The 42,495-nt window shown below is 68.1% G+C and carries 37 protein-coding genes, 1 rRNA gene and 1 pseudogene; 17 read left to right on the top strand and 22 right to left on the bottom strand.

The window, feature by feature from the left end:
- Positions 1–103, bottom strand: a 16S ribosomal RNA gene (locus ACAM49_RS17165); the annotation flags it as partial.
- A gap of 590 nt (positions 104–693) precedes the next feature.
- Here ACAM49_RS17165 and ACAM49_RS17160 point away from each other — a divergent pair.
- From ACAM49_RS17160 to ACAM49_RS17150, 3 genes are all read left to right on the top strand, one after another.
- Positions 694–837: a hypothetical protein gene (locus tag ACAM49_RS17160; protein ID WP_369636511.1), complete on the top strand. Its 144-nt coding sequence runs from the start codon at positions 694–696 to the stop codon at positions 835–837.
- 122 nt (positions 838–959) lie between these two features.
- The gene (locus ACAM49_RS17155; RefSeq protein WP_369636510.1) at positions 960–2,795 is read left to right on the top strand and encodes an ArnT family glycosyltransferase; all 1,836 of its coding nucleotides are present in this window, start codon (positions 960–962) and stop codon (positions 2,793–2,795) included.
- Between the two features lie 57 nt (positions 2,796–2,852).
- The gene (locus ACAM49_RS17150) at positions 2,853–3,725 is read left to right on the top strand and encodes an SDR family NAD(P)-dependent oxidoreductase (protein WP_369636509.1); all 873 of its coding nucleotides are present in this window, start codon (positions 2,853–2,855) and stop codon (positions 3,723–3,725) included.
- A gap of 144 nt (positions 3,726–3,869) precedes the next feature.
- On the opposite strand, the gene groL is transcribed toward ACAM49_RS17150, so the two are convergent.
- The 10 genes from groL to ACAM49_RS17100 all read right to left on the bottom strand — a co-directional run bounded on the left by groL (position 3,870) and on the right by ACAM49_RS17100 (position 13,552).
- The gene (gene groL, locus ACAM49_RS17145) at positions 3,870–5,492 is read right to left on the bottom strand and encodes a chaperonin GroEL (protein ID WP_369636516.1); all 1,623 of its coding nucleotides are present in this window, start codon (positions 5,490–5,492) and stop codon (positions 3,870–3,872) included.
- A 216-nt stretch (positions 5,493–5,708) separates the two neighbouring features.
- Positions 5,709–6,011, bottom strand: coding sequence for a hypothetical protein (locus ACAM49_RS17140; protein ID WP_040813809.1), 303 nt, complete (start codon positions 6,009–6,011; stop codon positions 5,709–5,711).
- A 107-nt stretch (positions 6,012–6,118) separates the two neighbouring features.
- Positions 6,119–6,871 carry a Clp protease N-terminal domain-containing protein gene (locus tag ACAM49_RS17135; protein WP_369636508.1) on the bottom strand — a complete coding sequence of 251 codons (753 nt, stop codon included), beginning with the start codon at positions 6,869–6,871 and terminating at the stop codon, positions 6,119–6,121.
- A 65-nt stretch (positions 6,872–6,936) separates the two neighbouring features.
- On the bottom strand, positions 6,937–8,019 hold the full coding sequence (locus ACAM49_RS17130) for an NAD(P)/FAD-dependent oxidoreductase (RefSeq protein ID WP_369636507.1): 1,083 nt from the start codon (positions 8,017–8,019) through the stop codon (positions 6,937–6,939).
- Between the two features lie 138 nt (positions 8,020–8,157).
- Positions 8,158–9,069 (bottom strand): RNA polymerase sigma-70 factor, encoded by a 912-nt coding sequence (locus ACAM49_RS17125; protein WP_369636506.1) that lies wholly within the window; start codon positions 9,067–9,069, stop codon positions 8,158–8,160.
- Between the two features lie 168 nt (positions 9,070–9,237).
- On the bottom strand, positions 9,238–9,669 hold the full coding sequence (locus tag ACAM49_RS17120; protein WP_369636505.1) for a hypothetical protein: 432 nt from the start codon (positions 9,667–9,669) through the stop codon (positions 9,238–9,240).
- Positions 9,670–9,774: 105 nt separating this feature from the next.
- Positions 9,775–10,128, bottom strand: coding sequence for a UBP-type zinc finger domain-containing protein (locus ACAM49_RS17115; RefSeq protein ID WP_369636504.1), 354 nt, complete (start codon positions 10,126–10,128; stop codon positions 9,775–9,777).
- Entirely contained in the window at positions 10,128–11,603 is a 1,476-nt protein-coding gene (locus ACAM49_RS17110) for an ATP-binding protein (RefSeq protein ID WP_369636503.1), read from the bottom strand. Before ACAM49_RS17110 ends, ACAM49_RS17115 begins: the two co-directional genes overlap by 1 nt.
- 10 nt (positions 11,604–11,613) lie before the next feature.
- A complete protein-coding gene (locus ACAM49_RS17105) occupies positions 11,614–13,287 on the bottom strand; it encodes an FAD-dependent oxidoreductase (RefSeq protein ID WP_369636502.1) in 1,674 nt (557 codons plus the stop codon).
- A 49-nt stretch (positions 13,288–13,336) separates the two neighbouring features.
- Positions 13,337–13,552 carry a hypothetical protein gene (locus ACAM49_RS17100; protein WP_369636501.1) on the bottom strand — a complete coding sequence of 72 codons (216 nt, stop codon included), beginning with the start codon at positions 13,550–13,552 and terminating at the stop codon, positions 13,337–13,339.
- 261 nt (positions 13,553–13,813) lie between these two features.
- On the opposite strand from ACAM49_RS17100, the gene ACAM49_RS17095 reads away from it, so the two are divergent.
- Both ACAM49_RS17095 and ACAM49_RS17090 read left to right on the top strand, forming a co-directional pair.
- Entirely contained in the window at positions 13,814–14,269 is a 456-nt protein-coding gene (locus ACAM49_RS17095; protein WP_369636500.1) for an SRPBCC family protein, read from the top strand.
- Between the two features lie 15 nt (positions 14,270–14,284).
- Positions 14,285–14,986: an SIMPL domain-containing protein gene (locus tag ACAM49_RS17090; RefSeq protein ID WP_369636499.1), complete on the top strand. Its 702-nt coding sequence runs from the start codon at positions 14,285–14,287 to the stop codon at positions 14,984–14,986.
- Here ACAM49_RS17090 and ACAM49_RS17085 read toward each other — a convergent pair whose 3' ends face one another.
- Positions 14,987–16,015, bottom strand: coding sequence for a beta-ketoacyl-ACP synthase III (locus ACAM49_RS17085; RefSeq protein WP_369636498.1), 1,029 nt, complete (start codon positions 16,013–16,015; stop codon positions 14,987–14,989).
- Positions 16,016–16,311: 296 nt separating this feature from the next.
- Between ACAM49_RS17085 and ACAM49_RS17080 the strand changes: the two genes are divergently transcribed.
- The 4 genes from ACAM49_RS17080 (at position 16,312) to ACAM49_RS17065 (ending at position 21,695) form a co-directional block, all read left to right on the top strand.
- Positions 16,312–17,028, top strand: a complete 717-nt coding sequence (locus tag ACAM49_RS17080; protein ID WP_369636515.1) for a phosphatidylserine decarboxylase — start codon at positions 16,312–16,314, stop codon at positions 17,026–17,028.
- Positions 17,028–17,939, top strand: a complete 912-nt coding sequence (pssA, locus tag ACAM49_RS17075) for a CDP-diacylglycerol--serine O-phosphatidyltransferase (RefSeq protein WP_369636497.1) — start codon at positions 17,028–17,030, stop codon at positions 17,937–17,939. The genes ACAM49_RS17080 and pssA overlap by 1 nt, the downstream gene beginning before the upstream one ends.
- Positions 17,940–18,018: 79 nt before the next feature.
- The gene (locus tag ACAM49_RS17070; RefSeq protein WP_369636514.1) at positions 18,019–20,271 is read left to right on the top strand and encodes an AAA family ATPase; all 2,253 of its coding nucleotides are present in this window, start codon (positions 18,019–18,021) and stop codon (positions 20,269–20,271) included.
- Positions 20,272–20,375: 104 nt separating this feature from the next.
- Positions 20,376–21,695, top strand: coding sequence for a hypothetical protein (locus ACAM49_RS17065; RefSeq protein ID WP_369636496.1), 1,320 nt, complete (start codon positions 20,376–20,378; stop codon positions 21,693–21,695).
- A 4-nt stretch (positions 21,696–21,699) separates the two neighbouring features.
- Here ACAM49_RS17065 and ACAM49_RS17060 read toward each other — a convergent pair whose 3' ends face one another.
- The 5 genes from ACAM49_RS17060 to ACAM49_RS17040 all read right to left on the bottom strand — a co-directional run bounded on the left by ACAM49_RS17060 (position 21,700) and on the right by ACAM49_RS17040 (position 26,151).
- On the bottom strand, positions 21,700–23,001 hold the full coding sequence (locus ACAM49_RS17060; RefSeq protein WP_369636513.1) for a DUF5933 domain-containing protein: 1,302 nt from the start codon (positions 22,999–23,001) through the stop codon (positions 21,700–21,702).
- A gap of 222 nt (positions 23,002–23,223) precedes the next feature.
- Complete coding sequence (locus ACAM49_RS17055) at positions 23,224–24,372, bottom strand: glutamate--cysteine ligase (protein WP_369636495.1); 1,149 nt, start codon at positions 24,370–24,372, stop codon at positions 23,224–23,226.
- A gap of 18 nt (positions 24,373–24,390) precedes the next feature.
- A complete protein-coding gene (locus ACAM49_RS17050) occupies positions 24,391–25,059 on the bottom strand; it encodes a superoxide dismutase family protein (RefSeq protein WP_369636494.1) in 669 nt (222 codons plus the stop codon).
- A gap of 148 nt (positions 25,060–25,207) precedes the next feature.
- Complete coding sequence (locus ACAM49_RS17045; RefSeq protein ID WP_369636493.1) at positions 25,208–25,783, bottom strand: LytR C-terminal domain-containing protein; 576 nt, start codon at positions 25,781–25,783, stop codon at positions 25,208–25,210.
- Positions 25,784–25,800: 17 nt separating this feature from the next.
- A complete protein-coding gene (locus tag ACAM49_RS17040) occupies positions 25,801–26,151 on the bottom strand; it encodes a DUF3263 domain-containing protein (protein ID WP_369636492.1) in 351 nt (116 codons plus the stop codon).
- 221 nt (positions 26,152–26,372) lie between these two features.
- On the opposite strand from ACAM49_RS17040, the gene ACAM49_RS17035 reads away from it, so the two are divergent.
- The 3 genes from ACAM49_RS17035 (at position 26,373) to ACAM49_RS17025 (ending at position 28,869) form a co-directional block, all read left to right on the top strand.
- On the top strand, positions 26,373–26,999 hold the full coding sequence (locus ACAM49_RS17035) for a peptide deformylase (protein WP_369636491.1): 627 nt from the start codon (positions 26,373–26,375) through the stop codon (positions 26,997–26,999).
- A 6-nt stretch (positions 27,000–27,005) separates the two neighbouring features.
- Positions 27,006–27,980 carry an N-acetyltransferase family protein gene (locus ACAM49_RS17030; RefSeq protein WP_369636490.1) on the top strand — a complete coding sequence of 325 codons (975 nt, stop codon included), beginning with the start codon at positions 27,006–27,008 and terminating at the stop codon, positions 27,978–27,980.
- A gap of 73 nt (positions 27,981–28,053) precedes the next feature.
- Entirely contained in the window at positions 28,054–28,869 is an 816-nt protein-coding gene (locus tag ACAM49_RS17025; protein WP_369636489.1) for an exodeoxyribonuclease III, read from the top strand.
- Positions 28,870–28,884: 15 nt separating this feature from the next.
- On the opposite strand, the gene ACAM49_RS17020 is transcribed toward ACAM49_RS17025, so the two are convergent.
- From ACAM49_RS17020 to ACAM49_RS17005, 4 genes are all read right to left on the bottom strand, one after another.
- Positions 28,885–29,523, bottom strand: coding sequence for a hypothetical protein (locus tag ACAM49_RS17020; protein ID WP_369636512.1), 639 nt, complete (start codon positions 29,521–29,523; stop codon positions 28,885–28,887).
- Between the two features lie 108 nt (positions 29,524–29,631).
- Positions 29,632–31,458: an acyl-CoA dehydrogenase gene (locus ACAM49_RS17015; protein WP_369636488.1), complete on the bottom strand. Its 1,827-nt coding sequence runs from the start codon at positions 31,456–31,458 to the stop codon at positions 29,632–29,634.
- A 159-nt stretch (positions 31,459–31,617) separates the two neighbouring features.
- The gene (locus tag ACAM49_RS17010) at positions 31,618–32,571 is read right to left on the bottom strand and encodes an oxygenase MpaB family protein (protein WP_369636487.1); all 954 of its coding nucleotides are present in this window, start codon (positions 32,569–32,571) and stop codon (positions 31,618–31,620) included.
- A gap of 67 nt (positions 32,572–32,638) precedes the next feature.
- A complete protein-coding gene (locus ACAM49_RS17005; protein ID WP_369636486.1) occupies positions 32,639–34,558 on the bottom strand; it encodes an acyl-CoA dehydrogenase in 1,920 nt (639 codons plus the stop codon).
- 132 nt (positions 34,559–34,690) lie between these two features.
- Here ACAM49_RS17005 and ACAM49_RS17000 point away from each other — a divergent pair, with 132 nt between their 5' ends.
- The 4 genes from ACAM49_RS17000 (at position 34,691) to ACAM49_RS16985 (ending at position 40,298) form a co-directional block, all read left to right on the top strand.
- On the top strand, positions 34,691–35,317 hold the full coding sequence (locus ACAM49_RS17000; RefSeq protein ID WP_369636485.1) for a TetR/AcrR family transcriptional regulator: 627 nt from the start codon (positions 34,691–34,693) through the stop codon (positions 35,315–35,317).
- 115 nt (positions 35,318–35,432) lie between these two features.
- Positions 35,433–36,638 (top strand): homogentisate 1,2-dioxygenase, encoded by a 1,206-nt coding sequence (locus ACAM49_RS16995; protein ID WP_369636484.1) that lies wholly within the window; start codon positions 35,433–35,435, stop codon positions 36,636–36,638.
- Positions 36,639–36,684: 46 nt separating this feature from the next.
- Entirely contained in the window at positions 36,685–37,863 is a 1,179-nt protein-coding gene (gene fahA / locus ACAM49_RS16990; protein WP_369636483.1) for a fumarylacetoacetase, read from the top strand.
- Positions 37,864–37,964: 101 nt separating this feature from the next.
- Positions 37,965–40,298: an MMPL family transporter gene (locus ACAM49_RS16985; RefSeq protein ID WP_369636482.1), complete on the top strand. Its 2,334-nt coding sequence runs from the start codon at positions 37,965–37,967 to the stop codon at positions 40,296–40,298.
- Between the two features lie 39 nt (positions 40,299–40,337).
- On the opposite strand, the pseudogene ACAM49_RS16980 reads toward ACAM49_RS16985, so the two are convergent.
- Positions 40,338–41,489: pseudogene (locus ACAM49_RS16980) on the bottom strand (MFS transporter); the annotation flags it as partial.
- Between the two features lie 204 nt (positions 41,490–41,693).
- Here ACAM49_RS16980 and ACAM49_RS16975 point away from each other — a divergent pair.
- On the top strand, positions 41,694–42,495 hold an 802-nt coding region (locus tag ACAM49_RS16975), incomplete at its 3' end, for a LysR family transcriptional regulator (RefSeq protein WP_369636481.1).

The following is a 42,495-nucleotide window of genomic DNA, read 5'->3' as shown; positions in this document are numbered from 1 at the left end:
CCCGTTCGCCGCTCGTGTACCCCGAAGGGCCTTACCGCTCGACTTGCATGTGTTAAGCACGCCGCCAGCGTTCGTCCTGAGCCAGGATCAAACTCTCCGTTGAAGACTCTCGATCGGCCCCGAAGGGCTTATCGGAAGAATTAACCAGAGTCCGAAAACCTTGGCAGATTTTTAACGCCAGCTCGGAAATTAAGCTGACTAAATTGTCCAACCACCCTCACGGGGGTGAGAATGATTGGAACCAAATAAAATATTTGGCACTGACATTCATCGACACACTATTGAGTTCTCAAAGAACACACGCACAAACGATCTCCCGGGCTCTAAGTCCCGCTCGATCGTGAGGCAACTTTTACAGCTTAGCCCAGCCGTATCAGCGGAACCAAATCCGCTGGTCAGGTGAAGCCAGTGTGATCATCAGGCGCTCCTCGTCCAACCTCGTTTCCCAGGCCCTTGGGGCTCCGGGTCGGTGTCCGTGTCGCTCTGACCTGGAATAAGTTACGTGTTGCTACGAACAGAGTCAAATCGGCTGGTCAGAGGACTAAATTGGCTCACGTGTACGTCTGCGACTGGTCGATTACGAGCTCCGTCGTCGACGAGTTCGCGGAAAGACTGCCCGGCCATAAAGAAACCGACTGGCGTGTTAGTTGGTTGCCGGGCCGATTGGTCACGCGGGAGCAGGCAATCGCGGCCATGGAATTGGTCGAACTCCTCTACGACCCGACCTACCCCGACGACGCCGAGGTGCGCGCCGCCGTCGCGGCGGCCGCCGAGCAACTCGGCATCCGGCCCATCGATGTCGCGGTCACCCTCTCCGAGCGCCATCCGCATCGCTGACGACACTCCCCTCCACCCGACGATGGGCGTGCCTACGCCTGCGGACCGATTCCCGCCGAATGCCCTCCGCCCACGGGTTGATTTCCTTTGACACCCACCCGGTGGCGTCCGAGATTAGGTCTGTGACAGGCGTAATCGCAGCTCCCGCACGGTTCGGCACCGACTGGTCGCGATGGTTGCGAGGTCCGGAAGACCAGCCGCGCTGGGCCCGGCCCGCACTACTCGTTACCGCCGCGGTGGCGGGAGCGCTCTATGTCTGGGGCATCGGGGCGCGGACGCCGCATCTCTACTACTCGGCCGCCGCGCGGTCGATGAGCATGAGCTGGCACAACTTCTTCTTCGCCGCCTTCGATCCGGCGGGAACCATCAGCCTCGACAAGCTGCCCGGGGCGATCTGGATCCAGGCACTGTCCGTGCGGATCTTCGGGCCGCACCTCTGGGCGTATCAGCTGCCGCAGGTCATCGAGGGCGTGCTCACGGTTCTCGTGCTCTATCGAGCGGTACGGCGATTGTCCGGTCCGTACGCGGCCATCGTCGCGGCGGTGGTCGCGGCGCTCGCGCCGGCGACGGTCGCGCTGAACCGCGGCAATATCTCCGACACCCTGCTGGTGCTGTTCCTCGTCCTGGCGGCGGATCGCGCGGCGGCGGCGATCGTCTCGGGGCGGACGCGGGATCTGCTGTACTGCGGGCTGTTCATCGGCCTCGCCTTCCAGGCCAAGATGTTGCAGGCGTGGCTCGTGGTTCCGGCCTTGGCCGCCGCGGTCCTGATCGCCGCGTCGAGAAGCGAACTGCGGCAACGGATCACGGGCCTCGCCTGGTGCGGCACACTCGCGCCGGCGGTTTCGCTGAGCTGGATGGCATTGGTCAGCCTGCTGCCCGCGGCGCACCGGCCCTATGTCGACGGCAGTCACGACAACTCACTGTTCGAGCAGGTCTTCGTCTACAACGGAGCCAGCCGGACCAATGACGGATTCGGCGTCGGGGCCGCCAACTTCGCCGCCGGCGGGGGCCAGAGCGGCTATCGCGCGCAACTGGTGATCGGCCCGGACCACCGGTTCGATCACCTCTTCGGCGGGGGCGGCGGCCGCGAAACCGGATGGCTGATTCCGCTCGCGCTGGTCTGCCTGCTCGCACTGGCCTGGGCCGCGCGGCGGCGACCGCGCACCGATCGGGAGACCGCGGCACTGATGCTGTGGGGCGGCTGGCTGCTCATCCACCTGGCGGTCTTCCTGGTGATCGGCACCGTGAACCCTTACTACCTGGCGGTTCTCACACCCCCGATCGCGGCTCTGATCGGCATGGGGGCCAACGCTTTCCGGCAATCCACCGACCGGCGGGTACGCATGCTCGGCCTGCTCTCGATCGGCGCGACGGCCGCCTACGGCTGGTGGCTCTCGGCCGCCGCGCCAAGCTGGGTACGCGTCGGACTCGTGGTGGTCACCGTGGCGCTCGTCGTGGCCGCGCTCCGCGTTCGGGAAGCAGTGTCGGCCGCGCTACTTCTGGTCGCGGCGCTGGCCGCACCTTCCGCTGCCGCGCTGTCGGTGGTCGCCGACGGTTACGGCCCGCTCGACACCCCGTACGAGTCGGCGGCGGCCCGCCAAGTCACCCAGGGATTCATGGCCTCTTCGATCGGCAGCGCACAGCAGCTCGACGACGAGCTCGCGAAAATGCCGGGCCACCCGCGTTATCCGCTGCTCACCTACACCACTGCCCTCGCCGCCCCGTTCATCCTGGTCAGCGGCGAGCAAGTGCCGAGCATCGGCGGCTTCACCGGTGAGTCACCGGTCCCCACCGTCGATCAGGTGGCAGCAATAATCAACTCCGGTCAGGTCGGACTGGTCTTTGTCACCCCCGCGAAGGACGACCGTCTGGAATGGATTCGACAGCACTGCCGCGAGTTGCCGGGCCAGGGTGACGGCCCGTCGATCCAGGCCTACAGCTGCGCTCACCACCGGTAGGAATCGAATTCGCGACTCACCGACCGAATCGCGATGCGGCACTTAGCATCCCTAACTATGCAAGACATCAGCGGGTTGCTCCACAAGATCAGACACGGCCTCGACACCCAGGTGAGCCTCTCGCGGCTGCGCCGCAACCGCACCCTCGCCGACGCGGTCGCCGGCCGCACCGTTCTGATCACCGGAGCCTCCTCCGGCATCGGCCGCGCCGCCGCCCTCGAATTGGGCGCCGCCGGAGCCACCGTCCTGCTGGTCGCCCGCCGCGCCGACGAACTCGCCACCGCCGTAGCCGAAATCGAGGCCCGCGGGGGCCGCGCCGCCGCCTACCCCTGCGACCTCAACGACTTCGACGCCCTCGACGCCATGACCGCGAAGGTCCTCGCCGACCACGGCCGCGTCGACATCCTGGTCAACAATGCGGGCCGCTCCATCCGCCGCCGCCTGGACCAGTCCTACGACCGCTTCCACGACTACGAGCGCACCATGCGCCTCAACTACTTCGCCCCCGTCCGCCTCATCCTGGCCTTCGCCCCCGCCATGCGCGCCTCAGGCCAGGGCCAGATCATCAACATCCTCTCCCTGGCCAACCTCTACGGCGGCCCCGGCTACGCCGCCTACGTCGCCTCCAAGGCCGCCCTCGACTCACTGAGCACCAACCTCCAAGCCGAAACCCACACCGAGAACCTGAGATTCACCTCGATCTACCTCCCCCTCGTCCGCACCGACATGATCACGGCGAACCCCATCTACACCCAGGCCACCGCCAACGCCCTCACCCCCGAAGAAGGCGGTCAGATCATCTGCGACGCCATCACCGACCGCCCTCGCCGCCTGGCTCCAGTGATGGGCCGGATCGCGGCCTTCGTCGACTCCGCCCTCCCCGAACGCGCCGACGCCATCCGCAACGCCCGCTTCACCAGCGGAATGTGAACCGCCACAACGAAATGAACCCGGACGCGGACCCTGCCACCGATACGGGCCCGACAGACACCGGTCCCCACCCATAGCCGAGGGCCCGGCCACCGCAAGGTGGCCGGGCCCTCGTTTATTGCTTTGTGCTGCCGGAGGCAGGACTCAGAAGTCCATGCCGCCCATGCCGCCGGTCGGGTCGCCCGCGGGGGCGGCCTTCTCCGGCTTGTCGGCGACGACGGCCTCGGTGGTGAGGAAGAGCGCCGCGATGGAGGCGGCGTTCTGCAGCGCCGATCGGGTGACCTTGACCGGGTCGGCAACGCCGGCGGCCAGCAGGTCGACGTACTCGCCCGAGTCGGCGTTCAGGCCGTGGCCCGCCGGGAGGTTCGAGACCTTCTCGGCGACGACGCCGGGCTCCAGGCCCGCGTTGAAGGCGATCTGCTTCAGCGGCGCGGACAGCGCGACGCGAACGATGTTCGCGCCGGTGGCCTCGTCACCGGACAGGGACAGGGCGTCCAGCGCGGGGGCGGCCTGCAGCAGGGCCACGCCACCACCGGCGACGATGCCCTCCTCGACGGCGGCCTTCGCGTTGCGGACGGCGTCCTCGATGCGGTGCTTGCGCTCCTTGAGCTCGACCTCGGTCGCGGCGCCGGCCTTGATCACCGCGACACCGCCGGCCAGCTTGGCCAGGCGCTCCTGCAGCTTCTCGCGGTCGTAGTCCGAGTCCGAGTTCTCGATCTCGGTGCGGATCTGCGCGACACGGCCCTTGATGGCCTCCGGGTCGCCCGCGCCCTCGACGATGGTGGTCTCGTCCTTGGTGATGACGACCTTGCGGGCGGTGCCCAGCAGCTCCAGACCGGCGGTCTCGAGGGACAGGCCGACCTCTTCGCTGATGACCTCGCCACCGGTCAGGATGGCGATGTCGGCCAGCATGGCCTTGCGGCGGTCGCCGAAGCCCGGGGCCTTGACGGCGATGGACTTGAAGGTGCCGCGGATCTTGTTCACGACCAGGGTCGAAAGCGCTTCGCCCTCAACGTCTTCCGCGATGATCAGCAGCGGCTTGCCGGCCTGGATGACCTTCTCCAGCAGCGGCAGCAGGTCCTTGACGGTCGAGATCTTCGAGCCGACGAGCAGGATGTACGGATCCTCGAGGACCGCTTCCTGACGCTCCGGGTCGGTCACGAAGTAACCGGAGATGTAGCCCTTGTCGAAGCGCATGCCCTCGGTCAGCTCCAGCTGGAGGCCGAAGGTGTTGCTCTCCTCGACGGTGATGACGCCTTCCTTGCCGACCTTGTCCATGGCCTCGGCGATCAGCTCACCGATGGACGAGTCGCCGGCCGAGATACCGGCGGTGGCGGCGATCTGCTCCTTGGTCTCGACCTCCTTGGCGGTGTCGAGCAGCTTGGCGGTGACGGCCTCGACGGCCTTCTCGATGCCGCGCTTCAGACCCAGCGGGTTGGCGCCGGCCGCGACGTTGCGCAGACCCTCGCGAACCAGAGCCTGGGCGAGCACGGTGGCGGTGGTGGTGCCGTCACCCGCGACGTCGTCGGTCTTCTTCGCAACTTCCTTGACGAGCTCCGCGCCGATCTTTTCGTACGGGTCCTCGAGCTCGATTTCCTTGGCGATGGAGACACCATCGTTGGTGATGGTGGGGGCGCCCCACTTCTTCTCCAGCACCACGTTCCGGCCCTTCGGGCCGAGGGTCACCTTGACAGCGTCGGCGAGGCTGTTCAGGCCACGCTCGAGTCCGCGGCGAGCCTCTTCGTCGTACGCAATTGTCTTGGCCATTGCGTTGAGATCCTCCAGATCAGGGATGGGCATGATCTGGTCAGCTTCGGTGCCCGCGACGGACGACCGGAGGTACCGGCCTCACCGTTCCGACCTAGCACTCACGGGTACGGAGTGCCAAACCCCTTTCTAGCACTCACCCCCGACGAGTGCAAGGTTACGGGGAACCGGCGAATGGCCGCGCGAGCGATCTCGGCGGCCGATGCCTCGCCAGGACTACGAGAAGTGAGAACGGTCGTCTACGCGGAGCAAGAGCGCGATCAAAGCGTCCGTCCGTCGCTCCTCCGGGGTGCGCGGCTCGCCGTGTTCGACAGTGACGAGTTCGGCATCCTGGAGCAGGAGTTCGGCTTCGATGCGCATGATGGCCCGGATGAACGGTGGGGCGACCTCCGGCGGGAGGTCTCCGTTCACGATGTAGCCGCCGTCCGGCGTGTCCTCGGTGGAGACATAACTGAGCGCGCGCAGCAGGTCAGCGCGCATTTCCCCCGCAACTAGGTCGGAACCCTCGTCGCCCGCCATTCCACAATCGTATCTGGCGCATCATGCACACCATGGGACCCGGTGCGGCGGGAGCGGATGCGAGCCCTACATCACCAGGTCGATGGCATGGTGGAACGACACGCCGACTACTCGCCGAGGGCGGGCGCGGTCACGCCGGGCACCGGCAGCGAACCCAGCAGGGCCACGATGTCGGCCTGCACGGCGTCCTTGTCCAGGCCCAGGCCGGACAGCACGCCGGAACCGTTCTCCTGATCCAGCAGGGCGAGCAGCAGATGCTCGGTGCCGATGTAGTTGTGACCCAGGCGCAATGCCTCGCGGAAGGTCAGCTCGAGGGCCTTGCGGGCCTGCGCGTCGAAGGGGATGAGGGCGGGGACCGGGTCGCCGGTGGCGGCGGGGAGCGCGGCCGTGGCCACCCGACGGACGGCGTCCACGGAGACGCCCTTCGCCTCCATGACCTTCACCGCGAGGGATTCCGGCTCGGCGAGCAGCCCGAGAATCAGGTGTTCGGAACGGGTTTCGAGATTGCCGACCGACCGGGCTTCCTCTTGGGCGGCCATCACCACGTGGCGGGCGCGCGGAGTGAAGCGGGCGAATCCGGCACTGGGATCGAGGGCGGCGGCCTGGCCGGGATCGGCGGGGGCCTTGGGCACGAAGCGTTTCTGCGCGGCCTGCTTGGTGACGCCCATGCTCTGACCGATATCGGTCCAGGAGGCGCCGGAGCGGCGGGCCTGGTCCACGAAGTGGCCGATCAGATGGTCGGCCACCTCACCGATGTGGTTGCCCAGCACCACGGCGTCGGAGAGTTGTTCGAGGACGTCGTCGGGGCGGGCCTTCTTGATGCCGTCGATCAGATCGTCGAGGCGGATGGAGTTCGTCATGCGTCAACTCTAGGTTGACCACTGGAGGTTGGTCAACCATAAGTTGACGGCTGGCGCGGCCTGGTTCACCCCTTGGCCGCCCGGCCCACGGCGGCCACGATCTGCTCCTTGATCCACGCGCCCGTGCGACCGGTCAGCACCGTGTTCCCGTTCGAGTCATCGGCCTTCATGAACTGGACGACGGCATCGCGACGGCCGAGGCTGATGCAGGTCAGGACAAAGCGGGGCCGGAAAGCCTTGGGCTGCTTGCCGCGCACCCGCGCCACCACCGCGCCGCCGAGGTACTTGCCCGCGGGCTGTGCCGCCTGGCACGACATCCGCGCCTCACGGCCGTTGTGCCCCACCATGACCGCCGCGTCGCCGACCGCGTAGACATCCTCGAGGCCCAGCACCCGCAGGGTCTCGTCGGTCAGGATCCGATTGCGCGCGTCCACCGGGAAGCCCGAGCGGGCCGCCACCTCGGGCACGGTGAAACCCGTTGTCCAGAGCACGATGTCGGCGTCGATGCGGTCGCCGTCCACCAGTTCGAGCCCGGTCGCGGTCACCGCCGCCACCTTGGCCACGTGCACCGCGACGCCGAGCCGGTCCAGCACGGCGCGAATGTGCGCGACCGACTTGGGGATCAGCCAGCCACCCGGCTCGTCCGAGTTCACCAGCGCGACCTCCAGATCGGGGCGCGATTCGGCCAGTTCCGTCGCGGTCTCGAGGCCGGTCGCGCCGCCGCCGACCACGGCCACCCGGCCCTTCAGCTCCGGAATCCGGCGCACATCCTCGGAAGTCGCGACGGTGTGGGCGAATTCGGCGGCGCCGGGCACCATCGAGAGGTCGGCGCGGCTGCCGAGGGCGTAGATCAGCGAGTCGTATGCGACGGTGGCGCCGTCGGCCAGTTCGACGCGGCGGGCGGCGGTGTCGATGCGCTCGGCGCGGCCGTTGACGAACTCGATGCCCTTGGCCGCCAAGTTCTCCCGCAGTTCCCAGCGCTGTACATCCTGACCGGCCGTGACCTGGTGCAACCGCACCCGGTCGACGAATTCGGTGTGGAAGTCGATGACGGTGACGCGCACGCCCTTGGCCTTGACGGCCTGCCGCGCCGCGGCCAGTCCCGCGTAACCCGCGCCCAGAACGACGATTCGGTGCTGCCCGGTCATGAGAGTGCTCCTTTTCATCAGGTACACATTCGGCCCCGCTCGGTGGCCGACACCCTCTAGACCGGACAGCCCCGCGATCCCTGACAGATTCGGGACGTGTCCTGCGTCACAGCGGAATTCTCCGCGCGAAAACCGCCGCTACACAGCGGTTTCGCCCGCGAACAAGCGATCGTTGCGCACGAAGTAGGCCAGCTTGTCCGGGTTCACGGCGACCTGGACCGAGCTGATGAACTCCCCGGTGAAGGCGGCGGACACCGTGCCGATCACGGTCTCGCCCTTGCGCACTACGAAGGCCGGTGCCGCATTGACCTCTTCGATCGCGAAGCTGACATCCGGCATCGCGACCGACTTGGCGAACAGGCCCACCAGGTACCGGGCCACCTTCTCGGCCCCGAGGATCGGCCGCTTGGCCGCGTTGACCTTCGCGCCGCCGTCGGCCAGCGCCACGATATCGGCGGTGAACATGGACTCGAGCGCCGCGATATCACCGGATTGCGCTGCGCTGAGGAATTTCTCGACCAGCTCGCGCGCATGCGCCGGGGCGGTCTCGAAGCGCGGACGCTCCTCCTGCACGCGGTGGGCGGCCCGGCGGTACACCTGCTGCGAATTGGCCTCGGTGAGCCCGAGCATGTCGGCGATCTCGCGGTGCGCGTAACCGAACGCCTCGCGCAGCACGAAGACGGCGCGTTCGGTGGGGCTCAGGCGTTCGGCCAGGGCCAGGAAGGCCATCGAGACCAGTTCCCGCTGCTCGGCCGACTCCAGCGGCCCGAGTTCACCGTGCCCGGTCGGGACCGGCTCCGGAAGCCACGGGCCGACATAGGTTTCGCGCCGCGAGCGCGCCGAATCCAGCCAGGTACGGCACTGATTCACCAGCAAAGTGGTCAACCAGGCCTCCGCGGAACGGATTTCGGTGCGGTCGGAGGCATCCCAGCGCAGGTAGGTCTCCTGCACCGCGTCCTCGGCCTCGGCGGCCGAGCCCAGCATGCGGTAGGCCAGCGCGAACAATCGCGGCCGGTGTCGTTCGAATTCGACCAGCCCGTCGGAGTCCATCAAGCCACCCGTCTTCGTCGTGCGCAATCGTTTCAGAACGTTACGCCCTGGGCTGAGGACAATACGCCTGCGGCGGCGGGTCACGGCGGTGACTATCCACACGCCGCAACCGTGCGCCCCCGCGCTGATGGGGTGCCAATGGTTCCCTAATGGAGATCGGGAACGAAACTATTTGGGCGCCACCCGGATTGCGACGGCGACCGGGGTGTTCGCGTAGGTCGAGGCCAGGCAGGCCAGCTTGGCGGTGCCGAGCGCGACATTCGGGCTGCCGTCCAGGAAGGAGCCGGGGTGGGCGGCCAGGATCTGGTCGATCACCTGCTTCTCGGTGTCCTCGGAGAGGTCGCGGAAATCGCCGCAGGTGGTCTGGGCGCCGGCGGGGGCGGTGGTCTTCTTGGCCGCGGTGGCACTGGTCGGGGCGTCCGCGGGCGGCTGCACCAGGGGTCCGACGGAGGTGGAAGCGGCCGGGCTGGTGGTTCTGGCCGTGGTTGTCCCGGCCTGTTTCAGACCGCTCGCATCTGCGGATTTGTCCGAACTGCCGCAACCGGCGAGAACCAACGCCATCGCACCGGCTGCGAGGGCGACGATCGAAAGTCGCTTCATACCCTGCTTTCCGAACTTTCCCGAGAGTGCCTGGCACCGGGACCGGCCCGACGCTCGCAGCAGCGTACCCGGCCCCGGCGACTCCCGGAAGGGAAAGCTCGGACGTCAGTGCAGGTGCTGCTGCCAGTCCGCGGGCACCCGCCCGGCCGGACCCGGCACCGGCTGATCCGCCGGATGCGCGTGCGGCGGCGCGAGTTCCGGGCCGCCCTCGTACATCTCCTTGTTTGTGAAGTTGTAGTACCAGTCCTCACCCGGCTCGAAGCTCTGGATGAACGGATGCCCGGTGCTCTCGAAGTGCTTGGTGCCGTGCTGATTCGGCGACATGTCACAACAGCCGACGTGCCCGCACTGCGCGCACCGGCGCAGGTGCACCCACCAGCCGCCCGCGGCATCGCATTCCACGCAGCCCGAACCGCTGGGCGGGACGGCGGTGTCGATGCCTTCGATCTGTTCGGTCATCAGTTGCCTCCGGTAGTCGATTGCGCCACTTCGGTTTCCGCCGGGTTGGCCGCCTCGAGGGGCAGCCGGACGATGAATCTGGTGTCGCCGGGCTCGGTTTCGACCCGGATATCGCCGTGGTGCTTGTTGACCACGATCCGGAACGAGATGTCCAGCCCCAGCCCGGTGCCCTCACCGACCGGCTTGGTGGTGAAGAACGGCTCGAAGATGCGGGTCCGGATCTCCTCCGGGACGCCCGGGCCGGTATCACCGATTTCGATAGCGGCGCAGTCATTTTCACGATACGTGCGAATGGTCAGCGTACCGCGCCCGCCCATGGCCGCGACCGCGTTGTCGATCAGGTTGGTCCACACCTGATTCATCTCGGCGGCGTAGCAGGGCACCGGCGGCAGCGCCGGATCGTATTCTTTGATCACCGTGATGTCGTCGCCGATCTTGCGGGCCAGCATGACCAGTGTGGAGTCCAGCAGTTCGTGGATGTCCACCACCTGGAACGGGGCCCGGTCCATCTGCGAGTACTGCTTGGCCGCGTTCACCAGCGAGGAGATGCGGGTGGTGGAGTCGCCGATCTCGTTCATCAGCAGTTCGGTCTCGACGGTGTAGTTGAGCCAGCGGATGGCGCCCTCGAAAACGTCGGGGCCGCAACCGGACAGGGTGCCGTGCACCTTCTCCAGCCAGTCGATGTCGAAGCCGGCCTGCACGAAGTTCGGGGCCAGATCCCAACCGTTGGCGATGTCGTGGTTCTCCAGCCAGTCGCCCAGCTCGTCCTCGCGGTCGGCGGCCTCCATGGAGGTGAGCTTGGGGGCCTTGGCGACCTGCGCGGCCGCCTCCTCCTGCAGCTGCACCAGCGCCTCGAGCGTCTTGGAGTCGAACTTGCCGTGCGCCATCATCTTCAGCTTGTGCCGCATCCCGGCCACCCGCTCGCGCAGCGAGGAGGTGGCGCGCACGGCGGCCGCGGCGGGATTGTTCAGCTCGTGGGTCAGGCCCGCCGACAGCGAGCCCAGCGCCAGCAGCCGTTCCCGCTGCCCGATGCGCTCATTGGCATTGCGGTTGCCGAAGAAGACGCCCTCCAGCAGGTGCAGCGCCATCGGGAACCATTCCTGCATCATCTTCGCGAAGGTGCCGGCGTCGAGCACGAAGAACTTCGACGGTCGCGTCACGTAGAAGGAGGCGGTGTAGGTCTGCTCGACCTTGTCGCCCATGTAGGCGGTCCACGCGCCCGAGTAGGAGCCGATGTGCCCGGTGCGGACGAGTTCGATCTCCTCGCCGCCGGACATCTTGGTCAGCACCACCTCGCCGTCCATCAGGACGTAGAAGCAGGTGGCCGGATCGCCCTCGCGGAAGACCAGTCCGGGTTCGAACATCTCGACCCGGCCGTCCTTGCACAGCCAGGCCAGCTGTTCGTCGTTGAGCTTCTCGAACAGGAACAGCTGACGCAGTTCGTTCGGGTCGCAGATCAATCCGAGGTTGCCCATTCACCCACTCCTACTGTTTCGCCAGCCAGCGGTGCACCAGCATGACGGCCATCGCACCCTCGCCGACCGCCGAGGCGACCCGCTTCGCCGACTCCGACCGCACGTCACCGGCCACGAACACGCCGGGCACGCTGGTCTCCAAATGCTGCGGGGGACGGGGTAATTCCCAGCCCGCGGGCCGTTCGCCGTCCACCATGAGGTCCGGTCCGGCCAGCACATAGCCGTTGTCGTCGCGCCGGACGACGCCGTCGAGCCAGTCGGTTTCCGGTGCGGCGCCGATGAACAGGAACAACCGTTCCGCATCCACCTTTTCTTCCGTGCCGTTCGCGTTGTCGCGCAGCACGATGCGCTCCAGGTGATCGTCGCCGTCGGCGGAGACCACCTCGGTGCGGGTGTGCACCTTGATATTGGGGATCTGCTCGATCTGCTGGATCAGGTAGTGCGACATGGACGCTTCCAGCGATTCACCGCGCACCAGGATGTGCACGGTCTTGGCCCGCCGGGACAGGAACACCGCGGCCTGGCCCGCCGAGTTCGCGCCGCCCACGATGTAGACGTCCTTGTCGGCGCAGTCGCTGGCCTCGGTCATGGCCGAGCCGTAGTAGACGCCGCGCCCGGTGTATTCGTCCACGCCCGGGGCCGGGTGGTGCCGGTAGTTGACGCCGGTCGCGATTAGCACCGAATGCGCCGCGACGCGGCCGCCGTCGGCGAACTTCACCACGCGGGCGGAACCGCACACCTCGAGCGCCACCACCTCGCGCGCGGTGATCAGCTCGGCCCCGAACTTCACCGCCTGCCGCCGCGCCCGGTCGGCCAGCTGCGCGCCGGAAAGCCCGTCGGGGAAGCCGAGGTAGTTCTCGATGCGCGAGCTCTGCCCGGCCTGCCCGCCGGTGGCGGTGCGTTCCACCAGCACCGTGCGCAGGCCCTCGGACGCGCCGTAGACCGCCGCGCCCAGACCGGCGGGTCCGCCGCCGACCACGATCAGGTCGTAGAAGTCGCTGGAGGCATCGGTATTGAGGCCGACGCCCTCGGCCAGCTGCGCGTCGGTCGGCATGATCAGCACGTCGCCGGTCGGGTTGATGATGACCGGGCACTGGTCCTCGGTGGCATTGGCGGCGGTCAGCAGCCTTGCGCCCTCCGGCTCGTCGACCTGGTACCAGCGATACGGCAACTGGTTGCGCGCCAGGAATTCCCGCACCTCGGAACATCGGGCCGACCAACGGTGGCCGATCACCTTGGTCTCGGTCACCGGCTTGTGCTCGTCCCCGCGCCACGCCTCGAGCAGGGCGTCGACGACCGGATACAGCTTCTCCTCCGGCGGATCCCACGGCTTGAGCAGATAGTGGTCGAGGTCGACCACATTGATGGCCTCGATGGCGGCATTGGTGTCCGCGTAGGCGGTCAGCAGCACGCGGCGCGCGTAGGGGTGCAGGTCCATGGCCTGCTCGAGGAATTCGACGCCGTTCATGCCGGGCATCCGGTAGTCGGCGATCAGGACCGCGACCGGCTGGCCGCGCAGTTTCATCTCACGAAGCGCCTCGAGCGCGTCGGCGCCGGACTCCGCCCGCAGAATCCGATAGTCCGCCCCGTAGCGGCGGCGCAGGTCCCGCACGACCGCGCGCGAGACGCCCGGGTCGTCGTCGACGCTGAGGATGGCCGGCTTCGCGGCAGCTGGTGAAGTCACCTATCGAGTATGGCGAGGCGGCGCAAGTCGGGCATCCAGGGCACCCGGATCAAATCCGATGATGCTGAACGAGATCCAGTTCGGTCGGCGTGAGCAAGCGCTCCAGCCGTTCTTCGAGGGCCCCGTTGGCCTTCTTGCGTCCGGGCGGCGGCTTGGTGCTGTTGCGGTTCGGGGTCATGGGGGACTCCGCATCGGCGCCGGTTTCATCGGCGGGCAGCAGCGGGACCATCTTGGTCCTGCGATGCAGGAGCGAGCGCAGGTTCACGGCCGATCACCTCACGTTTCCCAATCGGAAGCTGGTGGCGGTGTCTGATGCTTCGTCTATCCCACATTGTGCGCCGCTCATTACATTTCGGACATCGACACCCCCGTAATGTGATCTAGTTGATTTTCAACCGGGGAATGAACCAGGCGCTTCGGCTATACGTGCTGGTGGGGTGTGGTGATCCACGCCACGGACGCCGGGTGACCCACGCCACCCGCATTACGATGCCCGTAACCGATCGTTACGTCCCCGGAGGCAGCGTTGCCGAACAAACTCGAAGCCAGCATTGAAATCGCCGCGGCCCCGGAACAGGTCTGGAGTGTCATCTCCGATTTCAAGCGCATTTCCGAATTCAGTCCGCAGACGCTGCGCATGCAGCCGCTGGGCCGATCGGTCCACACCGGCACCTGGACGGTGAATCTCAACAAGGCCAAGGGCTACGTCTACCCGACCACGTCCAAGGTGGTGCGGTTCGAGCCGAATCGCGCGCTCGCCTTCCGCATGAACGAGAACGGGACGGTCTGGAGCTACACCCTGGAGCCGACCGACGGCGGCACCCGGCTGGTGCAGCGGCGCGATGTGCCCAAGGGCAAGCTGCCCGGCTGGCTGCAGTTCACCATCGACAAGGCATTCGGCGGCGAGCAGCCCTTCGAGGGCGCGCTCGTGGACGGCATGCACGAAACCCTGGGCAAGATCAAGCGAACCCTGGAGCGCTGAGCGTAGGTTCGGCCTATGCGACGACTGACAGCGATCTGCGCGGCGACCGCCGGTGTCGCGCTCCTGCTCACCGGATGCGGGAGCTCGGATTCGGGCGACCGCACGGTGACGGTGACCGGCAACGGAAAGGTCCAGGGCACACCGGATGTGCTCAATGCCGACCTGGGCACCGAGGTGAGCGCGGGTGATGTCTCCGCCGCGGTGGATCAGGCCAATGCCAAGGCCAAGGCCATCACCGACGCCATGGTCACGGCCGGGGCCAAGCGCGAGGACATCAGCACCAGCGACCTGTCCGTACAGCCCACCTACGGGCCGGACGGGCGCAATATCAGCGGGTACCGGGCCACCAACTCCATGCATGTGAAGGTGCGGGACCTGCCCAAGGCCTCGGGCGTGCTGTCGGCGGCGGTGCAGGCGGGCGGCAATGACACCCGGATCAGCTCGGTGGCATTCGGGTTGGAGGACAACACCAAACTGCTCTCCGATGCCCGCGCCCGCGCCTTCGACGACGCCAAGTCCCGCGCCCAGCAGTACGCGGACCTGTCGGGGCTGAAGCTGAAGACGGTCAAGACCATCAGCGAAAACGGCGGCGGCACAACGCCGACCCCGGTGCCCATGTACAAGCAGAACGCACCGGGGGCCGCGCCGGACATCAGCCTCGAACCCGGCCAGCAGACGGTCACCTTCACGGTGACCGTCGTCTGGGATATGGGTTAGCTACTTCCAGTTCGGGAGCTGGACCACCTGGGCCGCGTAGGACAGGCCCGCGCCGAAGGCGATGAGCAGGGCGGTGCCGCCGGGTTTGGCGTCGCCCTGCCGCATCATCGCCTCCATGGCCAGGGGGATCGAGGCGGCGGAGGTATTGCCGGTCTCCTCGATGTCATTGGCCAGGGCGCAGCTCTCCGGGAGTTTCAGCACCCGGGCCATGATCTCGATGATGCGGCCGTTGGCCTGGTGCGGGACCATGGCGTCCAGTTCCTCCGGGGTCAGGCCCGCGCGTTCGATGGCGTCGCGGCAGACCTTCTCCAAAGAGTGTGCGGCCCAGCGGAAGACGGCCGTGCCCTCCATGGCGAGGTAGGGGCGGACCGCGTCCAGGCCCCGCTCGTCGATCTCGCGGAAGAAGTCCATCCAGTCCTTGTCCTGGCGGATGGCGTGGTGCTGGGTGCCGTCCGAGCCCCAGACCGTGGGCCCGATGCCGGGTTCGTCGGACGGGCCGATGACCACCGCGCCCGCGCCGTCGGCGAAGAGGAAGGCGGTGCCGCGATCCTTCGGGTTGATCGCGTCGGTCAGCCGTTCCACGCCGATGACCAGGACATGGCGCGAGGTGCCGCCCTTGACCAGGTCCGAGGCCATGGCGACGGCGTGGCAGAAGCCCGCGCAGCCGGCCGAGATGTCGAAGGCGGCAACGTTTTTCAGGCCGAGCTCGGTGGCGATCTGCGGGCCCGCGGCGGGCGTGAGCAGCAGCCAGGTGGACGTGGCGACGATGACGCAGTCGATCAGGTCCGGATCGATCTCGGCGGCCTCGATGGCGTCGCGTGCGGCGGCGGCGCTCATCGCGATGATCGTCTCCTCGGGGGAGGCGAAGCGGCGGGTGCGGATGCCGGAGCGGGTCCGGATCCACTCGTCGCTGGAATCGATGGGTCCGGCGACCTCATCGTTGGTGACGACTCGCTGCGGGCGGTACACGCCGAGCCCGAGCATTGCCGTGTGCTCTACCCCGTTGATCGAGGCAATTCGAGCAGCCATGGTTTTCTCCTATGTACTGCGCGTCGAACGTGACCTTCATCGGGTTCCCCACCCCAGAGCGGACCTTCAGGACACCGCAGACATGAGGCTCCCTCATCTTAATCGGGTCAGCCTCTCATATGTGTGCGGATGCTCACAATCACGGGGTACTGCCAGGTGGATCACCGACTGTTCACATCCGGGCCATACCCGCGCCGACGGGCGTTCGGTCACCGAGAACGCGAGGGTCGAACGCGCTTCCCGTATCGTGTGACGCGGTCAATGACCAGACTTATCCGCGCATGAAAGAGGAGCCTGTGGCCCGCCGACCCACCCCGCCCGGCACTCCGGAACAGACCGGCCTCGGTCACGTCGCCGACCTGGTACGTAAAGCCGTTCCGCCGCTGCACCCCGCGGGTCTGCCGTTCGTCGCCGCGCCGCTCGCGGTGGCCACCCTGGGTTACCGGCGAAAGTGGCTACGCCGCACCGGTTTGCTGGCGGCCGCCGCCTGCGCCACCTTCTTCCGCCACCCGCACCGGGTGCCGCCGAACCGGGCGGGCGTGGTCGTCGCCCCCGCCGACGGTGAGGTCGCGCTCGTCGACACCGCGGTGCCGCCCGCCGAGCTCGGCCTCGGTGACGCGCCGCTGCCGCGGGTGAGCATCTTCCTGTCGGTGCTGGACGTGCACGTGCAGCGGGTGCCGGTGAGCGGGCTCGTCGAGCAGGTCGCGTACCAGAAGGGCCAGTTCCTCTCCGCGGATCTGCCCGAGGCCAGCGATCGCAACGAGCGCAACAGCATGGTCATCGAGACCGCCTCGGGGCAGCGCGTGGTCGTGGTGCAGATCGCCGGGCTGCTGGCGCGCCGCATCGTCTGCGAGGCCAAGGCCGGCGACAAGCTGAACATCGGTGACACCTACGGCCTGATCCGGTTCGGTTCGCGCGTGGACACCTACTTCCCGGCCGGTACCGCACTGCTGGTCACGCCGGGACAGCGGACCATCGGCGCGGAAACGGTGCTGGCCGAACTGGATTCATGATGGAGCAACTCGCGCCCGCGCCCCTGACGCGCCGCCGCAACCGCACCGTCCGCCTGCTGCCGAGCATGGTGACCATCCTGGGTCTGTGCTCGGGACTGTCCGCGGTGAAGTTCGCCATGGAGAACCAGCTGGGCATCGCGCTGGCGCTGGTCGGCGCGGCCGCGGTCTTCGACATGCTGGACGGTCGCATCGCCCGCATGCTGGACGCCACCACCAAGATGGGCGCGGAACTGGATTCGCTGTCCGACGCCATCGCCTTCGGCGTCGCGCCCGCCCTGGTGCTGTACGTGACCTTCCTGCACGCCGACAGCATCGGCTGGATCATCGCGCTGATGTTCGCGGTCTGCATGGTGTTGCGGCTGGCCCGGTTCAACACGCTGATGGACGACGACAACCGGCCGGACTGGCAGCGGGAGTACTTCACCGGTGTGCCCGCGCCCGCGGGCGCGCTCATCGTGCTGCTGCCCATCGCGCTGTCGGAGCAGTTCCACGACGGCTGGTGGGTGAGCTTCCCCGCGGTCGCGGTGTGGACCGTGCTGACCGGTCTGCTGTGCGTGAGCACCCTGCCGACGCTGGCCATGAAGTCGGTGTCGGTGGCCCCGCGCACCGCGCCGATCCTGCTGGTGCTGGTGGCCCTGGCCGCCGCGCTGCTGGTCACCTACCCGCTCATCCTGATGATGGCGCTGGTCGTGCTGTACCTGGGCCACATCCCCTTCGCCGTGCACTCCGCACGCTGGGTGGCCGCGCGCCCGGAGACCTGGCACCACAAGCCGGCCGACCGCCGCGCCCAGCGCCGGGCCCAGCGCCGCCAGCGCCCGCTGGCCGGTCGGGTGCCGCGCGTCTCCACCGCCCGGCTGCGCCTGCGCCGCCCGGGCACCCGCGAGCAGATCCCGGATCGCACCAAGCGCTGAACCCAACGGCTGAGCCGCAATTCGCGAGCGTCAGCCTCGGCGACCGGCTCGCGCGGGCAGAATTGACGGCGTGCCGGAAATGAAGCTGACCGCTCGCCGGAACTCCTCGGGCGGCGACGCCCGCTGGGGGCTGGTGCGATTACACCCCGAAGTCATGATGGTGCTCGGCCTGCAGCCGGGCGACGGGGTCACCCTGACCGGCGGGCGGCGCACCACCGCGGTGGTCGGGCCGTTCAAACCGTCGCACAGCTTCACCACCGGGGTCGCGCTGCTCGACGAGGTGACGCTGGCCAATGCGAAGGTCCCCGAGGACGGCGATGTGGTGATCGCACCCGCCGCCGTCTACGACGCCCGCCGGGTGGAGTTGACCGGATCGAGCCTGGCCATGGCGGCGATCTCGGAATCGACGCTGCGGCAGGCCCTGCTGGGCAAGATCGTGACCGTGGGCGACACCGTCACCCTGCTGCCGCGCGATCTGTTGCCCGGCGACAATCCGGCCGCGGCCCGGCAGGCGCTGAAGAATCTGGGCATCGCGTGGACCTCGGAGGTCCTGAAGGTCACCGCCACCGATCCACAGCCCGGGCCCGTCACCATCCTGCCGAGCACCGCGGTCTCGCTGGGCCGGACCGTGCGGGTCACCGAGACCCCGCACGGCCTGCTCGAGGACAGCAGTCCGCGGCCCGCGGTCACCGCGCCGCCGCCGGAGCGACCGGCCTCGGCGGCGCCCGCGACCGTGGTCGCCGTGGCGGATCTCGCGGGCGTGCAACCGCAGGCCGCCAAGCTGAAGGAATGGATGAAACTGGCGCTGGACGAACCGGAATTGCTGAAGGCGCTCGGCGCCACCTCGCATCTGGGTGTGCTGATCACCGGGCCCGCGGGGGTCGGTAAGGCCACGCTGGCGCGGGCGGTGACGGGTACCCGGCGGCTGGTGGAGCTGGACGGCCCGGCGGTCGGCGCGCTCGAGGGCGGCAGCCGGTTGCGCGAGGTCGCGGACAAGGTGACCGAAATCTGTTCCGGCGCGGGCGGAGTGCTGCTGATCAGCGATATCGACGCGCTGCTTCCGGTCGAGGCCGAACCGGTCGCCACCCTGATCCTGGACCAATTGCGTTGCGCCGTAGCGCGTCCGGCGGTCGCGGTGATCGCGACCACCTCCAACGCGGCGGGCCTCGATGCCCGGCTGCGCGCCCCCGAACTGTTCGACCGGGAGGTGTCGCTGTCGCTGCCCAAGGCGGCCGTGCGGGCGGCGCTGCTGGAGCGATTGCTGCGCAAGGTTCCGACCGAGGGCCTGAAGCTGGAGGAGATCGCGGCGCGGACGCCCGGCTACGTGGTGTCGGACCTGGCGGCGCTGGTGCGGGAGGCGGCGCTGCGGGCGGCGACGCGGGCCAGCCGGGACCATACGGAACCGGTGCTGCTGCAGGAGGATCTGGCCGGGGCGCTGGAGGTGATCCGGCCGCTGTCGCGCTCGGGCTCGGGCTCGGAGGAATTGGCCATCGGCAATCTGAGTCTCGATGATGTCGGCGATATGGCCGAGACCAAGCAGGCGTTGACCGAGACGGTGCTGTGGCCGCTCGAGCATCCGGATTCGTTCCAGCGCCTGGGCATCGAGCCGCCGCGCGGGGTGCTGCTCTACGGTCCGCCGGGTTGCGGCAAGACCTTTCTGGTGCGCGCGCTGGCCGGATCGGGGCGGTTGAGCGTGCACGCGGTGAAGGGCGCGGAGCTGATGGACAAATGGGTGGGCTCCTCGGAGCGGGCGGTGCGCGAGTTGTTCCAGCGCGCACGGGATTCCGCGCCCTCGCTGATCTTCCTGGACGAGGTGGACGCGCTGGCCCCGCGCCGGGGCCAGTCCAGCGACTCGGGTGTCGGCGATCGCGTGGTGGCCGCGCTGCTCACCGAGCTGGACGGGGTGGAGCCGCTGCGCGATGTGGTGGTGGTCGGAGCGACCAACCGGCCGGAATTGATCGATCCGGCGCTGACCCGACCCGGCCGCCTCGACCGCCTGGTCTTCGTGCCGCCGCCGGATGCCGACGCCCGCGCCGAAATCCTGCGCGCCGCCGCCAAATCCGTGCCGCTGGCCCGGGACGTGAGCCTGCGCAGGCTGGCCCGGGAGCTCGACGGGTACTCGGCCGCCGACTGTTCGGCGCTGTTGCGCGAGGCCGCCCTCGCCGCCATGCGCCGCGATGTGGAGGCCGGGGAGGTGACCGCCGAGGATGTGGCGGCGGCCCGCAAGGCGGTGCGGCCGTCGCTGGATCCGGTTCAGGTGGAGTCGCTTCGGCTGTACGCGGCCAAACGGGATGCGTCCGGGCCGTCCGGGGATCCGTCCGGATACGTATAACAGACCGTTTAGTCGTTTTATCTGCGGTTTCGAAGATCGCCGAAAATTCACAAAGTAGGCGAGTCGAACCAACCGGTCCGCCTATCGCCGGTAGCTTTGCGCAGGTGAGGTCGTATCAGGTCGCCGCCGAAACGATCACGGCGCTGGTGACAGCAACGGTTGCCGGGCTGGCGCTGGCGCTGCCCATCGACTTCGGCTGGACCTCACAGACTTCCGCGCTGCAACTGGACCTGCTGGCCTACAGCCTGCCGCGGGCCATCGCGGCGGGCGTGCTGGTGGCCATGATCGCGGCGGTGCTCACCACCACCCTGGGCAGCACCAGGGTGGCGTGGGGGACGACGGTCGGCGGGCTGCTGGTGCTGGGGGCCAATCACACCTTCGGGCATGCCGCCGATCCGCATTCGTCGCTGTCCACCATGAATTTCATCGATTCCCTGGCGGGCGGGCTGGTGCTCGGGGCCCTCGGCGCGGCGGTGCTGCATCACCGGCTGTCCGCCTTCGCGTGGACGCTGGGCGTGCTGATCAGCCTGCTGCTGGGCTCGGTGAATCCGGTGCCGCGGGTGGGCGGCGGCATCGACCAGACCACCGCGGACCACTGGCACGCCTCGGACATGCCGCCGATGTGGATGCTGGCCTTGGCATTGGCGCTGTGCGTATTCGGCTTCCTGACCAATCGCAATCATCCGGTCGCGCAACGACTGTCGATCGAACTGCCGCTGGCCCCGATCCTGGCGGGCGTGGTGCTGGTGCTGGTGACGCTGGCCAGCGCCGAATGGCTGGCCCGGCACGGGGACAGCCTGGCGGGCATCGGCCTGGCCGTGGTGACGGCGGTGGCGACCGCCATCGTGGCGGCCATGCTGCTGCCGGGCCGCGACGGCGAGATCGTGCTGCTGGCGGTGGGACTCAGCGCGGTCGGGGCGGCGACGGTGGCGGCCGAACTGCCCGCCTGGTCGATTCCACTGCTGGTGGCGGTGACCGCGTTCGGCATGTGGGCGGGCAGCCGGTACGGCACGGCGCTGGGCTGCCTGGCGGGGGCGATCGTGCTCGGCCTGTCCACGGCGCTGGCCCCCGATACCGATCAGGCGTGGCTGGTCGTGGGTGGCGCGGGAGTCATCTCCTGGCTCATCGGTTTCGGCCTCACCTCGGCTCGGCCGCGCTATGTGCCGAGCCGGGTGCTGGGCACCATGGTGATCTTCGTGCCGTCGGCGGTGCTGGGCATGCGCGACTATGTGGCGCGCGGCCATTACGCGCTGCAGTCCGGTCAGAACGCGATGGTGTGCACGGTGACCTCGGACGGCGGCAGCGCGACACCGGGATGGACGGCGGTGCTGATCGCGGCGGGCTGCCTGGGCGGCGTGCTGGCGCTGCGGCGGGCCCGCCCGCTGCCCGCCACGACCGAATCCCCGGAACCGGAGATCGACTGAACGGTCAGGCGCGCACGGCGTTCTCGAGCGGCGCGGCGGCGGTCGAGAGCTGCGCGAACCAGGTCCGGTAGAAGGCCGTCACGTACGCCGCGAACAGGCCGATCACGACGATGCCCGCGGGCAACGGATGTTCGGCGAACCCGGCCGACAGGAACCGGTAGGACAGCAGCAGCGCCGCGAAGAGCGCGGACCCGGCGGCGACGAGCTGGATCCGGGCGGCGTCCCAGCCGCGTTCCGGTGCGCGCAGCGCGGATTCGATGGTCAGGCACAGCACCGCGCCCGCGACCAGATCGGCGCCGTAGTGGTAGCCGAAGCCGAGGGTGGCCGCAAGCGTGGCGATCAGCCAGAAGGCGCCGCCCCAGCGCAGCCAGGTGGGCGCGAGCGCATTGGTGAACGGGTCGCGGCGGGAGTGGATGAAGATCGACAGCGCCCACGCGGTGTGCAGCGAGGGCATGCAGTTGCGCGGGGTGTAGTGGTCGAAGGGGATCGAGCCCGGCGAGAGGTCAACCGGCGGCACCACATTCGGCCAGAACTGGCCGAGCGAGAAGGCGTGCCCGTCCGCGCCGTAGGCGAAGATCGGCCCCACGACGGGGAACAGGACGTAGAAGAGCGGTCCGATCAGGCCGAGCACCAGGAAGGTGCGCACCAGGTAGTGCCGGGGCCACTCCCCCGTCTTCACCACATTGCGCAGCTGCCAGACGGTCACGATCATCGCGCCGAGCGGCAGTTCGATGTAGACCCAGTGCAGGACCGACGAGGCCACCGGCGACAGCCAGTCGAGCAGCTGCCCCATCTTCCAGGACGGATCGCCGAGGGCGTGGTCGACCAGCACGATGTGCTCGTCGAGCACCCGGGGCCCGGCCAGCACGGTGATGCCCAGCCAGACGTCGGCGACCTTGCTGGAGAGCACCAGCAGCAGGCCCAGCGCTCCGGCGTGCAGCGCGTTGGTCCGCTCGGCGCCCTGCCACTTCCACAGTGCGAGCGCGAGAATCGCGACGAGCACGATGACCGGGCCGTTGCCCATGGCCAGCGGTCCGCCGTTCAGCGTCCGAATCGCCTGGTACACAACGTCGATGGCGAGCGCCGCGCCGACCGCGATGCCGCGCCGCCGCCAGGACAGGCCGATGAGGGCGAGCCCGAGTCCGGCCCACGGCACGGTGAAGGATTTGGCATTGCCCGCGAAGTCGTCCCAGATGCTCTCGATGGGGCCGACGAAGTGATGCATCGAGGCGACGATCTGCAGGGCGATCAGCGCCGCCGCCCCGGCGCTCAGCGCGATGGTGAGGCGGGCCCTCGGCGACGGCATCCGGATCCCGGATCGGCGCGCACTGTCGCCGGATCGGGAGCGCGGGTCGTCGAGCAGCATCCAGCCATAGTAAACGCCGTGTGAACGCGAGCCCCATGGTCGGTTGAACGCCACCGGCTACCCCGGATGAACAGCCCCCGGTCAGTGCGGTATAGCCCCTGGCCACGGCGTACACCGTCCGCAGTGCGCCGTAATCGAAATCACACCGGTGGAAGACGGACTTTATTGCTGGAGTTCGTGCACCAGCGAATCGACGACGGCGACCAGATCGCCCTGGGCGGCCGCGGCCACCCGGCGCTGGCGTTGATACGACGCGCCCCGCTTGGGGATGTCGGCCACGAGCGCGAGCTCGTTCTCGCAGCCGAGGCTCTTGGCGGTCGGCTCGAGCCGGTTGAGCAGGTCCATGAGGTCGTCGGTGACGAGTCGCTCATTGCTGTCGGCGTCGGTGATGATGATGGCGTCGAGCCCGTATCGCGCTGCGCGCCACTTGTTCTCCTGCACATGCCAGGGCGGCAGGATGTCGGGCAGGGTCTCCCCGGATTCCACCCGGCGGTCGAGATCCACGATGAGGCAGTGGATCAGCGCCACGATGGCGGCCAGTTCGGCCTTGGTCGGGGTGCCGTCGCAGATGCGGACCTCGATGGTGCCCCACTTGGGCGCGGGCCGGATGTCCCAGTGCATGCCGCCGAGTTGTTCGAACACACCGGTTTTCATCTGGTCGTGCGCGAATCGCTCGAACTGGCTCCAGTTTTCGAACTGGAAGGGCAGTCCGGCGGTGGGCAGCTGCTGGAACATGAGCGCCCGGTTGCTGGCGTAGCCGGTGTCCACGCCCGCCCACATGGGCGAGGAGGCGGACAGCGCCAGCAGGTGCGGATAGGACGGCAGCAGCGCGTTGAGGATCGGGAACACCTTGTCCGGGTGCGAGATTCCGACGTGCACGTGCACGCCCCAGATCAGCATCTGGCGGCCCCACCACTGGGTGCGCTCGATCAGCTCGTCGTAATGCGCACTGCGCGTGAGCTGTTGGGCGGACCACTGCGCGAACGGATGCGTCCCGGCGCAGAACAGGTCGACGCCCATCGGGTCGGCGATGCGGCGCACGGTGTCCTGGGTGGCGCGCAGCTCGTCGACCACCTCGCTCACGGTGTCGTGCTTGCCGGAGACGAGTTCGACGGTGTTCTTCAGCAGTTCCTTGGTGATCTGCGGGGTGCCGTCCCAGGCGCGCAGATCACCGCAGGCCTCGAAAACGGCTGCGGCCGTGTTGGACAGGTCGCGGGTGTGCTTGTCCACCAGCGCGACTTCCCATTCCACGCCGAGCGTGGGCCGGGGCGATGAGTTGAAGGGGACCTTCGAAATGCCTGCCCCGGCCATGGCTCACCTCAATGGGTTTCAGGACACGACGCCGCAGGCGATTCGAGCGCCCGCGTCGCCGGTCGAGAGGGTTTCCTGATCCGGTGCGGGTGCGTACCGGGAGGGGATGTTGCCGAAGTTGTCGGCGCCGTTGTGGATGATCAGGGCCTTGCCCTTGAGCTCGTCCAGGGTGACCGCGTCGGTGGTGGTGACCAGCTTGGCGGTGCCGTCCTTGAGCACCTCGAGCGAGGTCAGGTCGCCGCTGGAGGGGTGCGCGTTGGCCTCGCCGACCTGCAGATGGCCGCCGGCGGAGAGGAAGTCGCCGGGCGCGCCGCCGGCGGGCGGGGTGGAGTTGGCCTCGCACTTGCCGACCGAGTGGAAGTGCAGGCCGTGGAAGCCGGGCTTGAGGCCGTGGGCTTCGACGGTGATCTCGAGGTGGTTGCCCGCCTTGGCGATGGTGGCGGTGCCGACGCCGGCGCCGCTCGCATCCTTCAGCGTCACGCTGGCGGCGTCCTTCGGGGTGGCCTCGCCGCCCTCGGCCTTGGTGGCGCCGCCCGGCGCGGGCGCGGAGGTGAAGACCGACGGGTTCGTCCCCTTCACGTCACTCGATTCCTGGCTGTTGGAGCAGGCGGTGAGGCCGAGGGCCGCGACCGCGAGCACCGGAGCAACAGTCCACCAGGACGGGCGACGAGTTGAGGACGAGGCCATCGGGGAACTCCTTTACGAGTCCGAGTTTATCGGGAAAGCAGGGTGGACATAGTTCGTACCGGACAAGATGATGCCAGAGGCGGGTGCGCACCCCATGCCGGGGCCATCCGGTTGTCGCAGCGGCGATTCAGCCGCCGGTGATGCCGGTTCAGCCGCCGGTGACGATGACGATGACGCCGGAGGGCGAATCCGAGATCCCCGGGAAGCGCGGTTCGGCCGAGCAGCCCAGTTCCGCGGCGATGGCCTGGGCCAGCGCCTGTTCCTTGGGCGAACTGCCGTAGTACACGGTGGTTTTCGGAATGACACCGTTCGGGTAGTTGCCCACCTCGGTCACATTGAAACCGTCGGCGCTGAGCTGGTCCCCGGTCTTCTTGGCCAGGCCCGCGACGGTGCCGTTGTTGTAAACCCGTACGGGCAGGCTCTTGTCGACGCCGGGGGCGGCCGTGGTGGTGGGCGCGACCGTGGTGGTCGTGGGGGCCGCGGTGGTGGTGGGCAGGGCCGCGGTGGTGGTCGGCACCACGGGCGCGGTCGTGGCCTGGGTCGAATTCTGCTGTGCGGCAGTGGTTGTGGACGACGCGCCGCTGGAGGTCGCGCTCGCGTCGGAGGAATCCGAACTCGACAGCGACATCGCGCCGATGCCCGCGAACACGATGGCCAGCGCGATCAGGACCATCGCCAGGGCGCGCAGCGGCGGACCGCCGGACGGCGAATTCGGGTTGCTCACGGCGTCGAGCCTACTGGCTATACCTGGAAACCGAGACGACGTGCGGCCCTGGTCTTCTGGCGGCTGGCGCGCAGCCGGCGCAGGCGCTTGACCAGCATGGGATCCGCGGCCAGGGCCTCGGGCTTGTCGACGACGGTGTTGAGGACCTGGTAGTAGCGGGTGGCCGAGAGATCGAACAGCTCCCGGATGGCCTCTTCCTTGGCCCCGGCGTACTTCCACCACTTGCGCTCGAAGTCGAGAATGTCGAGTTCGCGGCGGGAAAGTCCGTGTGCGCCATCCTCGTCGGCGATGTGCTCCGGGGCACCGTGGGCGTCCGCGGGGATTCCGTCCTCGCTTGCGGAGATGTCTCGTGCCGCTGCGCTGTCCATACTGCTCCCTCGCCGAGTGGTCACCAGACGAATTTGTGCGTCGCCGATCATTCAACCACGCATGAGGACCTTCCCGATGCGTACCGCTCGGCGTGTTTCTGTGATGAAGCCCGGCGTGTCGCCAGCGGATCCATCCGTCCGGTTTGCGCGGATAGTCTGGCCGAGGACTCCGACAGCAGGTACCGCGAGCACCCCGGCAACCACCCAGTAGGCTGCTCAGCATGGCTATTCTCCCGATTCGCATTGTCGGTGATCCGGTTCTGCACCGCGCGACCACTCCGGTCACGCAGTCTCCGGAAGAGCTGGCCGAGCTGATCGCGGATATGTACGAGACCATGGACGCCGCCCACGGTGTGGGCCTGGCGGGCAACCAGGTGATCATCAAGAGCGAGGACGAGCTCGCGCCGCGCATCTTCGTCTACGACTGCCCCGACGAGGTCGAGGGCGGCAAGATGGTCCGCCGCCGCGGCTGCGTGGTCAATCCGGTGCTGGTGACCTCCGAGATCCCGGAGACCATGCCCGATCCCGACGACGACGAAGAGGGCTGCCTCTCGGTGCCCGGCGAGCAGTTCCCCACCGGCCGCGCCGACTGGGCCAAGGTGACCGGCACCGACGAGAAGGGCGAGCCGGTCGAGATCGAGGGCCGCGGCTTCTTCGCGCGCATGCTGCAGCACGAGACCGGCCACCTCGACGGCTACCTCTACGTGGATGTGCTGGTGGGCCGCAATGCCCGCGCCGCCAAGAAGGCCATCAAGCGAAACGGCTGGGGCAAGCCGGGTTTGAGCTGGGTCCCGGGCACCGTGCCGGACCCGTTCGGGCACGACGACGTCGACGAAGACGACGACTGACCCTCCATGACCGATTCCGAGCCCGGCCCCGGCGGCGCCGGAGCGCTCCCGCCGATCGGCAAGCGGGTGGTGGTGCGCTACCGCCTGCCCGCCGGCTACCCGCAACCGCTCACGGATGTGATCGGCGAACTCACCGCGACCGACCCCCTGACCGTGCGCACCGCCGACGGCCAGGTGGTCTCCATCGCGTGGGATCGGGTGGTGGCGTGGAAGGCGGTCGGGCCCAGGCCCATTCGGACCAGTGAGATCCGCGCCCTGGAGGCGGCCGCCGCCGACGGCTGGCCGGGCCTGATGCGGTCCTGGGTCGACGGCTGGCTGCTGCGCGCCGGGGACGGCTATACCAATCGCGCGAATTCCGCGGTGCCGCTGGGCGGTTCGGACGGACCGGCGCTGATGGACGACGAAACACTGCGCCGGATCGGTGAGTGGTACACCGCGCACGGGCTGCCGCTGGTGCTGCAGCTGCCGGATCGGCTGGCCACCGCGCCCGCGGGCTGGCGCAGCTGGAACGAAACCCGGGTGCTGGCCGCCGATATCGCGAACATCATGCTGCCGCAGGGGCCGCCGATGGTGCGGTTCACCTCGGATCCGGACGGCGCGTGGCTTTCCATGCACCGGCACCGCGGCGGCGACACCGATGTCGGGTCCACCCCGGTGGTGGACGTGCTCACCGCGGTGCGCGACGGCGAAGTCGTCTTCGCCACACTGGGATTGCCGACCCCGCTGGCCATCGGCCGGGCCGCGCTCACCACCGCGCCCGACGGCCGCCGCTGGGTGGGCCTGACCTGTATCGCGGTGGCGGCCGGGCATCGCCGCCACGGGCTGGGCTCGCTGGTGTGCGCGGAGCTGATCCGCTGGGGGCAGGCACGCGGGGCCACGCACGCGTACGTGCAGGTGTCGGATGACAATGACGCCGCGCTGGCGTTGTATGAGGAGATGGGTTTCGTGGAACACCACGGTTACCGGTACGCCGCGCCCTGACCTTCGCTTTGCTTGCTTTCGAACCAAGCTATCGGCCTTCGATAGACCCTATTGCTGAGAGGTTTGCAGTCCCGTGCGCATCGCCACCTGGAACGTGAATTCGATTCGCACCCGGCAGGATCGGGTGCTGGCCTGGCTGGACCGCGCCGATATCGACGTGCTCGCCATGCAGGAGACCAAGTGCAAGGACGAGCAGTTCCCGTTCGAGGCGTTCGAGGCCGCCGGGTACGAGGTCACGCACATCGGCCTGAGCCAGTGGAACGGCGTGGCCATCGCCTCCCGGGTGGGTCTCGAGGATGTCGAGAACGGGTTCCCGAATCAGCCGGGCTTCGACAAGGACGCCGGTGAGTCGCTGCTGAGCGCGCCGGTGGTGGAGGCCCGCGCGATCGGCGCGACCTGCGGCGGGGTCCGGGTCTGGAGCCTGTACGTGCCCAACGGGCGCGCGCTGGGCGATCCGCACTACGCCTACAAGCTGGAATGGCTTGCCGCGCTGCGCGATGCGGGCGCCAAGTGGCTGTCGGAGGATCCGGACGCGCAGATCGCGCTGGTCGGCGACTGGAATATCGCGCCGACCGATCTGGATGTCTGGTCGCCGGAGTTCTTCGAGGGCAAGACCCACGTCTCCGAACCGGAGCGCGACGCGTTCGACGCCTTCGGCGAGGCGGGCTTCTCCGATGTGATGCGGCCGTTCCATCCCGGACCGGGCGTCTACACCTACTGGGACTACACGCAGCTGCGCTTCCCCCGCAAGGAGGGCATGCGCATCGACTTCATCCTGGGCTCGCCCGCCCTGGCGGCCCGCGTCACCGAGGCGAACGTGGACCGCGAGGAGCGAAAGGGCAAGGGCGCCAGCGATCACGCGCCGGTGGTGGCCGACCTCGCCGACTGAGCGGGGCCGCCACAACTAGACCGGTCGGGTTTTAATGGCGTCGCGGGAGATGAAGACGTCATAGGTGCCCGGTGTCGCGATGACGGCATTGCCGTAGGCCGAGCGCACGAAGGGCTTGGTGTACCAGGTCTGATTCTTCATGTCCTGGAAGAAGTCCTGGTCGCTGCCGTTGAGGAAGATCTGGTTCTGCTTGGTGGCGATGCCGTCCAGCCGCTGCCCGTAGAGCCGGGTCACCTTGTAGCCGGAGTTGAAGCCCAGCGCGTTCACCCAGGCCTCGAGCTCGACGATATTGGCCTGCAGCACCCACATATCGCCCTCGACCTGATAGGTCTCGTGCTTGTCCCCGTGGTCCTTGTCGCCGTAGAGCGTCAGGTCCACGGTCATCATGTGCTCTTGCCCCGCAATGGGTTTGGCCTCGATGTGCGCGGCCTTCACCTCCCCGGTGAGCCCGAGGAAGGTCTGCAGCAGCGTGGTGATCCAGAGGATCACGACCGCGACCAGCACCAGCCCGATCGCGCCCGCGCCGCGCCCGGCCAGCACCCGCCAGCCGACCTTGCGCGCCTTGAAGACGGCGGTGACCAGCAGCGCGACCGCGCCGATGGCGAGGACCAGCAGCAGGATCTGAATCCAGCCGAAGGAAACCGGGAAGACCATGCGGTAGTTGTACCCCGTGGGCACGACAGTTCACCGCAGGTCAGAAATGAAAAGAGCGTGTCCTCCCGGCGAGCCGTGAAACTCGCCGACAGGACACGCCCTCGAGAGTTAGAAAGCTGCTTCGTCCAGCTTCATGATGTCGTTGTCGATGTTCTCGACGACCGCGCGCACGCCGCTGATCAGCGGGAGCTTGTTCTTGGCGAACCAGGACGCGACACCGACCTTGCCGGTGTAGAAGTTCTTGTCCTTGGCGTCGGCCCCGCCGTCGAGCGCGGCCTGCGCGATGGCGGCCTGCTCCAGCAGCCGCCACGCGATGACGAGATCGCCCACGGCGTACAGGAACCGGACCGAGCCCAGACCGACCTTGTAGATCTCGTCGACCTGCTGCTGCGAGGCCATCAGGAAGCCGGTCAGGGTGGCGGCCATGGCCTGCACGTCGGCCAGCGCCGCGCCGAGCAGCCCGCGCTCCACCTTGAACTGGTCCGGGCCGCCGTCGATGAACTTCTGGATCAGGCCCGCGACGTGGCCGAGCGCCACGCCCTTGTCGCGAATGATCTTGCGGAAGAAGAAGTCCTGCGCCTGGATTGCGGTGGTGCCCTCGTACAGCGAGTCGATCTTGCAGTCGCGGATGTACTGCTCGATCGGGTAATCCTGCAGGTAGCCGGAACCGCCCAGGGTCTGCAGCGATTCGGTCAGGCTCTCGTAGGCGCGGTCGGAGCCGCAGCCCTTGACGATCGGCAGCAGCAGGTCGTTGACCCGCTCGGCCAGCTCGGCGTCCACACCGTAATTGGCCTGTGCCACATCGGCGTTCTGGTACGAGGCGCAGTACATGTACAGCGCGCGCAGGCCCTCGGCGTACGCCTTCTGGGTGGCCAGCGAGCGACGCACGTCCGGGTGGTGGGTGATGGTGACGCGCGGCGCGGCCTTGTCGGTCATCTGGGTCAGATCCGCACCCTGCACGCGCTGCTTCGCGTACTCGAGGGCATTCAGGTAGCCGGTGGACAACGCGCCGGTGGCCTTGGTGCCCACCATCATTCGCGCGTTCTCGATGACCTTGAACATCTGCGCGATGCCGTTGTGCACGCCGCCGACCAGGTAGCCGACGGCGGGAATGTCGCCGCCGAAGGTGATCTCACAGGTCGGCGAGGACTTGATGCCCATCTTGTGCTCGACGCCGGTGACCAGCGCGCCGTTCTTGGCACCGAGTTCCATTGTCTCGGAATCGAACAGGAAGCGCGGCACCACGAACAGCGACAGGCCCTTGGTGCCCGGTCCCGCGCCCTCGGGGCGGGCCAGCACCAGATGGAAGATGTTGTCGGCGGTGTCGCCCACGTCGCCGCCGGAGATGAAGCGCTTGACGCCCTCGATGTGCCAGGTGCCGTCGGCCTGCTCGATGGCCTTGGTGCGGCCCATGCCGACATCCGAACCCGCGTCGGGCTCGGTGAGCACCATGGTTCCGCCCCAACGGTTCTCCCACGCGTGGGTGGCCCAGCGCTTCTGCTCGTCGGTGCCCTCGTCGAAGAGCACCTTGTGCATGAGCGGACCCATATTGAAGAAGGAGGCCGAGTTGTTGGCCGCCACCAGCATTTCCTGGATGCCCCAGATCAGCGCGTTCGGCGCGGGCACGCCGCCCATCTCCTCGGACATGCCCAGACCCGAGTAGCCCGCCTCGTTGACCGCGGCCACGGTCTTCTTCAGCGATTCGGGGACGGTGATGGTGTGCTGATCCGGAATGAACTCGACCGGGTTACGGTCGGCGTCGACGAACGACTCCGCGATGGGGCCCTCCGCGAGGCGCTTGGCCTCGGCGAGCATCTCGCGTGCGGTGTCGCCGTCCAGGTCACCGTAGGCGCCCTTGTCCAGCAGCTCGCCGATTCCCAGTACCTCGAACAAGTTGAACTCGATGTCTCGTAGGTTCGCCTTGTAGTGGGACACGGAAGGGCCTCCTCGGGCATAGGTAATCGACAGATCAAGCGATGTTGGAGATCAAGCGCAGGTTGCCGTACGTCCGTACCGTTACGCAAGCGTAGGTACGTCTCTTCACCCGGAAAGGCCCGGACGACCGGGCCGAGGACCGAAAAGTTAACCGCGCCGTTATGCGCTGGAGCGGGAACGACGGCCGTACAGCTCCTTGGCCTGCTGCGGAGTGACGGTGACCGGATTCACCGGAGCCCCGGCTCGCATATGTTCCTCGAGCAGGCGACCGGTCATCTTGCCGATGAAGTTCTTGGCGACCTTCAGTTCGAGCCGGTCGCTCTTCAGCGCGGCCATGGCGGCGCGCACGGCGGGCGGGTAGGCCGCGTCGAGCAGGCCGGGCTGGTCGAATCCGCCGGTCTCGCGCATCCACTTGGGCAGGGTGGCGATGGCGGCCGGGGCCACCAAACGGCTTCCAGCCCAAAGCTTCACGCCCTTCTCACTCGGCGTGAAGAGCAGGTAGTGCATGCCGCGGCAGGCGCGCTCCGAGCTGCACAGGCGCGGGCGCACCCGCTCGAAGTACTCGCGAACCTCCGCGCGGGAGGTGGGCACGTCCTCGGGCCGGCAGGTCTGCAGTTCGGCGGCGATGACGCACTCCCGCCAGTACTGCGCCTCCTCCTCCGGGCTCAGCGGTCCGGGGCCGTACATCTCGTAGCACTTGAGCACCGAGTGCCAGCCGGTGACGTGGATCCACAGCTGCGAGTCGGGATTGTTCGCGCTGTAGCGCTTTCCGGTGATCGGCTCGATGCCGGTGGCCTTGGCGTGCACCTGCATGAGGTGCTCGGAGGCCTCGATGGCCATGCGGCTGTCGGCCACCGCCGCGATGAGGAAGTAGGCGAAGGTGTGGTCGAGCCGGCCGCGTGGATCGGAGTAGATGCCGCCGACATCGGCGACGGCCGCGGTCAGGTCCGGATCGAAGTGCTCGAGGGTGACCGCGCGCTGGAAGCCGATGAGCGCGGTGGGCGCGGTCCAGACCTTCCAGGTCGGCGAGCCGGGTCCGAAGAAGCCGTAGTCGACTTCGCGGATGGTGCGGGCGGGCGCGTCGAACTGCGGACGCGCGGTCGTCTCCGTCATCGTGTCTGCTCCTTTGCAGCGTCGATGGTTAGGCGTGGAAGCCTTTTCATTCACGAATGTAGCAAAATCAGGGATTCATTTCATACTGACCCGCAAGGGCCGTGACCTGCGCCAACACCTTCTCGAAGCGAGCCGGATCGGAAACCGGACGGCGGACCAGGTCGAGGGCGCGGACCTGCTGGGCCTTGGTGGCCGTGGGCTTGGTGTGCAGGGTCAGGGCGTGCTTGGAGAACTCGCGGACGAATAGGTCGAACAGCTGGTCCAGCACCGCCTCGTCCGCGCCCGCGATGTCGGCCTGCTCGAGGATGAGCTGGGCGTACGGGAGGGTGGTGAAGAGCTCGCCGAGGGCGAAGAGGAAGTCGACGTCCTGCTGCTGTTCGGCGGTCGGGGTGGCGGCGGCCAGCAGAGTCTGCAGGGCCAGGGCCTGTTCCAGGAAGACGGCGACATTCGGGATGTGCGCGAACTTCTCGAAGACCGGACGCCAGTCGGCGAAGCGGATCTTGCCCAGGCCGCTGCTCGGGCCCTGGCGGAAGAGGAATTCGTCGTCGGCGGCATCGCGGCGGGTGGGCACGGGAGCGTGTGCGGCGCGGGCGAATTCGGTCTTCAGCGCGGGCACGGCCTTGGCGGCGGGACCGGTCGCGCGGCGGCTGGTCCAGCTCAGCGCGCCCGACACCGCGCGCACCGCGCCCTTGGGTGCGACGCCCGCACCGGGCAGGTAGCGCAGCGCGGCCAGACCGGCGTCGGCGGGATGGAACATGAAGTTGGGCATGAACTTCAGCGACAGCGCCATGTTCACGTGCACCGTGCCCTCCAGCCGCGGCAGGCCGAACATGCCGACCATGGCCATGGGGAAGTACATGTCGTTCTCGAAGCCGCGCGCGGCGATCACGTCGGCGAGGTCCTCGTAGAGCTTCTGGCCGTGGCGGGTGACCGACATCTTCTCGATGGCGTTGAAAAGCAGGTAGCGCCGGTCGTTCTCATCGGCCGAGCGCATGTAGTCGATGGCCCGCTCGCTGTAGAGCTTCATGCCGATCAGGCGCGCGTAGCTGTCCGCGAGCAGCGATTTCACCTGCGGGAACTCGGTCACGCGGTGCCCGAACAGGATTCGGTTGTGCGCGTGCGTGACGGCCTCGAACATGGCGTGCTCACAGGAGCCGACCGCACCGAAGCCGAGATTGAACTTGCCGACATTGACCGTGTTCATAGCGGCGTCGAAGGCGGCCCGGCCGGTGTGCAGGATGTCGGATTCGGCGACCGGGTAGTTCTCCAGATCGAAGGCGGCGACGTACATCTGGGAGTCGACGACGTTCTTGCGCAGCTTGTAGTTCTTGTGCCGCGAGTCGGCGGCGAAGAACAGGTAGCCGGAGTACTCCTCGTCGGTCATCTTCCGCAGGAAGTCCGAGGAGTCGATGATCGGCTTGTCGGCGCGGCGGCCGAAGACCGACACCATGCCCGCGAGATTGCCATTGCCGATGTAGTGCTTGCCGCCGGTGGCGGTGTAGCCGCCGCGTGGCTTGGGCTCCAACACCATGTCGGTCGAATAGATGTCCGCGCCATGGTCCTTCTCGGACAAGCCGAAGGCGAAGATCTCCCCGGATTCCAACAGTCCCGCCGCCCGCGCCTTGGCCTCGGCGTTCGAGCTCTGCCAGATCGGCCCCAGGCCCAGGATGGTGACCTGCCAGACGTACCAGTACTGCATGCCGTAGAAGCCGAGGATCTTGCTCATCATGGCGATCCGCGCGGTGTCCCAGCGCTTGTTCGGATCGCCCGCGGCCTGTTCGGCCGGGGTCAGGAAGGTCGCGAAGACCCGTTCGCGCTTGATGAAGTCCAGGAAATCGGCGTACCAGACGCGGTCGCGGCTCTCGGCCAGCAGGCGCACCTTGCCGAAGGCCTCGAAGTAGTCGACGGTGGCACGCAGCAGTCGCCGGGTCTCCGCGTCGAATTCGGTGAATTCGCAGGTCTTCGGGTTGAACAGGGTCGGACTCATCGGGATTCGTCTCCTCCGCGGCTGGTTTCCTGCGTGAATGTAGCATTATTATCCACCGATGTAGGAAACGATCTTGCTCGGCCGCCCGACCTGCCGTTCCCCACCCCGCGAACACTGCTATCGTCGGTGCGCATGGGCACCGATTCGGCGATACGACCACGCCAGCGCGCGCGGCATCTGGGTCCCGAACGCCGTCGCCCGCAGGTCCTCGACACCGCCCTGGAGATCGCCGTCGCCGACGGCATCGCCGCGGTGACCATCGCCGCCGTGGCCGACCGCATGAAGGTGACCCGGCCCGTCGTCTACGCCTGCTTCGCCGATCGGGTCGAGCTGCTCCAGGCCCTGATCCAGCGCGAGGAGGAGTACCTGATCGCGGGCATCCTCGACGTGCTGCCGCGCCGCCGGGTGGAGGCCGACGAGGCGGTGTTCGTGGAGGGCTTCCGCGCGCTGCTGCACACCGTGTCCCAGCGGCCCGACAGCTGGCGCCTGCTCTACGGCAATCCCGATCCGGCCGTGGCGGATTCGTTCGGCAAGGGCCGGCTGCTCGCCGTGGAGCGCTGCGCCCGCCGCCTGCGGCCCACCCTGAAGGCCTGGGGCACCGAGGACGCCGAGCGCAAACTTTCGGCACTGGTCGAACTGTGGGTCTCCGCCGGTGAGGGCGCGGTCCGCACCCTGCTGACCGACCCGGGCGAATGGACGCCGGACACCTTGGGCGAGTTCATCGGCGCGGCCGTCTACCGCGCCCTGCGACACGCCTGACTCACACCCGAGCACGCCCGAGCCACACCCGAGCACACCTGGCCGAACCCGGGCCGCACCCGCAATTCGATGGTTACGATGGAAAACGGACCATCGGTCAATGCGGGAGACGGCAATGACGTTCTATCGGCAGGTCGGTTCGGTGCCGCCCAAGCGGCACACTCAACATCGGGATGAGCAGGGTCGGCTCTATTACGAAGAGCTGATGGGAGAAGAGGGCTTCTCCGGCGATTCCTCGCTGCTCTACCACCGGGGATTACCTCCGGCCATTGTGGATTCGTCGGTGTGGGTGCTGCCCGAGCAGCGGCTGTACCCGAATCATCCACTGCGGCACCGGCATTTGAAGCTGCACGAACTGTTCCTGGGCGACAAACCGGGCGACAGCGATGTGGTGAACGGGCGGCGGCTGCTGCTCGGCAATGCCGACGTGCGCATCTCGTATGTCGCAGCCCTGCGGGAGTCGCCGCTGTATCGCAATGCGATCGGCGACGAGCTGGTCTACATCGAATCCGGTTCGGGGCGGGTGGAAACCGTCTTCGGGACGCTGCCGGTGCGGCAGGGGCTACAGGTGCTGCTACCCCGCGCCACCACCCACCGCTGGATTCCGGACGGCCCCGAGCCCTTGCGCGCGTACGTGATCGAGGGCACCGGTCACATCACCCCACCCAAGCGCTATCTCTCGAAATACGGCCAGTTCCTGGAGAATTCGCCCTATTGCGAGCGGGATCTGCACGGGCCGACCGAGCTCACGCGGGCCGAGGGCGAGAATGTGGAGGTGCTGGTCAAGCACCGCCCGGCCGGTGAGATCGTCGGCACCAGCATGGTTTACGCGACCCACCCCTTCGATGTGGTGGGCTGGGACGGCTGCCTGTACCCGTTCACCTTCGATATCGCCGACTTCGAACCCATTACCGGGCGGGTACATCAGCCGCCGCCGGTGCATCAGGCGTTCGAGGGTCAGAACTTCGTGATCTGCAATTTCGTGCCGCGCAAGGTGGACTACCACCCGCTCTCGATTCCGGTGCCGTACTACCACTCGAATGTGGACTCCGACGAGATCCTCTTCTACTGCGGCGGAAACTACGAGGCGCGCAAGGGATCCGGGATCGGGCAGGGGTCGGTGTCGGTGCATCCGGGCGGGTACGCGCACGGGCCGCAGCCGGGCGCCTACGAGCGCAGCATCGGCATCGAGTTCTTCGACGAGCTGGCGGTCATGGTCGATACGTTCCATCCGCTGCAGCTGGGTGAGGGCGGGCTGGCGTGTGAGGATCCGGGCTACGCGTGGACGTGGTCGGGTCGTGGGCCGAATCAGTGGATTTGAGTGCGTTCGAGGGTATGGGCTGGTGACGGGGAAGGTGAATGGGGATATGAGCAGCCGGGTGCGCGTCGAGGTTCCCGAGGGTTCCGGATTCGGCCCGACGCACCTGCCGTACTGCGTGTTCCGCCCGCTGGGCGAGGAGCCGCGGGTGGGTGCGCGACTGGGTGATTCGGTCATCGATCTGGCGGTGGCGCTGGATGATCCGATGTTCCATCAGCCCACCCTGAACGCCTTCATGACGCAGGGTCCGCAATGCTGGCGGGAGGTGCGCGAGCGGGTGCGGGTGGCGGCCGAATCCGAGCTGCCCGCCGCGGCGGTGCACGCGGTGCGGGCGGTGCGGCTGGATCTGCCGGTGGCGATCGGCGATTACGTCGACTTCTACGCCAGCCTCGACCACGCCACCGCCATGGGCCGCATGCTGCGGCCCAATGCCGAACCGCTGCTGCCGAATTGGCGGCACCTGCCGGTGGGATATCACGGGCGCGCGGGCACGGTGGTGGTGTCGGGCACCGATATCGTGCGGCCGCACGGGCAGCGCAAGACCGATTCCGGCACCCCGGATTTCGGGCCGAGTCGACGCGTGGACATCGAGGCGGAGCTGGGTTTCCTGGTGGGCGCGGGTTCCGAACTCGGCCGGCCGATCGAGACCGGCGAGTTCGCCGAGCATGTGTTCGGGGTCGCGCTGGTGAACGACTGGTCGGCGCGCGATATCCAGGCCTGGGAGGGGCAACCGCTGGGACCGTTCCTCGGCAAGTCCTTCGCAACCACGCTGTCGGCGTGGGTGACTCCGCTCGACGCGCTCACCGAGGCGCGAATTCCGCTGCCGCCGCAGCATCCCGAGCCGCTGCCGTATCTGCGGGACGAGGCGGCCTGGGGTTTGGACATCGATCTGTCGGTGGAATGGAACGGCCACGTCGTCTCCACTCCCCCGTACCGGCGCATGTACTGGTCGCCCGCGCAGATGCTCGCGCACATGACGGTGAACGGCGCCTCGACCCGCACCGGCGATCTGTTCGCCTCCGGCACCATTTCCGGGGCCGACCGCGCCGAGCGCGGCTCGCTGATGGAAATGAGCTGGGGCGGTGCCGAACCCATCGAGGTGAACGGGGTGCAGCGGACCTTCCTGAACGACAGCGATGAGGTGACGATCACCGCCACCGCACCCGCCGTCGGGGGTGGCCGCCTGCAACTGGGTGAGGTGCGCGGGCGAATCGTGAAAGCTGTTTGATAGCTGGACCGTATCGCCATGAGCATGATCACTGTCCCTACCGAGCGGTAGACCAGGAACGTTACCGTTCCGGCAGTCCGAAGACTGCCGGAGGTGCGTCAATGTTGACCAGTTCTGCCCGGTTCGCCATGGCACGCCCGCGCGCGGTCCTGGTGGCCGCGCTGTTGCTGATGCTCGTCTGCGGTGGCTTCGGCGCCACCGTGAAGTCGCACATGGTCGGCGGCGGGTACCTGACCGACTCGCTGGAATCGGTGCGCGCCAACGACTTCATCACGAAGAACTTCCCCGGCGGCAATCCGAACCTGATCGTCATGGTCAGCGGGGACGGCGGCGTCAACAGTCCGGAGGTACGCGCGGAGGCGCAGCGCATCACCGAGGACCTCGGACACGATCCGAATGTGACCGGTGTGCAGTCCTATTGGACCAGCGTCACCGCCCGGCCCGATCTGGCCACCGCATTGAAGAGCAAGGACGGTCAGCGCGGGCTGATCATGGCCACGGTCACCGGCACCGATACCGATGTGCAGAATCGGGCGGCCGAGATCTCGAACCGGATCGATGGCGATCGCGACGGCGTGCAGGTGCGGGTCGGCGGCATGGCCGGGACCTTCGCGGACATCAATCATCAGGTCGAGCAGGATCTGCTGCTGGCCGAGGCCATCGCGGTGCCGGTGTCCGGGCTGCTGCTGGTGCTGGTGTTCGGCAGTGTGATCGCGGCCGCGCTGCCGATCGGCGTGGGGCTCTTCGCGATCGCGGCCACCATGGGCATTCTGCGCGGGCTGACCACGGTCATGGAGGTGTCGATCTTCGCGCTGAACATGACCAGTGCGCTGGGTCTGGCGCTGGCCATCGACTACAGCCTGTTCATTGTCAGCCGCTACCGCGAGGAGCTGGCGGGCGGGCGCGATACCCGTTCGGCCATCCTGCGTTCGGTGCAGACGGCGGGTCGCACGGTGGTCTTCTCCGGATTGACGGTCGCGCTGGCGCTGGCCGCGCTGGCGGTGTTCCCGCAGCCGTTCTTCAAGTCCTTCGCCTACGCCGGTGTGGCGGTGGTGGCGGCGGCCGTGGGCGCATCGGTATTGCTGCTGCCCGCCGCGCTGTTCCTGCTCGGCGATCGTGTGAACGCCTGGGATCTGCGGAAACCGTTGCGCCGCCTGCTCGGTCGCGGGGCGGCCGTGCCGACGCGGGCCGAGGAGACCTTCTGGTACCGCCTGGTCACCTGGGTGATGCGGCGGGCGCTGCCGGTCGCGGTGGTCACCACGGCCGCGCTGCTGGCGCTCGGATCCCCGTTCCTGAAGGCGCATTTCGGGACGCCGGACGATCGGGTGATCGGGACGTTCGCGTCCAGCCGCCAGGTGGGTGATGCGCTGCGGCAGGACTTCAACGCCGATATGGCCTCCAGCGCGGTGGTCGTGCTGCCCGGATTCCACGGGGACAGCAGGGAGATCGGCGCGTACGCGTCCCGGCTCTCGCAGGTGCCGGGCATTCCGGCGGTGCTGTCCGGTGACGGCGTCTACGTGAACGGCGCGAAGATGGCGGCCGGTGTTCCGCAGATGATCGGCGCGAACGGGGCCTACCTCTCGGTCGGCACGAAGACCGCGCCCTACTCCGCCGAGGGCAAAGCGCAATTGGCGGAGTTGCGTGCCGTGCCCGCGCCGGGCGAGGTGCTGTTCGGCGGTGCGGCCGCGTTGAACGAGGACACCATGGACTCGGTGATCAGCCGGATTCCATTGGCGGGCGCGCTGATCGCGATCATCACGCTGATCCTGCTGTTCCTCTTCACCGGTAGCGTGGTGCTTCCGGTCAAGGCGCTGCTGTTGAACATGCTGTCGCTGACCGCGACCTTCGGCGCGATGATCTGGATCTTCGAGCAGGGCCATCTGTCCGGGTTCCTCGGCTTCACGTCCACCGGCAGCCTGGATCTGTTCATGCCGATCCTCATGTTCTGCTTGGCCTTCGGCATGTCCATGGACTACGAGGTCTTTCTGTTGTCGCGGATCCGCGAGGAGTGGCTGGCGTCCGACCGCGGTCCCGCCGCGAATACCCGCTCGGTCGCCCTCGGCGTGGCCCGCACCGGCCGGATCTTCACCGCCGCCGCGGGTTTGATGGCGGTGGTCCTGCTGGCCGTCGCCACCTCCGAGGTCGCGCCGATGAAGCTGTTCGGCATCGGCCTGGCGCTGGCGGTGATCGCCGACGCCACCGTCATTCGCGGCCTGCTGGCCCCGGCGCTCATGCGCCTGATGTCCATCGCCAACTGGTGGGCCCCGAAACCGCTTGCGGCGCTGCACAAGCGGATCGGGTTGGAGGAGTCAGCGCCGGTAGCCGACGGCGACCACCCCGGCGGCGAGCAGTACCAGGATGCCGATGATGCCGAGGCCGACGCCCATGCTGTCGGCGAAGGCGGCCGGATGATGGGCGCCGTCCCCCGCGCGTGAGGCCATGATGGTGCCGATCACCGCGACACCCGTGGCCGCGCCGAATTCCCGTGCGGCGGAGTTCAATCCGGCGCCCATGCCCGACCGGTCGGCGGGCAGGTTGGCCATGACGCCGTGGGTCAGCACGGGCGCGGCGAACCCCATGCCGCAGGACAGCAGCACCAGGTAGACCGCGTAGAGCGGATACGGGGTGCTCGCGTCCGCGGTGGCGACCGCCAGCAGGCCCGCGCCGATGAGGGCCAGACCACCGGCGGCCGGAATCAGCGGCCCCAGCCGGGCTTCCAGCCGCACCGCGAAGCGGGGCACGATGATCATGCCGAGGGTGAGCGGCACGATGGCCAGACCCGCCGCGGCGGCGGAGAAGCCCTTCACGTACTGCATGTACTGCGAGTTCACGAAGAACAGCGCGAACAGGCCGAAAAACGTTGTGCCCGTGCCCAGCACGGCCACGCTCAGCCGCCGCGACCGGAACACCCGCGGATCGATGAGCGGATGCGGCGACCGCAGGGAATGCCAGATCAGCCCCGCGAGCAGCACCGCGCCGAGCGCGAAACCGGCCAGCACCTCCGCCGAACCCCAGCCGTGCGAGGGGCCCTCGATGATCCCGTACAGGACCGCGGTCGATCCGGCCGTGAGCAGTATCGCCCCGAGCGGATCCTGATTCGCCTCGCGCCGTGGGGTTTTCGGCGTCACCGCCGCGACCAGCACCAGCAGGGCCAGCCCCGCCGGGACCATCACCCAGAACAGCGCCTGCCACGGCAGGTACTGCTGCAAGAGTCCGCCGCCGATATTGCCCAGGGCCCCACCGAGACCCAGCGACAGCGTCCACGCGGCCAGCGCGCTCGCGCGGGTGCGGGCGTCCGGGGACAGCTGCACCAGGATCGACATGGTGGCGGGCATGATGAGCGCGGCGCCCGCGCCCGAGACCGCCCGGCCCACGATCAGTTCGGCGGAATGCACGGCCAATGCGCTGGTCAGCGCGCCCGTCGTGAACAGCCCGAGGCCCACCAGCAGTGCACCCTTGCGCCCGTACCGGTCCCCGATGGCACCGGCCGGGATGAGCAGGGCGGCGAACACGATGACGTAGGCGTCGACCGCCCACAACAATTCCGACGCACTCGGATGCAGCGCGGACGCGGCCAGCAGCGGAATGGCCAGATTGATGGCCGCCACCATGGATTGCGCCACCATGATGCACGCGCACATGGCGAGCAGCACCGCGCGCGGCGGCCCGGCGGAACGGCTTTCGGCGACCGGCACTCCGGACACGACTGTGGACATGGGTGTACTCCAAACGGCAATGAGGAATTGGAATTCCGTCACCTTCCGGACGGAACGAATTCCACGGTAAAGCCGCTCCGAGCATTACTCAAATGCATCTTTATCATCGAATACATGCACCGCACGCAATCCACCGACCTCCGGGGCCTGGACCTGAACCTGCTGGTCACGCTGGATGCCCTGCTCACCGAGCACAGCGTGACCGGTGCGGCCGACCGCCTGCGGCTCTCCGAACCCGCGGTCAGCCGGGCCCTCGGCCGCATCCGCCGCGCCATCGGCGATCCGATCCTGGTCCGCGCGGGCCGCGTCATGGTCCCCACCCCGCACGCCCTGGCCATCGAGCCCGAGGTCCGCGACCTGGTGGACCGCCTGCAACGCCTCTTCTCCGCCACCCACGCCACCGATATCCGCACGGTCACCCGCGACCTGACCGTCCTGGCCCACTACGCCATGGCCGCCGTCTTCGGCCCCGCCCTGGTCGAACGCGCCGCCGCCGAGGCCCCCGGCATCACCCTGCGCTTCCTCAACGAGGGCCACACCGACACCCCCATGCTCCGCGACGGCCACGCCGACCTCGAGGTCGGCATCATCGGCGACCGCGCCCCCGAAATCCACATCACCCCGGTCTACGAGGACCACATGATCGGCGCGGCCCGCACCGGACATCCGCTCCTGCGCGACAACAAGATTCGCCTGGCCGACTACGTCCGAGCCCGCCACCTCGCCGCCTCCCGCCGCGGCCGCCTGACCGGCCCCATCGACGACGCCCTCGCAACAAAGGGTCTCCGTCGCGAGGTAACCGCCTCGGTAGCAGGCATCACCGGCTCCCTCTTCTTCCTCCGCAACAGCGACCTACTCGGCAACATCCCCGCCTGCGCCCGCCCCCTGGCCCATCAACTCGGCCTCACCACCTTCG

The organism is Nocardia sp. JMUB6875 (assembly GCF_041154655.1).
GTDB lineage: Bacteria > Actinomycetota > Actinomycetes > Mycobacteriales > Mycobacteriaceae > Nocardia.
This window is presented reverse-complemented; position numbering and strand designations above follow the sequence as displayed.

Bases quoted from the DNA above. Each gene is read 5' to 3' on its own strand.
- ACAM49_RS17070 (WP_369636514.1), top strand. From the start codon at position 18,019: ATGAAGCTGACCGCTCGCCGGAACTCCTCGGGCGGCGACGCCCGCTGG.
- ACAM49_RS17010 (WP_369636487.1), bottom strand. From the start codon at position 32,571: ATGACGGAGACGACCGCGCGTCCGCAGTTCGACGCGCCCGCCCGCACC.
- ACAM49_RS17005 (WP_369636486.1), bottom strand. From the start codon at position 34,558: ATGAGTCCGACCCTGTTCAACCCGAAGACCTGCGAATTCACCGAATTC.
- ACAM49_RS17085 (WP_369636498.1), bottom strand. From the start codon at position 16,015: ATGGCTGCTCGAATTGCCTCGATCAACGGGGTAGAGCACACGGCAATG.
- ACAM49_RS17090 (WP_369636499.1), top strand. From the start codon at position 14,285: ATGCGACGACTGACAGCGATCTGCGCGGCGACCGCCGGTGTCGCGCTC.
- ACAM49_RS17000 (WP_369636485.1), top strand. From the start codon at position 34,691: ATGGGCACCGATTCGGCGATACGACCACGCCAGCGCGCGCGGCATCTG.
- ACAM49_RS17020 (WP_369636512.1), bottom strand. From the start codon at position 29,523: ATGGTCTTCCCGGTTTCCTTCGGCTGGATTCAGATCCTGCTGCTGGTC.
- ACAM49_RS17120 (WP_369636505.1), bottom strand. From the start codon at position 9,669: ATGAAGCGACTTTCGATCGTCGCCCTCGCAGCCGGTGCGATGGCGTTG.
- ACAM49_RS16995 (WP_369636484.1), top strand. From the start codon at position 35,433: ATGACGTTCTATCGGCAGGTCGGTTCGGTGCCGCCCAAGCGGCACACT.
- ACAM49_RS17060 (WP_369636513.1), bottom strand. From the start codon at position 23,001: ATGCCGTCGCCGAGGGCCCGCCTCACCATCGCGCTGAGCGCCGGGGCG.
- ACAM49_RS17030 (WP_369636490.1), top strand. From the start codon at position 27,006: ATGACCGATTCCGAGCCCGGCCCCGGCGGCGCCGGAGCGCTCCCGCCG.
- ACAM49_RS17115 (WP_369636504.1), bottom strand. From the start codon at position 10,128: ATGACCGAACAGATCGAAGGCATCGACACCGCCGTCCCGCCCAGCGGT.
- ACAM49_RS17055 (WP_369636495.1), bottom strand. From the start codon at position 24,372: ATGGCCGGGGCAGGCATTTCGAAGGTCCCCTTCAACTCATCGCCCCGG.
- ACAM49_RS17110 (WP_369636503.1), bottom strand. From the start codon at position 11,603: ATGGGCAACCTCGGATTGATCTGCGACCCGAACGAACTGCGTCAGCTG.
- ACAM49_RS16985 (WP_369636482.1), top strand. From the start codon at position 37,965: ATGTTGACCAGTTCTGCCCGGTTCGCCATGGCACGCCCGCGCGCGGTC.
- ACAM49_RS17130 (WP_369636507.1), bottom strand. From the start codon at position 8,019: ATGACCGGGCAGCACCGAATCGTCGTTCTGGGCGCGGGTTACGCGGGA.
- ACAM49_RS17135 (WP_369636508.1), bottom strand. From the start codon at position 6,871: ATGACGAACTCCATCCGCCTCGACGATCTGATCGACGGCATCAAGAAG.
- ACAM49_RS17035 (WP_369636491.1), top strand. From the start codon at position 26,373: ATGGCTATTCTCCCGATTCGCATTGTCGGTGATCCGGTTCTGCACCGC.
- groL (WP_369636516.1), bottom strand. From the start codon at position 5,492: ATGGCCAAGACAATTGCGTACGACGAAGAGGCTCGCCGCGGACTCGAG.
- ACAM49_RS17050 (WP_369636494.1), bottom strand. From the start codon at position 25,059: ATGGCCTCGTCCTCAACTCGTCGCCCGTCCTGGTGGACTGTTGCTCCG.
- pssA (WP_369636497.1), top strand. From the start codon at position 17,028: ATGGAGCAACTCGCGCCCGCGCCCCTGACGCGCCGCCGCAACCGCACC.
- ACAM49_RS17125 (WP_369636506.1), bottom strand. From the start codon at position 9,069: ATGGACTCCGACGGGCTGGTCGAATTCGAACGACACCGGCCGCGATTG.
- fahA (WP_369636483.1), top strand. From the start codon at position 36,685: ATGAGCAGCCGGGTGCGCGTCGAGGTTCCCGAGGGTTCCGGATTCGGC.
- ACAM49_RS17160 (WP_369636511.1), top strand. From the start codon at position 694: ATGGAATTGGTCGAACTCCTCTACGACCCGACCTACCCCGACGACGCC.
- ACAM49_RS17150 (WP_369636509.1), top strand. From the start codon at position 2,853: ATGCAAGACATCAGCGGGTTGCTCCACAAGATCAGACACGGCCTCGAC.
- ACAM49_RS17040 (WP_369636492.1), bottom strand. From the start codon at position 26,151: ATGGACAGCGCAGCGGCACGAGACATCTCCGCAAGCGAGGACGGAATC.
- ACAM49_RS17140 (WP_040813809.1), bottom strand. From the start codon at position 6,011: ATGGCGGGCGACGAGGGTTCCGACCTAGTTGCGGGGGAAATGCGCGCT.